Genomic DNA, 57,671 nt, shown 5'->3' on the forward strand with positions numbered 1-57,671 from the left:
ACCAGTAACAAGCTCTTTTTTTATACAGAATTTGAAAATGCCGGTCAGGCATCGTAAAATACATAAAGAACAACTAAGAATCTTGCACACTTAGAAGATAAAGGCGGTGTTCGTGTCACATGACAATCCAATGGTTCCCTGGCCATATGGCAAAGGCAAGACGGGAAGTAACCGAAAAATTAAAATTAATCGATATTGTATATGAACTGGTAGATGCCAGAATCCCGATGTCATCAAGAAACCCAATGATTGAAGACATCTTGAAAAATAAGCCGAGAATTATGCTGTTAAATAAAGCTGACAAAGCAGATGCGGCAGTCACACAGCAGTGGAAAGAGCACTTTGAGAACCAAGGAATCCGCTCTCTGTCCATTAATTCTGTAAACGGCCAAGGGTTAAATCAAATCGTTCCGGCTTCGAAAGATATCCTGCAGGAGAAATTTGACCGGATGAGAGCAAAAGGTGTAAAGCCAAGAGCGATCCGGGCGCTGATCATCGGCATTCCGAACGTCGGAAAATCAACGCTTATCAACCGGCTGGCAAAGAAAAACATTGCGAAAACCGGAGACAGACCGGGTATCACAACATCTCAGCAATGGGTCAAAGTCGGAAAAGAATTAGAGCTTTTAGACACTCCGGGGATTTTATGGCCTAAATTTGAGGACGAGCTTGTCGGATTGAGGCTGGCAGTCACAGGGGCTATTAAAGACTCGATTATCAATCTTCAGGATGTTGCCGTGTTTGGCCTCCGTTTTCTCGAAGAACATTATCCTGAACGGCTTAAAGAACGCTACGGGCTCGATGAGATACCCGAAGACATCGCGGAGCTGTTTGATGCAATAGGTGAAAAACGCGGCTGCCTCATGAGCGGTGGGCTTATTAACTACGATAAAACGACTGAAGTGATCATTCGTGATATCCGCACAGAAAAGTTCGGGAGGCTGTCATTCGAACAGCCGACGATGTAAAGACGCGCAGAAATGCGGGTCTTTATTTTTTCCTGACAGGACCGATACATACAGTAAGGGAGAAGAGAAAGTGAATACATTAACCGTAAAAGACATTAGAGACCGTCTGCAAGAGGTAAGAGATGACCAGGACCCATTTCTTGCCCAGTGTGAAAATGATCCGAGAAAAAGCGTACAAGCGCTTGTAGAGCAATGGCTGAAAAAGAACGCAAAGGAAAAAGCGCTAAAAGAACAGTGGGTGAATATGACCTCCTATGAAAGGCTTGCGAGAAACAAGGGGTTTCGTTTTATTGCAGGAGTAGACGAAGTAGGCCGGGGCCCATTGGCAGGGCCGGTTGTCGCCAGCGCAGTCATCCTTCCTGAGGAATGCGAAATACTTGGGCTCACAGACTCAAAAAAGCTTACAGAAAAAAAGCGTGAGGAATATTACGATCTCATTATGAAAGAAGCTGTGGCAGTCGGCATAGGAATTGTAGAAGCAGCTGTTATTGATGAGATCAATATTTATGAAGCCTCAAAATTGGCAATGGTCGAAGCAATCCGCGATTTGTCCGATACACCCGATTATTTGCTCGTTGACGCGATGACACTGCCGCTCGATACGTCTCAGTCTTCAATTATAAAAGGTGATGCCAAAAGCGTGTCTATCGCAGCAGGTGCGTGTATTGCGAAAGTAACGAGAGACCGGATGATGAGCGCATATGCCGAAAAATATCCGCAGTACGGCTTTGAAAAAAATAAAGGCTATGGGACAAAAGAGCATATTGAAGCGCTCGCAGCTTATGGACCGACCGACTTGCACCGGAAAACTTTCGCTCCTGTTCAATCTTACAGATAATCTAATGGACAAGGAGGCACCTTTTGAAATGAACATACGAAATGATGTACAGCAGGCGCTCAAAAACCTTTTTGGAAACACTGCAGCTCCGCAGGAAACATCAAATACAACCGACGAATCAAATACCGTAAAGCGTCTCCTTTTAGGAAAAGTGCTTCGTTTATTAGGGGACCAGCATGCACTGATCCAAGTAGGGAATCAAACGATTCAAGGCAAACTTGAAACCCAGCTTCGCCCTCAGGCGTATTACTGGTTTTCCTACGAAAAAAAACCAGCGGAACAGACAGGCCGTCTCCAGGTTGTTCAAAGCTTTGACCAAAATCCCAAAACCATTCAGGATGCAGCGGGCAAGCTTCTGAACGCTATTTCAGTGAAGCCGTCAAACGCATCCCTTATGCTGGCAGGCGCAATGCTGAAAAGCAAAACACCCATCACAGAAAATGATATCAAAACAGCCGTCCGCTGGATGGACACGCTGCCTGCGACAGACACAAAAAAAGCCATCGAAACAGTTTTATTTGCCTTAAAGCGGGATCTCCCCGTTCACCCCGATGTTTTGAGCGGAGTTCATGCTGTCAAATCGCCTGTACCGCTCCATCAGCACTTATCTCAGCTGATTCAGGCTATTCATCAAAATCCTCAGCCGAGTCAGGCGCTGACAAAGCTAAAAGAAGCCGTTACGGCACTTTTTAATAGCGAAACAGATGTCCATGCAGAACGTCTTATCGAGAAGCTTATCTCGTTAACGGATCATAACAGATCTGCCTCTTCAGTCAGTACAGCTGGAAACCGGGAGCTTAGCGCAGCAGACGGCTCCGCAGGAAAGGCAGACTGGGCGCCTGCAAACCCGCAGGAGCAGCAGCGAAACACACGAGACGGTGCCGCTAAAACTGTCTCAGACATTCCAATGAAAGAGGCAAGAAGGCTGCTGGCCACACTGACGGAAGCTGCGGATAAAAACGGCAATCCAATCGTAAAAGAAGCAGCGAATTGGATAAAGGCTGTTGTTTCCTCTAGTCAAAATAAGCCTGAGTCAGCAGCATCTGCTTTGCAGGCCGCGCAAGTCACGGATCAAGAAGCAGAAGTGTTTTTAAAGGCTGTTCAGCAGACAGCTCCTAATTTGGCGGATAAGGCAGATGTTCTTTCCTTCTTATCCAAAGTGAAAATGGCAATAGGCGCTCGAGATGAGCTTGCTTTTATTAAAGCGATTGAACAAGGTGCCGCAGTGCTGCCCGATGATATTCAATCAGTTAAGATGGCTCTTCATGCTGCCAGAGCGTCACATGAGTTAGCGGAACCTGTCAAACAGGAAGCGGATCAGCTCTTCCATAAATTAAACGGTCAGCTTCTCATGCAGCAGGATCATCCTTCCTACAGCCAAATTGTGATGTCATTTCCGATGTTTTCAAAATCGGGGGTTCAGGACATGACTGTTCTGTTTAAAGGACAAAAAGAAGCGGATGGAAAGCTCGATCCTTCCCATTGTCGGCTCTTGTTTTTACTGCAATTAGATACGTTAAAAGAAACAGTTGTTGACTGCCTGATACAGCAGCAAGTCATGACGATTACAATTGAGACGGACTTTGAACTTCAGCCGGCAATCGATCCGATGGTGCCCGCCCTCAAGCAATCGCTCAAAGAAATGGGCTACAGTCTTTCAGGAGTTAACGCTAAAAAACGCCTTCAATCTGATGAAAAGGCTACAATTGATCAATACATAACAAGCATCAGTGATCAGGGAGTGGATGTGAAAATATGAACGAGCAAACGCCTTTAAGAAAAGCCATAGCTCTCCATTATGACGAAAAAATAGACAAGGCGCCAAGAGTAATTGCAACCGGGAAGGGCCATGTTGCTGACAACATTATCAAAGAAGCTAAAAAGGCGGGGGTCCCGATCCAAGAAGATCGGACCCTTGTCGAATTAATGCGCCATTTGACTGTGGATGACCAGATCCCGGAAGCACTTTATGAAACGGTAGCCGAGATTTTTTCTTTCATTTACAGATTGGACGAAAGTGTAAAAAATAAAAAATAGCTAAAATATTCCCCATTCTCCGCTTGAAATTTATGTTTTTAATAAAATAAAAGTTTGAATGTTTAGAAGGATTTTAAGATTTTGCATCGAACTCTAGACAATTCTTCCAGTATTATATAGAATGAAAGCGCAGTCTATTTTTAGTTTTGTTACATAAGTTAGGAGGATGGGAAATGAATATCCATGAGTACCAGGGAAAAGAAGTCCTCAGAAAATATGGGGTATCTGTTCCTGAAGGTAAAGTGGCTTTTACAGCAGAAGAAGCAGTTGAAAAAGCAAAGAGCTTATCCAGCTCGGTTTATGTCGTAAAGGCTCAAATTCATGCTGGCGGTCGAGGCAAAGCTGGTGGGGTAAAAATAGCAAAATCATTAGACGAAGTAAAAGCGTATGCCGAAGAACTTTTAGGTAAGACCCTCGTTACGCATCAGACAGGTCCGGACGGGCAAGTAATAAAACGCTTACTTATTGAAGAAGGCTGCGATATTAAAAAGGAATACTATGTGGGGTTAGTGCTTGACCGTGCCACTTCAAGAATTGTTCTGATGGCCTCCGAAGAAGGCGGAACAGAAATTGAAGAAGTAGCAGAGAAAACACCGGAAAAAATCAAAAAGGCTGTCATTGATCCGGCTGTTGGCCTCCAAGGCTATCAAGCTAGAGAAATTGCATTCGCTATCAATATTCCAAAAGAGCTTGTGGGGAAAGCTGCTAAATTTATGCTTGGACTATACAAAGCGTTTGTTGAGAAAGACTGCTCAATCGCCGAAATCAATCCTCTCGTTGTAACTGGAGACGGGAATGTGATGGCGCTTGATGCGAAATTAAATTTTGACAGCAACGCATTATACAGACAAAAAGATATTATGGAATACAGAGATTTGGACGAAGAAGATCCAAAAGAAATTGAAGCGTCTAAATACGATCTGAGCTACATTTCCCTTGATGGAAATATCGGATGCATGGTAAACGGCGCTGGACTAGCAATGTCCACGATGGATATCATTAAACATTATGGAGGAGAACCGGCCAACTTCCTTGATGTCGGGGGCGGCGCAACCGCAGAAAAAGTCACGGAAGCATTTAAAATCATTCTTTCTGATCAAAATGTTAAAGGGATTTTCGTCAACATTTTCGGAGGCATTATGAAATGTGATGTCATCGCAGAAGGGGTTGTTGAAGCGACAAGACAAGTCGGTTTAACATTGCCGCTTGTCGTCCGTCTTGAAGGAACAAACGTGGATCTAGGGAAGAAGATCCTTAGTGAATCAGGATTAAATATTACATCTGCGGAATCCATGGCTGACGGCGCGCAGAAAATCGTATCTTTAGTATAGGAAAGAATGAAAGGCAGGGGACCAAATAATGAGTGTTTTTATCAATAAAGATACAAGAGTTATTGTACAAGGGATTACAGGTTCTACCGCTTTATTCCATACGAAGCAGATGCTTGAATACGGCACAAATATCGTGGGCGGTGTGACACCTGGAAAAGGCGGAACAGAAGTGGAAGGGGTACCTGTATTTAATACAGTGGCTGATGCAGTTCATACGACTGGCGCAAATGCGTCTGTTATCTATGTTCCGGCACCGTTTGCAGCTGATGCAATTATGGAAGCGGTAGATGCGGAGCTTGATCTGGTCATTTGCATTACAGAGCATATCCCGGTTTTAGATATGGTAAAAGTGAAACGCTTCATGGAAGGCAAGAAAACGAGATTAATAGGACCGAACTGTCCTGGCGTCATCACGCCTGATGAATGTAAAATCGGCATTATGCCCGGATATATCCATAAAAAGGGTCATGTAGGCGTTGTATCGCGTTCAGGAACATTAACATACGAAGCAGTGCATCAGCTGTCAGAAGCGGGTGTAGGACAGTCTACAGCCGTTGGAATCGGCGGCGATCCTGTAAATGGAACCAACTTCATTGACGTTTTAAAAGCGTTTAACGAAGATCCTGAAACACACGCTGTCATCATGATCGGCGAAATCGGCGGCACAGCTGAAGAGGAAGCTGCTGAGTGGGTAAAAGCCAACATGACAAAACCGGTAGTCGGATTCATTGGCGGTAAAACAGCACCTCCAGGGAAGCGCATGGGGCATGCAGGCGCCATCATTTCCGGCGGAAAAGGCACGGCTGATGAAAAAATCAAAACACTTAATGAATGCGGAATCGAAGTTGCAGAGACACCTTCTGTCATGGGAGAAACATTAATTAAAGTGTTGAAAGAAAAGAATTTATTTGAAACGTGCAAAACTCATTAATAGAGAAGGGACAGCCATCTTGGCTGTTCCTGCTTTTGCTGTTAAAAGGAGGTTCTCATATTGGATCAGGCCGCTGCCTGTTTAATCACTTGCAGAATCAACCAATTACTATCCCCGTCTCTTCTATTAAAATGGTGGAAAGCTGATCCGTCAATGTCACTGTCAAATCCTTCATGTGCATTAGAAACAGCTTCACGCGGCAAAGTAAGGGCTGCGGCACTAAAAAATAAAATAGAAGAACAATATCCAAAACTTCAGCATTTACTCTCTGTATATCAACAGCAAGGCATTAAAGTCATCCCAATATCCTCAGATCAATATCCATTCTGGCTGAAAACCATTTATGATCCGCCTCCCGTGCTGTTTGCAAAAGGTGATATATCCCTTCTTTCTCAAGGGAGAAAAATAGGAATTGTAGGTACGAGACATCCGACAGCCTATGGAATCCGGGTTGTCAATCATCTTACAATAGAGCTTTGCCATAAAAAGTGGGTGATTGTCAGCGGGCTGGCGTCTGGGATTGACGGATTGTCCCATGCTGCAAGTATTAAGGCGAAGGGGCGGACAATCGGAGTCATCGCAGGCGGATTTCAGAACATTTATCCTCGAGAAAATCTTCAATTAGCAGAACACATGGCTAAACACCATCTTGTTCTGTCAGAGCATCCACCTGAAACCAAACCCCAAAAATGGCATTTCCCTATGAGAAACCGTATCATCAGCGGGTTAAGTGAGGGCATTATTGTTGTGCAGGGCAAAGAAAAAAGCGGTTCTTTGATTACCGCATACCAAGCGCTAGAACAAGGGAGAGAAGTATTTGCCGTACCCGGTTCTGTATTTGATCCTTACGCCGGAGGTCCTATAAAATTGATTCAAGAGGGGGCTAAAGCCATATGGTCAGCAGAGGATATTTATGCAGAGCTTCCGGAGAAAAACGTTCAATATACGGAACCCTTTTGAATTATCGTTTGACAAACAGCGTTGTAATATTTAATAATAGTGAGGATTTAAAGTTGCATATTGTTTTGTATTTAAATAATGACGTTCATCATAAAGAATGAAATGTTGAAAGCCAAATAAAGACAGCTGCAAATATAAAATAAAATTTGAAATACTTGAAGAGAGAGAACACCTCTTGAGGGGGATGAAAATGTCTGATTATCTAGTCATCGTGGAATCGCCCGCTAAGGCGAAAACGATTGAACGTTACTTAGGTAAAAAATATAAAGTGAAAGCATCAATGGGACATGTCCGGGATCTTCCAAAAAGTCAAATGGGAGTTGACATAGAACAAAATTTCGAACCGAAATATATAACCATTCGAGGTAAAGGTCCGGTACTAAAAGAGCTGAAAACGGCTGCCAAAAAAGCTAAAAAAGTTTATCTCGCAGCCGACCCCGACAGAGAAGGGGAAGCGATTGCATGGCACTTGGCCCACAGCCTTGATTTAGATCTTCATTCAGACTGCCGTGTTGTGTTTAACGAAATTACGAAAGATGCAATTAAAGAATCATTTAAGCATCCCCGCATGATCAATATGGATTTGGTGGATGCACAGCAGGCGAGACGTATATTAGACAGGCTCGTCGGATATAAAATCAGCCCAATCCTTTGGAAAAAAGTCAAAAAAGGACTCAGCGCTGGCCGTGTTCAATCTGTTGCCCTCCGTTTAATTATTGATCGTGAAAAGGAAATTAACGACTTTAAGCCAGAGGAATATTGGACAATAGACGGCACGTTCTTAAAAGGACAGGAGACGTTTGAAGCGGGCTTTTTCGGTAAAAACGGCAAAAAACTTCCTTTAAAGAGTGAAGCGGATGTAAAGGACATACTTTCTCAGCTCAAAGGCAATAAGTATACAGTTGAAAAAGTAACTAAAAAGGAACGTAAACGTAATCCGGCCTTGCCATTTACAACTTCCACCCTTCAGCAGGAAGCAGCGCGTAAGCTCAATTTCAGAGCGAAGAAAACGATGATGATTGCGCAGCAATTATATGAAGGAATTGATCTTGGAAAAGAAGGAACTGTCGGTCTGATCACGTATATGAGAACGGATTCAACACGTATTTCCAATACAGCGGTTGATGAAGCGGCAGCGTTTATTGATCAAACGTACGGAAAAGAGTACTTAGGCGGCAAAAGAAAGCCCGCTAAAAAGAATGAAAATGCTCAGGATGCCCACGAAGCGATCCGTCCGACGTCGGTTCTCAGAAAACCAAGCGAATTAAAAGCAGTCCTTGGCAGAGATCAGCTGAGACTGTATAAATTAATTTGGGAGCGCTTTGTTGCCAGCCAAATGGCATCTGCTGTTTTAGATACAATGAGTGTTGATTTGACAAACAACGGTTTGACTTTTCGTGCAAACGGAAGTAAAGTCAAGTTTTCCGGCTTTATGAAAGTGTATGTTGAAGGCAAAGACGATCAATTGGAAGAAAAAGACCGGATGCTGCCTGACTTGCAAGAGGGAGACACTGTTTTATCTAAGGACATAGAACCGGAACAGCATTTTACCCAGCCGCCTCCGCGCTATACTGAGGCCCGTTTGGTTAAAACGCTTGAAGAACTCGGGATCGGCCGTCCTTCCACTTATGCTCCGACGCTTGATACGATTCAGCGGCGCGGGTACGTTGGTCTGGATAATAAACGGTTTGTTCCCACAGAATTAGGGCAGATCGTGCTTGAGCTGATCATGGAATTTTTCCCTGAAATCATAAACGTTGAGTTTACGGCAAAAATGGAAAAAGACCTTGATAATGTTGAGGAAGGCAATATAGAATGGGTACAGATTATTGATAACTTCTATACCGATTTTGAAAAGCGCGTGAAAAAAGCCGAATCAGAAATGAAGGAAGTTGAAATAGAACCAGAATATGCCGGAGAAGATTGTGAATTATGCAGTTCTCCTATGGTATATAAAATGGGCCGATACGGTAAATTCTTAGCTTGCTCCAATTTCCCCGATTGCCGGAATACAAAGCCGATTGTCAAACAAATCGGTGTGAAGTGTCCGAGCTGCGGAGAAGGAAATATTGTTGAGCGAAAATCGAAAAAGAAACGGGTTTTTTACGGCTGTGACCGTTATCCGGACTGTGAATTCGTTTCCTGGGACAAACCAATTGAACGAAAATGTCCGAAATGCGGAAAAATGCTTGTTGAGAAAAAGCTCAAAAAAGGCATACAAGTCCAATGCGTGGAATGCGATTATAAGGAAGAACCACAGAAGTAGCGGTGAGCAGGGTCTTGCTCACCTTCTTTGTGTGTTAAAAGAAAGCAATGAATAATAAACTAGGAGATGTGAAAGATGAACCAACAAACAGTGAATGTAATCGGAGCCGGACTCGCAGGCAGTGAAGCGGCGTGGCAGCTTGCCAAACGGGGGATTCAAGTCAGATTATATGAAATGCGCCCAGTCAAACAGACGCCTGCCCATCATACTGATAAATTTGCAGAACTGGTATGCAGCAACTCTTTACGCTCCAATACACTTGCTAACGCTGTAGGTGTACTAAAAGAAGAAATGCGTGCGCTTGATTCAGCAATTATTGCTGCGGCTGACGAATGCTCAGTGCCTGCCGGCGGCGCACTCGCGGTAGACCGGCATGAATTTGCGGCAAGTGTGACAAACCGGGTGAAAAACCATCCCAATGTTACCGTCGTTAATGAAGAAGTAACAGAAATACCTGAAGGACCAACGATTATCGCAACTGGTCCGTTAACTTCAGAATCATTGTCTGCACAGTTAAAAGAGCTTACTGGAGAGGACTATTTATACTTCTATGATGCAGCTGCGCCTATCGTAGAGAAAGACAGCCTTGATATGGATAAAGTGTATTTGAAATCCCGTTATGACAAAGGAGAAGCGGCTTATCTAAACTGTCCGATGACAGAAGAAGAGTTTGACCGTTTTCATGAAGCTTTGACATCAGCGGAAACTGTGCCGTTAAAAGAGTTTGAAAAAGAGATTTTCTTTGAGGGGTGCATGCCGATTGAAGTAATGGCAAAACGAGGAAAGAAAACAATGCTTTTCGGACCGATGAAGCCAGTGGGATTAGAGCATCCTGTTACCGGAAAACGTCCATATGCAGTCGTTCAGCTCAGACAGGATGATGCGGCGGGAACTCTCTATAATATTGTAGGATTCCAAACTCATTTAAAATGGGGAGACCAAAAGGAAGTCCTCAAATTGATTCCCGGACTTGAAAATGTGGAAATCGTCAGATACGGTGTTATGCACAGAAATACATTCATTAATTCTCCAAGCTTGTTAAAGCCGACTTACCAATTTAAAAAACGGAACGATTTGTTCTTCGCAGGACAAATGACGGGAGTAGAAGGATATGTGGAATCGGCTGCTTCTGGGCTTGTAGCAGGTATTAATGCGGCTAAACTTGTTTTAGGAGAAGAGCTTGTCACTTTTCCTCAGGAAACAGCAATAGGCAGTATGGCTCACTATATTACAACAACAAACCAGAAGAACTTCCAGCCGATGAATGCAAACTTTGGGCTTTTGAAAGATTTGCCTGTTAAAATTAAAAATAAAAAAGAGCGTAATGAACAGTACGCAAATCGGGCGATCGAGACAATTCAAACAATTTCGAAAACAATATAGGTATTGATTGCAACTTGATCGCGATTTGTGATACCATTTAAAAGCCCTTCCTGGGGAGGTATTTGGCATGGAGAATGTTAAGAATTTCGTAAAGTTATTCGTTGAATATTTACAAATTGAAAAAAATTATTCACAATATACTATTGTGAATTATGTGGATTCAATTGAAGAATTCGAGACTTTCCTGCGCGTTCAAGGTATAAATGGATTTGAAGAAGTTGCATATCAAGATACTAGAATTTTTTTGACGGAAGCCTATGAAAAGGGTTTATCGAGAAGAACAATCAGCAAAAAAATTTCTGCATTGAGAAGCTTTTACAAATTTCTGATGCGAGAAAAGCTAATTGATGATAATCCGTTCCAGCTTGTTCATCTGCCGAAACAAGAGAAACGGATACCGAAGTTTCTATATCAAAAAGAGCTTGAGGAACTGTTTGAAGTTTCAGATATAAGCCAGCCGACCGGCATGAGGGATCAAGCGCTATTAGAGCTTCTCTATGCCACCGGAATGAGGGTCAGTGAATGCTCTTCCATAAGTGTTCATGATCTTGATTTATTTATGGATACAGTGCTTGTTCACGGGAAAGGCAAGAAGCAGCGTTATATCCCTTTTGGGTCTTACGCCCGCGAAGCGTTGAAGTTATATATGAATAGTGGAAGACAGTGCTTGCTGAAAAAAGCAAAAGAACCTCATGATCTATTATTCGTGAATCAAAGAGGCGGACCGCTTACAGCTCGAGGCATTAGGCACATTTTAAGCGGGCTTGTCAAAAAAGCGTCCGGCACTTTACATATCCATCCGCATATGCTTCGACATACGTTCGCCACTCATCTATTAAACGAAGGAGCAGATTTGAGGAGCGTTCAAGAACTGCTCGGGCATTCCAATCTGTCTTCGACACAGATATACACGCACGTTTCGAAGGAAATGTTGAGAAACACATATATGTCTCACCATCCAAGAGCTTTTAAGAAAAATTAAAGGAGGCCCTTTATGTCATCTTTTCATGCGACCACAATCTTTGCAGTACAGCATAAGGGACGAAGCGCAATGTCCGGAGACGGTCAAGTTACATTTGGTCAGGCTGTTGTAATGAAACATACTGCGAGAAAAGTAAGAAAACTGTTTAACGGCAAGGTTCTCGCAGGATTTGCGGGATCTGTTGCAGACGCTTTCACTCTATTCGAAAAGTTCGAAGCGAAACTTGAAGAATATAATGGCAACTTAAAACGGGCTGCTGTTGAGCTTGCAAAGGAATGGCGAAGCGACAAAGTGCTTAGAAAGCTTGAAGCCATGCTGATCGTTATGAATCAAGATACCTTGCTTCTCGTATCGGGAACTGGTGAGGTTATCGAGCCGGATGACGGCATTCTGGCAATTGGATCAGGCGGCAATTACGCTTTGGCAGCCGGAAGAGCGCTGAAAAAGCATGCCGGGGAGAGCATGACTGCAAGTGAGATTGCTAGAGCTGCGCTGGAAACAGCGGGCGAAATTTGTGTATACACGAACGATCAAATCATACTGGAAGAGCTTGAATAGAAAGGACTTGAGGCGCATGGAAAAAAAACCGTTAACACCAAGACAGATTGTAGATCGGTTAGACCAATACATCGTCGGTCAGCAAAACGCGAAAAAAGCTGTCGCCGTGGCATTAAGAAACCGCTATAGAAGAAGTCTCCTGGATGAAAAGCTGAAAGACGAGGTCGTTCCGAAAAATATTTTAATGATGGGGCCTACCGGGGTAGGGAAAACTGAAATTGCCAGACGAATCGCTAAGCTTTCAGGTGCGCCATTTATCAAAATTGAAGCAACAAAATTTACAGAAGTCGGCTATGTAGGCAGAGACGTTGAATCAATGGTCAGAGACCTTGTGGAAACTTCTGTTCGTCTTATAAAGGAAGAAAAAATCAACGAAGTGAAGGAACAGGCAGAAGAAAATGCAAACAAACGCATTGTTCGCCTGTTAGTTCCAGGGAAGAAAAAACAATCAGGCGTTAAAAACCCGTTTGAAATGTTTTTCGGCGGCAGCCAGCCAAACGGCGAGGACGAAACGGAAAGCCAGGAAGAAGCAAACATTGAAGAAAAAAGAAAACGCATGGCTCATCAGCTGGCATTAGGAGAGCTCGAAGACCACTATGTTACTGTAGAAGTTGAAGAGCAGCAGCCTTCTATGTTTGACATGCTGCAGGGCTCGGGTATGGAGCAGATGGGCATGAATATGCAGGATGCACTGAGCGGATTGATGCCAAAGAAAAAGAAACGCCGTAAAATGACAGTCAGAGAAGCCAGAAAAGTCCTGACGAATGAAGAGGCAAGTAAACTCATCGATATGGATGAAGTCAGCCAGGAAGCTGTCCATCGGGCAGAAGAGAGCGGAATTATCTTTATCGACGAGATTGATAAAATTGCAAAAAACGGTGGCGCGTCATCTTCAGCTGATGTATCAAGAGAAGGTGTTCAGCGTGATATTCTCCCAATCGTTGAGGGTTCTACCGTTGTCACTAAATACGGTTCAGTTAAAACAGACCATGTATTGTTTATTGCAGCGGGAGCATTTCATATGGCCAAACCGTCTGATCTGATTCCTGAACTGCAAGGGCGTTTTCCAATTCGTGTAGAACTGAGCAAACTGACGGTTGACGATTTCGTGAGAATTTTAGTTGAACCCGATAACGCGCTCTTGAAACAATATCAGGCATTATTGCAGACAGAGGGTATATCTCTTGAATTTTCTGACGAAGCTATTCATAAGATTGCTGAAGTCGCCTATCATGTGAACCAGGAAACAGATAATATCGGTGCGAGACGCCTTCATACAATACTCGAACGTCTGTTAGAAGATCTCTCTTTTGAAGCTCCGGATGTAACAATGGAGAAAATAACGATTACACCGCAGTATGTGGAAGAAAAGCTCGGAACGATAGCTAAAAACAAAGATTTAAGTCAATTTATATTGTGAAAATTTAATAAGAGGAATGTTTAGGAGGATCATTTATCATGGCTTTATTACAAAAAACAAGAATTATTAACTCCATGCTGCAAGCTGCGGCAGGGAAACCGGTTAACTTTAAAGAAATGGCGGAAACGCTTCGGGATGTAATTGATTCCAATATTTTCGTTGTGAGCCGCAGAGGAAAACTGCTCGGTTACTCTATCAACCAGCAAATTGAAAATGACCGTATGAAAAAAATGCTTGAAGATCGCCAATTCCCAGAGGAATATACGAAGAATCTGTTCAACGTCCCTGAAACATCTTCTAACCTGGATATCAACAGTGAGTATACTGCTTTCCCTGTTGAAAACAGAGACTTGTTCCAAGCTGGTTTAACAACAATTGTGCCGATCATCGGAGGCGGAGAAAGATTAGGTACTCTCATTCTTTCACGTTTACAGGATCAATTTAATGATGATGATTTAATACTTGCTGAATACGGCGCTACAGTTGTCGGAATGGAAATTCTGAGAGAAAAAGCAGAAGAAATTGAAGAAGAAGCAAGAAGCAAAGCAGTCGTACAAATGGCAATCAGCTCTCTTTCTTATAGTGAGCTTGAAGCAATTGAACACATCTTTGAAGAGCTTGACGGAAACGAAGGTCTCCTTGTTGCAAGTAAGATTGCAGACCGTGTCGGCATTACCCGCTCAGTTATTGTTAACGCACTCAGAAAGCTTGAAAGCGCCGGTGTAATTGAGTCAAGATCATTAGGAATGAAGGGTACTTATATTAAAGTGCTCAACAACAAATTCCTGATTGAATTAGAAAATCTGAAATCCCATTAATGAATAGAAGAACCTCTTAAAAGGGGTTCTTTTTTTATTCAAATAAAGGAAATCAATAAGCTTTATTTCCTGGGCGAAAAGTCTTTCTTTGTAATAATTTTAATAAAGTTTATTATTTGCTTCATAAAAACAGAAAAATGACGAAATAAATGGGGAAAATACAGAAATTCAGCTATTTTCAGCCTTATATCAATGTAAAAAACGTAGTTCAAATAATCTAGGACTATGTACCTAGTTGTAAAATAGATATATATGAGGACATTTTTTTACACGAACTTCATAGACTTTATGCCTGTTATTTCTTACAATAAGCATATGGTTTTACAAATCTCGACAAGGATATTGAGGGTGAAAAAAACTGAAATGGAGGTAAGTGGATTTGAGCTTATTTTCTGGAACGATACAAAATCTTGAAAATGCCTTGGGCAGAGCGAATATTAAGCAAAAAGTCATAACTAATAATATTGCTAATATAGATACACCGAACTATAAGGCAAAAAAAGTCTCTTTCCAAAATTTATTAGATCAAGAATCCTCTCGTCTCGAATCTATAAAAACGGACTATCGGCATGTTGATTTTTCTGATGCTGATTCAAATTATTCAATTGTAACGAGCGGAGATACATCTTATCAGCAAAACGGAAATAACGTTGACGTTGACAAAGAGATGACAGAACTAGCTGAAAATCAGATTAACTATCAAGCTTTAGTTGAAAGAATGAACGGCAAATTCAATTCTCTGAAGACCGTGCTAACAGGAGGAAAATAATGACAGCTTTTCAAAGCTTAAATGTTTCAGCATCAGCTTTAACAGCTCAGCGCCTCAGAATGGATGTTGTATCGTCTAACTTGGCGAATATGGATACGACAAGAGCCAAGCAGGTAAACGGTGAGTGGGTGCCTTACAGAAGGAAAATGGTTTCGCTTCAGTCAAAAGGTGAATCGTTCTCGTCGATTTTGAATTCTAAAATGAGCGGAAGCGGCAATGTCGGAAATGGGGTAAAGGTTACAAAAATCACTGAAGATAACTCTGATTTTAATCTGGTCTATGATCCGACTGACCCTGATGCAAACGCTGAAGGATATGTGCAAAAGCCGAATGTTGATCCATTAAAAGAAATGGTAGACCTTGTCAGCAGTACGAGATCATATGAGGCCAATGTCACAGCGATGAATGCCTCAAAGGGAATGCTGATGAAGGCTCTAGAAATCGGAAAGTAAGGTGATGAATGTGATCAATGCAATTTCTCCTTTTCAGGTTCAAAATACTCAAAACACTCAAAATGCAACAAATCAATTAAACAATAGCCAAAAAACAGACTCTTCAAATCAAACAAGCTTTTCGGAGCTTTTAAAAAACTCTATAAGTTCGTTAAATGAGTCCCAAGTAGCTTCTGACAATATGACTAATGCCTTGGCTGCAGGAAAAGATGTGAATCTTGATGAGGTCATGATCGCCGCTCAAAAAGCAAGCATCTCTCTGACTGCTGCAACTGAGTTCCGCAACAAAGCTGTGGAAGCATATCAGGAGATTATGAGAATGCAAATGTAGGGGGTCTGACGAGAAAGAGAAAGAGTGGAATGACCGGGGGTTAACATGAATCGTACTCTAATGCAAATGAAAAACAAAACGAGTGAGTTTTGGAAAAATAGATCTAAATTACAAAAGGTTTTAATGATTAGTGCTTTAGCGGCAATTATCATTCTTGCCATTATTATCAGTATTTTTTCTTCTAATCAGAAAATGGCGCCGCTGTACAAAGATTTGTCAGCTGAAGAAGCCGGACAGATCAAAGAGGAATTGGATGCAAAAAAAGTGCCTAGCGAACTTTCAAATGGCGGTACGGTCATTAAGGTTCCGGAAGATCAGGTTGATTCACTGAAAGTTCAGCTGGCGGCAGAAGGGCTTCCTAAAACCGGATCAATTGATTACTCATTTTTTGGACAGAACGCCGGCTTTGGTTTAACAGATAATGAATTTGATATGGTGAAAGTCAAAGCCACACAAACGGAACTATCCAATCTGATTAATGAAATGGACGGTATCAAAAATTCAAAAGTAATGATTAACCTTCCGAAAGACGCTGTCTTTGTCGGTGAAGAGCAATCAGCAGCATCTGCTTCAATCGTCCTGCAGACTCAGCCTGGATACACTCTGGATCAAAGCCAGATCAACGGATTATATCATCTGGTATCAAAAAGTGTGCCGAACTTAAAAGAAGATAACATCGTCATCATGGACCAGAACTCTACATACTATGACAAAACAGACAGCGGTTCAGGGTCCTACGCTGATAGTTATTCTTCGCAGCAGGGAGTTAAATCCCAAGTTGAAAAAGACATTCAAAAACATGTTCAGTCATTGCTTGGAACGATGATGGGGCAGGACAAAGTTGTTGTTTCTGTCACGGCTGATATTGACTTTACAAAAGAAAATCGCACAGAAGACATCGTCGAGCCTGTTGACAAAGAAAACATGGAAGGCATCGCGGTCAGTGCTGAAAAAGTATCGGAAACATATCAGGGAGACGGCGCAGCTAATGGCGGAACTGCCGGAACCGGTGATGAAGATGTAACAAACTATCAAGCTGACGGTGAAAATACCGAAAGTGGGAACTACGAAAAAAGCAGTAATAAAATCAATTACGAGGTTAATCGAATCCATAAAGAAATAGCTGAAAGCCCTTATAAGGTAAGGGATTTAGGGATTCAAGTAATGTTAGAGCCGCCTGATGCCAAAAACACAGCGTCGCTATCAACTGAAAGACAGGATGATATACAAAAAATCCTTTCAACTGTTGTCAGAACATCATTGGATAAGGATGAAACACAGAACCAGAACCTTTCTGATGAAGATATCAATAATAAAATTGTTGTCTCCGTTCAGCCTTTTGACGGAAAAGTAAGTCTGGATACTGATACGGAAAAATCCTCCGGTATCCCAATGTGGGTATATATCGTAGGGGGCGTATTGATCGCAGTTATCATCATTCTGATCATTATGTTTATCAGAAAGAAACGCGTTCAAGAGGATGAATTTGAGGAATACACGTACGAAGTGCCTCAGGAGCCTATCAATTTGCCTGATATTAATGAAGAGGAAAATGAAACAGAGGAAACAGTCAGACGAAAACAGCTTGAAAAGATGGCGAAAGATAAGCCTGAAGACTTTGCAAAACTGCTGAGAAGCTGGCTGGCCGAGGATTAGGAGGGATTAGAAATGGCGAGACGTGATCAAGACAAGCTTACAGGAAAACAAAAAGCAGCCATTCTCATGATTTCCTTAGGTTTAGATGTGTCAGCTTCTGTATATAAGCATTTAACCGATGAAGAAATTGAAAGGCTTACCCTTGAAATATCAGGAGTTAGAAGTGTCGATCATCAAAAAAAGGATGAAATTATAGAGGAATTTCATAATATAGCGATTGCCCAGGATTATATTTCTCAGGGCGGTTTAAGCTATGCCAGACAAGTTCTTGAGAAGGCGCTCGGAGAAGATAAGGCCGAAAACATACTAAACAGGCTGACTTCTTCTCTGCAAGTTAAACCATTTGACTTTGCCAGAAAAGCAGAGCCTGAACAAATTTTAAATTTCATCCAACAAGAGCATCCGCAAACGATGGCTTTAATCTTGTCTTACCTTGACCCTGTGCAGGCCGGACAAATTTTATCCGAGCTGAATCCTGAGGTACAGGCAGAAGTCGCAAGAAGGATTGCGGTAATGGACAGAACGTCACCTGAAATTATTAATGAAGTAGAACGGATTCTGGAACAGAAATTATCCTCCGCATTTACTCAGGATTATACACAAACCGGCGGAATCGAAGCTGTTGTTGAAGTGTTAAACGGTGTAGACAGAGGAACAGAAAAGACGATATTAGATTCCTTGGAAATTCAGGATCCTGATCTTGCTGAAGAAATCAAGAAGCGGATGTTTGTCTTTGAGGATATTGTTACCCTTGATAACCGAGCAATTCAGCGGGTTATACGCGATGTTGAAAACGACGATCTGCTCCTTTCATTAAAGGTGGCAAGCGAGGAAGTCAAAGAAATTGTATTCAACAATATGTCACAGCGTATGGTTGAAACATTCAAAGAAGAAATGGAATTTATGGGCCCTGTACGTTTGAAGGATGTAGAAGAGGCTCAATCAAGAATTGTAAGCATCGTCAGAAAGCTTGAAGAAGCCGGTGAAATTGTTATAGCAAGAGGCGGAGGAGACGATATTATTGTCTAATATCATTAAACAAGAATCATCTTTTTCCCCACAGCAGGAAAGAAGAAAGCTTTCTTTACAAGAGGTTCGGATCGATCATTCACATCTTTTACAGACTGAAGAAAATCCGGAAGCGTTAATGGCCCGGATCAAAGAAGAAGCTGATCGGATTTCCGAGCAAGCGAACAGCCAGATGGAAGACATCCGCCGTCAAATTGAGCAGGAAAAAAATGATTGGGCGGCTGAAAAACAGCAGCTTATTGAAGAAGCGAAAACAGAAGGTTTCGAACAAGGTGTTGCATTAGGGAGAGCTGAAGCCTTACAACAGTATGCTGAGCTGCTCGATCAGGCAAACAGCATAACAGAGATGTCCAGAAGAGCTGTAGAGGATAAGCTTGAAGATGCCTCCGGAGAAATCGTTGAGCTTGCCGTTGCGTTAGCTAAAAAAGTATGGCAGCAAAAATCTGATGATAAAGAGGCCTTTATCCTGCTTGTGAAGCAGGTGGTAAACGAAGTAAAGGAATATGACGATATATCAATATATGTGGACCCTTATTACTATGAAACAGTTTTTCAGCATAAAGACGAAATCCAGCAGCTTCTTTACAAAGAATGCCGGCTGGGTTTATACGCCGATGAAAAAGCTGAAAAAGGATCATGCTATATAGAAACTCCTTTTGGAAGAGTGGATGCAAGCATTGATACCCAGCTGGTGCAACTGAAGCATAAGCTCCTTACAGCACTGGAAGCAGGTGCGGATCAATGAAGACACAGAGTCTGATAGATTGCATAGAAATGACAGACTCGTATAAGCGTTATGGGAAAGTGAAACGGGTGATCGGCCTGATGATCGAATCAAAGGGGCCGGCAAGCTCAATAGGCGACCTGTGCCTGATTTATGCAAAAGGTCAATCAGGAAAAGTCATCAAAGCTGAAGTTGTTGGATTTCAGGAAGAAAATATTTTGTTAATGCCCTATTTAGAGGCCGCTAGCATTGCCCCCGGGAGCATTGTTGAAGCCACCGGTGAATCTCTTCGTGTAAAGGTAGGAGCCGGTCTGATCGGACAAGTCATTGATGCGTTTGGCGAACCGCTCGACGGAAAACTTTTGCCGAAAGGACTTTCGCCTGTATCGACGGAGCAATCACCTCCTAACCCGATGAAACGCCCGCCTATCCGGGAAAAAATGGGTGTTGGAGTCAGGTCTATTGACAGTCTGCTGACTGTCGGAAAAGGCCAGCGGATTGGTATTTTCGCAGGAAGCGGCGTCGGGAAAAGCACATTAATGGGAATGATCGCTAAACAGACCGAAGCTGATTTGAACGTAATTGCACTCGTCGGAGAACGCGGTCGAGAGGTTCGGGAGTTTATTGAAAAAGACTTGGGAGCAGAGGGTCTGAAGCGGTCAATTGTAGTTGTTGCTACCTCAGACCAGCCTGCATTAACGAGGTTGAAAGCCGCTTATACGGCGACAGCCATTGCTGAGTACTTTCGTGATAAAGGGCAAAATGTCATGTTTATGATGGATTCTGTCACAAGGGTGGCGATGGCTCAGAGGGAGATCGGACTTGCCGCTGGAGAGCCCCCGACGACAAAAGGATATACACCCTCTGTGTTCGCTATTTTACCTCGTTTACTAGAGAGAACAGGTGCAAATGAACACGGAACAATCACAGCGTTTTATACAGTGTTAGTCGACGGGGATGACATGAATGAGCCTATTGCTGATACTGTTCGCGGAATCTTAGACGGACACATTGTGTTAGACAGGGCTCTTGCTAATAAAGGCCAGTTTCCTGCCGTCAATGTGTTAAAAAGCATCAGCAGGGTGATGTCAAACATCTCGACAAAACAGCACTTAGACGCAGCGAATAAATTCCGTGAACTTTTATCAACGTATCAAAATTCTGAAGATCTCATTAATATTGGAGCTTACAAAAGAGGGTCCTCAAGAGAAATTGATGAGGCGATACAATTTTATCCGCAGCTTATTCAATTTCTGAAGCAGGGAACAGAAGAATCAGCATCATTGGAAGAAAGCATTGCTGCATTAACTAGTTTGACAGGAAATGAGGAATAGAACGTGGCCTATCAATTTAGATTCCAAAAGCTGCTGGAACTAAAAGAGAACGAAAAAGACCAGTCTTTGTCTGAGTATCAGCAATCAGTTTCTGAATTTGAAACTGTAGCGGAGAAACTATATGAGAATATGAGCAAAAAGGAATTGCTTGAGCAAAATAAAGAAAACAAACTGAAAAGCGGGATGAGCGTTCAAGAGATGAGGCATTATCAGCAATTTGTCTCAAATCTTGAAAACACCATTTATCACTACCAAAAGCTCGTCATTATGAAAAGGAATCAAATGAACCAAAAGCAAGAAGTGTTAACAGAAAAAAATATTGAAGTGAAGAAGTTTGAAAAGATGCGTGAAAAACAGTTTAAAATGTTTGCTCTTGAAGACAAAGCTGCAGAGATGAAAGAAATGGACGATATTTCGATCAAGCAGTTTATGATTCAAGGCCATTAGGAGCGAATGTAATGTCCGGCAAAAAGAAAGAATCAGGTAAGTTCCGATCGGTTTTGCTGATCATTATCCTTCCGCTGATATTTCTGCTTATAGCAGGGGGGATTGTTCTCTGGGCGGCTGGTGTCAATGTCTTAAAGCCGATACAGGAAGCTGCAGCCAAAACGCCAGTTCTTAAAGAATTGGTTCCTGAGACCGAAGATAAAAAAGATACATCATCAACAGCTAAGAATAACAGTAATACGGCGGCTCTGGAAAAAACCATTAAGGATCAAAAAAGTGAGATCAGTATATTGAATAAGGATTTGGATACAAGCAAATCTGAAATAGACAGGCTGAATCAAAAGATTCGTTCTCTTGAAAAAACAGCGGAAGACCAAAAAAAGACACCGAAGGATAACACAGAAGATTCATCAAGTTCTGATAAAGCTTCTGATGATAAAGTCATCAGTGTTTATAAAAGCATGGACAGCGGAAAGGCTGCCAAAATCATTGCCCAATTAAAGGAGAAAGAAGCGCTGAAAATATTGAATGGACTGAGCAAAAAGCAGCTTGCTGAAATTTTGGCAAAAATGACTCCTGAGCAAGCGGCAACATATACAGAAAAAATTGCTGCCAGCCAAGAATAGGGGGAATAAAGGTGAAGCTGCTTGAATTAGCCGGACCTCGGCTGCAAACTACAGCAGGGACAGCTGCTAAAACAATCAAAAATAGCCAGGGAGTTTTTCAAAATTGGCTTATGTCTGAAGCCGGCTCGAAAGAACCTTCATCACAAGGAAATGGGACTCTGACTGACGATCAGCTTTTAAAAGATGCATGTAAAAAGATCAGTGATTGGCTAAATGCAACTCCCGAAAACCAAGACAAGCAAAAAACCGATTTTCTGCAAACGTTAAGTAAACTAACAGGAAAGCAGCTGGATGAATCCGCTCAGCAAATGTTACAGAATCTGCTGCAAGCAGTTGAATTAAAATTGGCTGACGGAACTGATCAACTGAACATGGGGCAAATACTTGCAGACAAAATCATTTCTGAAGATAAAACTGCTCTGACTGCAAAGTATTCAGCTGGTGATGCCGCTACTGATGAACTCAAGTCTGACAGAGAGCAAGGAGTTCAGGAAAATGAGTCATCAGCAGAAGATAATAAAACGCTTATCCATATCCAAATGCTTATCAGTCAGCTTTTAGAAGGAAATAAAATGACTGACCGTGATCATCAAGCTCATACTGTCTACAAAAATGGAGATGAATTTCTCTCGGCATTAGATAAAAAGGGCATATCTGAACAGCTTATTCAGGATCTTAAACAGCAGGTATTTACAAAAGACGAGTCAAATTCAAAGCTTTATACGATGTCAAAGTCAGAGCTGAAAAGTTTTCAAAGTTTAATGGAACAGATGTCAGTGCTTCCTCAAAAAGGGACGAAGGAGTGGAATATAGCTGAAAGTCAGCTGAAAGCTTTTTTGTTATCGAAATCATCCGAATCGTCACTAGAGGTCGGAAAACGTGCCCTTTCGCCGGACACTCTGACGTCAGGTAATAAAAGTACGGCAGATTCCTCTGTAAGTATTCAGCCTATTGATAGTAAGTCAGGAATTCAAATGATGTTTTCAGGCTACCGGAGCACCGGAGGAGTTCAGACACTCGATTTGCAGCTCTCATCTGATTTGCATGCAGCCGATACGAAAACGGTTGCTGATCAAGTGATCAGTGCATGGAAGCAGATGAAATATACACCCTTTGGGAGGTCAACCGGCAGTTTTACAATTCGGCTGAACCCTGAACATTTAGGATTTGTCACAATTAAGCTGACAAATGAAAATGGAATGTTCCAGAGTAAAATCATTGCATCCAGCCAATCTGCAAAAGAGCTGCTCGAACAACATCTGCCTCAGCTGAAGCAATCACTGCCGAATATGGCTGTCCAAGTTGACCGTTTTACATTGCCGATTCAAAGCGGAGACCAGCCGATATATGGCCAGCTTGCTGATGAACAGAAACAGCAGCAAGAGGGACAGAAGCAGCAAAGACAGAAAAAGCAATCAAACGAGTTTGGAGACTTGCTTGATGAAGTGTCAATGGTTGAATTGGAGGAAGAAGAATGACATCAATAAGCTCAGAATATAAATTGCCTGAAAAAACAAGCAGCACTGCCGCTGCAAGCAACAGCAGCCTGGGAAAAGACGAGTTTTTAAAAATATTAATGACTCAAGTCCAAAACCAAGATCCGCTTAATCCGGTTGATGACAAAGAATTTATCAGCCAGATGGCGACTTTTTCAAGCCTGGAACAGATGATGAATCTGAATACGACGATGACTAAATTCGTTGAAAACCAAGATCCGTTTACAACGTATGTTGATTGGATGGGAAAAGAAGTATCTTGGACTGATGGTAAAAGTGCAACAGATAAAACAGGCACAGTAAGCTCTGTTAAACATTCTAAAGGAAATTATTATCTCGTTCTTGATGATGGGACCGAGATCAGTCCGGCGAATGTCATGTCTGTGGGACAATCATCTAAATAAAAACATCTGGGGGAATATATTATGTTACGTTCACTTTATTCTGGAATCAGCGGTATGAAAAACTTTCAAACAAAACTTGATGTTATCGGCAATAATATTGCCAACGTAAATACAGTGGGATTCAAAAAGAGCCGGGTTACCTTTAAAGATATGGTAAGTCAAACGATTGCCGGCGGTTCTGCTGCTGGTGCAACAATCGGCGGAACAAACTCTAAGCAGATCGGTTTGGGTTCATCATCTGGCACAATTGATACCATCCATTCAACAAGCGCGACACAAAGCACAGGAAGAACGCTTGATTTAGCGATTGACGGCGACGGTTATTTTCAAATCGATACAGGTGATGGAACGGCTTACACAAGAGCTGGAAACTTCTATTTAGATAATACCGGAACATTGGTGACTGGTGACGGCTACCATGTGTTAAATATGACAGGAGGAACAATAAAAATTCCTCTAGATGCTCAAAGCTTTAGTATCGGATCTGATGGAAAAGTGTCAATTGTTGATGCTGGCGGTAAACCACAAGATGGCGGTCAGATCGGGATTGTTACTTTTGCAAACAGTGACGGTTTAGATAAAATCGGAAGCAACTTGTATCGTGAATCTTTGAACTCTGGAACTGCTAGTGCAGCTAATCAGCCTGGTGATGGCGGTACAGGTGCCTTGAAGTCAGGATTTATAGAAATGTCTAACGTTGATTTAACAGACGAGTTTACTGAAATGATTGTTGCTCAGCGCGGGTTCCAATCAAACTCTAAGATTATTACAACATCGGATGAAATCCTTCAAGAGCTGGTTAACCTTAAACGTTAAGGAGGGAGGGGAGGCGAGTAATCGCTTCTCCGCTGTTTTATGATTAAAGTAACCCGTTTAAATGGGCAGCCCTTTACGCTGAATGCGTTATTTATTGAACAGATTGAATGCTTTCCGGATACTACAATCACACTGTCGAACGGTAAGAAGTTTGTAGTAAAAGAAGATGAAGAAGCTGTTCTGGAGAAGATTGTGTCTTTCTATCAAAAAATACAAATATTTTCAATGGACCATGGAATAGAGGAACCGGAATGAAGAAAAAATTATTGATCATTTTACTAATTATTCTTATCGTAATTGGTGCTCTCGGGGCGGCGGCTTATTTTGTTTTAGGCGGAAAGTCCGAAAAAAGTGAGGCAAAACGAAGTATTGATGAAATCGTTGCATCTTCTGTTGATGTAGCAGAAATCACAACGAATTTAAAATCCGATAACATTATTCGCTTAGCGATTAAACTTGAAACTGACTCTGATAAATCAAAAGAAGAGCTTGAAAAACGTGATTTTCAAGTGAAAGATGCTGTTATATCACTGCTGGCTGATACGAATGCTGATGAGATTGAGGGAGACAAGGGAAAAGAAACCTTTAAGAAGGAACTAAAAGATAAAGTGAATAGCTACCTCCAAGAAGGAAAAGTAGAAAAAGTGTATATTACCTCTTTTAATCTGCAATAAAGCATAATTTGACAGAATACGGAGGTGAGGAAAATGTCAGGAGAAGTTCTCTCCCAAAATGAAATAGATGCACTGCTTTCTGCAATATCAACGGGTGAAATGGATGCTGAAGAGCTGAAAAAAGAAGAAAAGGAGAAAAAAGTAAAGGTTTATGATTTCAAACGCGCGCTGCGGTTTTCTAAAGACCAAATCCGCAGTTTAACAAGAATTCATGACAATTTTGCAAGACTTCTTACAACTCACTTTTCTGCTCAGCTCAGAACGTATATCCATATATCGGTCAGCTCTGTTGATCAGGTTCCATACGAGGAATTTATCCGATCCATACCGAATATGACGATCCTGAATTTATTCGATGTCCATCCGATGGAAGGCAGAATTATGATGGAGGTTAACCCGACAATTGCCTATACGATGATGGATCGTGTGATGGGGGGCATCGGGATCAGTCATAATAAGGTTGATAGTTTAACAGAAATTGAAACAAAAATTATTTCTAATTTATTTGAAAATGCACTGGGAAATTATAAAGAAGCTTGGCAGTCCATTGCTGATATTGAACCCGAAATGACTGAGTTTGAAGTAAATCCGCAATTTGTTCAGATGGTATCTCCTAATGAAACTGTTGTTGTTATTTCACTCAACACCCAAATCGGCGAAATCAGCGGTGTCATTAATCTTTGTATCCCGCATATTGTCCTCGAGCCGCTCATACCAAAGCTTTCGGTCCATTATTGGATGCAATCAGAAAGAAATGAACCGAAACCTGAGGAAACAAAGTCGCTTGAAAAACGTATCATGACAGCACAAATACCTGTCGTGGCCGAACTCGGCACATCTGAACTGACAATAGAAGAGTTTTTAAGTTTAGAAGTCGGAGACTGCATAACTTTGGACAAATCAGTAACAGATCCTCTTACTGTATTGGTCGGAGATAAGCCGAAATTTTTAGGACAAGCCGGCCGGGTGAATCGAAAACAGGCAGTGCAAATTTTAGACCACGACATAAGAGGTGAACAAGATGGAGAATAACAGATTATCTCAAGATGAGATTGACGCGCTTCTTAACGGCACGAGCAGCACACCTGATGAGCCTGAGGCTCCGGAAGTGCATGACTTATCGGACATGGAGCGTGATGCGATCGGTGAAATCGGAAATATTTCATTCGGCAGTTCAGCGACAGCTTTATCCACGCTTTTAAATCAAAAAGTTGATATTACGACTCCAAACGTAACTGTCATCCCAAGAAGCAAAATCAGTGATGCGTTTCCTGAACCGTATGTTGCAATTGAAGTGAATTATACGGAAGGTTTCAGCGGCAGCAACCTGCTAGTCGTCGAACAAAGTGACGCGGCGATTATTGCGGACCTAATGATCGGGGGAGACGGGAAAGGTGCAGATCCTTCACTTGGAGAGATCCATTTGAGCGCGGTTCAAGAAGCGATGAACCAAATGATGGGGTCGGCAGCAACGTCAATGTCTACTGTATTCAGTAAAAAAATTGATATTTCACCCCCGCGTGTAGAACTGCTTGATGTAAATGAAGAAAAAGGAACAGACCGTATTCCTGCTGATGAAATGCTGGTTAAGGTTTCTTTCCGCTTGAAGGTGGGCGAGTTAATAGACTCTAACATCATGCAGCTATATCCGCTGACATTTGCTAAAGATTTGATCTCGAGCCTTATGAACACGGAGGAAAGTCCAGCTGAAGAAACAACGCCGGAGCCTGAGGTTACATATGAACAGCCGAAAGAGCCTGTGATGCCCGAGCCGCGGAACGAACCGCAGCAGCAAGTGCCGGCTAAAAGGCAGGGGAAACCGAAGAAAGCCGCGCCTGTTCAAGTTTCACCAGTGGAATTTTCATCATTTGATCCAAATGAGAGCACACAAGCTCCTATAAACAATCTGGATATGCTTTTGGATATCCCGCTTTCGATCACTGTTGAACTCGGCAGAACGAAAAGAAGCGTAAAAGAAATTTTAGAACTTTCAGCCGGAAGTATTATTGAGCTGGATAAATTAGCCGGTGAGCCGGTAGATATTTTAGTGAATCAGCGTATCGTCGCCAAAGGCGAAGTCGTGGTCATTGAGGAAAACTTCGGAGTAAGGGTCACTGACATATTAAGCCAGGCAGAACGCATTAATAATTTAAAATAAAGAAACACGAGGAGAGAGAAAAAAATTATGGCACATAGAATTTTAATTGTAGATGACGCAGCATTTATGAGAATGATGATCAAAGATATTTTGGTAAAAAACGGTTTTGACGTAGTAGCAGAAGCCGAAAATGGCGCTCAGGCTGTAGAAAAATTTAAAGAGCATTCTCCTGACTTAGTTACAATGGATATCACAATGCCAGAAATGGACGGTATTACTGCACTAAAAGAAATTAAACAAATTGATGCTCAAGCTAAAATCATTATGTGTTCTGCCATGGGACAGCAATCAATGGTTATCGATGCTATTCAAGCCGGCGCTAAGGATTTTATCGTGAAACCTTTCCAGGCGGACCGTGTACTTGAAGCAATCAACAAAACGTTAAGCTAAAGGGTGTACGACTGTTGAAAAAGAGTCAATGTTTCATTGCTTTTATATGTTTTTTCATTTTATTCAGTGTGCATCCGCTTGCTGCTGATGCGGCGGCATCTGATGATTCAACTGTAAACGAATGGTTTCAAAAGAAAGAGGAAAAGACCGCAGATAAGCCAGAGCAAAAGAAAGAAAAAACGACACAAACTGCTGATGAGACGGAGGGAGCTGCTGCTCCTTCTGTTTCAGCTTTTGATTTTGTGAAGATGATTTTCGCTTTATTGTTTGTCATCGCGCTGATTTACGGGCTTGTTAAGCTTATGAACAAAAGAAACCGGCTGCTAAAGCCTTTTCAATATGTTGAAAATATTGGCGGAACATCGGTTGGCCAAAACCGATCTATCCAATTGATTAAAGTCGGCAACAGTGTTCTCGTCGTTGGGGTGGGAGAGACGATCCAGCTCCTTAAAGAAATTGAGGATGAAAAGGAAATCGAAGTCATACTCAGCCAGCATGAAGAGGCGATGTCAAGCAAAATAGAGTGGCAAAAGCTTGTCAAACCCCTAAAGGGTTCTGAGAATCAGCCGCAGCAAAAGCTGCCTTCATTTTCAAAAGCATTAAAAGAGCAGCTTGAAGAGCTAAAACAAAACCGTTCAGAAGGAAAAAAGAAAGGCCCACGTCATCATGAATGAGTTTATAAATATTTTCAGTTCTAGCGATCCGGGTAACGTCAGTTCAACTGTTAAATTACTATTATTGTTAACTGTATTTTCAGTGGCGCCTGGAATATTGATTCTTATGACTTGTTTTACCCGCATCGTCATCGTTCTGTCGTTTGTCAGAACTTCACTGGCGACGCAATCAATGCCGCCCAACCAGGTCCTTATCGGCCTTGCGCTATTTTTAACATTTTTTATTATGGCTCCTACTTTTTCAGAGATTAATAAAGAAGCGCTGACACCATTGATGGACAATAAAATCAGTTTGGACGAAGCGTATACAAAAGCTGAGGAACCGATTAAAGAATTTATGAGTAAGCACACAAGGCAGAAGGATTTGGCACTGTTTATGAATTACGCGAAAATGGATAAACCCGAATCATTAAAAGATATTCCTCTTACAACGATGGTTCCCGCTTTTGCCATTTCGGAGCTCAAAACAGCGTTTCAAATAGGCTTTATGATTTTTATCCCCTTTTTAATTATTGATATGGTAGTGGCGAGCGTTCTGATGTCAATGGGGATGATGATGCTCCCTCCAGTTATGATTTCTCTGCCCTTTAAAATTTTACTTTTTGTTTTAGTAGACGGCTGGTATTTAATTGTGAAATCTTTGCTTCAGAGCTTTTAGGGTAGGTGCTAAACGTGAATTCAGAATTTGTAATTTCTATGGCGGAAAAAGCCGTATATGTAACGCTGATGATCAGCGCGCCTCTGCTTGCGATCGCTTTATTGGTCGGATTAATCGTCAGCATCTTTCAGGCGACAACTCAAATCCAGGAACAGACTTTGGCGTTTATTCCCAAAATCGTGGCAGTCCTCTTGGCACTGATTTTTTTCGGGCCATGGATGCTGTCGACCATCCTTTCGTTCACAACAGAGCTGTTTTCTAATTTAAATCGTTTTGCAGGGTAATACAGTGATGAATTCGATTATTGATTTATTTCCTGCTTTTTTATTGGTTTTTATTAGAATCTCTGCTTTTTTTGTAACGGTTCCGCTATACGGCCACAGAAACGTTCCGGCTGTTCATCGTATCGGATTTGCTTTTTTTCTTGCAGTCATTTGCTTCAGCACGATTGATAAACCTCCGTCTTTGGAGGTTGACGAGCAATATATGCTGCTGGCATTTAAAGAAGCTCTGGTGGGTCTGTGTCTTGGTTTGATTGCTTATATGATGATTGCTGCTGTTCAGATAGCCGGTTCGTTTATTGATTTTCAGATGGGTTTTTCAATTGCGAACGTTATCGATCCGCAAACGGGCGCACAGAGTCCATTGATCGGCCAGTTTATCTATACGATGGCTCTTTTGTTTATGCTGAGTGTCAATGCGCATCATTTGCTGCTGGACGGTATTTACTACAGCTTTCAGTATATTTCGGTTGATCAGGCATTTCCGAATTTTGGCGATGAAAAGTTTGCCTATCTTATCGCCAAAAGCTTTAATGCAATGTTTATTATCGCATTTCAAATGTCGGCGCCGGTTGTGGCCAGTTTGTTTCTTGTGGATCTTGCATTAGGCATCGTGGCCCGGACAGTTCCCCAATTAAATGTATTTGTCGTCGGTCTGCCTTTAAAGATTGCCGTCAGTTTTATCATGCTCATCGTATGTATGTCCGTTATCTTCGTCGTTGTTCGGAATGTTTTCGGCTTAACGATTGAAACGATGCGGAATCTTTTAGCATTGGTCGGTGTTTCTTAATGAAGCTAAGAATTGACCTCCAATTTTTTGCGGGAGAAAAAACAGAGAAAGCCACTCCGAAAAAACGGAAGGATACTAGAAAAAAAGGGCAGGTTGCAAAAAGCTCTGATGTGAATACCGCCGTTTCATTATTAGTCATCTTCCTTTCGTTTATTGCGATCGGCCCGTATATGAGAGACAGGCTGCTGTCATTTATAGAGACATTTTACACGGAGTCACTCACAATGAAGCTCTCAGAATCAAATGTGCACATCCTGTTTATCAGCTTATTAAAGGATACTGGCATCGTACTTGCTCCGATTCTGCTTGTTGCCCTTGTTGCAGGAGTTGTAAGCAACTATATGCAGGTGGGATTTTTATTTTCTACGGAAGTGATCCAGCCTAAGCTTGAAAAATTGGATCCGATAAAAGGCTTTAAACGGATATACAGCATGAGGGCGATTGTAGAGCTGCTTAAATCGATTTTGAAAATTGCTGTTGTAGGGTTTGCGGCGTTTGTTGTGCTTTGGATGCACTATGGAGAAATTCTCCGCCTTCCGCTTCTGACACCTGAAGAGGCACTTTCCTTTGTTTCAAAACTCACCCTGTGGATGGGGCTGAGCGGAGCAGGGGCTTTGTTGATTCTTGCCGGACTCGATTATTTGTATCAGAGATTTGACTATGAGAAAAATATCAAAATGTCAAAGCAGGATATAAAAGATGAGTACAAAAAATCTGAGGGAGATCCGATTATTAAGTCTAAAATTAAGCAACGACAGCGGGAAATGGCGATGAGGCGGATGATGCAGGAAGTGCCGAAAGCTGATGTCATCATCACAAACCCGACTCACTATGCGATCGCACTTAAATATGACGAAGAAAAAATGGACGCGCCATACATTGTTGCAAAAGGTGTTGACCACCTTGCATTAAAAATAAGGAAGATAGCTAAAGAGCATGATGTCATGATGGTAGAAAACAGGCCGCTTGCCCGTGCGTTATATGATCAGGTTGAAATTGACCAGGCAGTGCCGGAAGAGTTTTTTAAAGTCTTGGCAGAAATCTTGGCTTACGTATTTAAAACGAAACAAAAAGTAAATTGAATTTTACGATTCAAAAGGAGAGAAAAAACAGCATGTCAACAAGAGATTTATCCGTTTTAATAAGTGTTGTCCTCATTGTGGCAATGCTGGTGATACCATTTCCTCCATGGCTGTTAAGTATTTTGATCATTATTAATATTTCTCTTGCGTTGATCGTGCTTCTCACCACAATGAATATGCAAGAACCGCTGCAGTTTTCGATTTTTCCGTCACTGCTGCTGCTTTTGACCTTATTTCGTCTGGGCTTGAATGTGTCAACGACGCGTTCGATCCTTTCGCACGGCGAAGGAGGGAAGGTTGTTGAGACCTTCGGTAACTTCGTTGTCGGCGGAAATGTTTTAGTCGGACTTGTTGTATTTATTATCTTAATTATTATTCAGTTTATCGTCATCACAAAGGGCGCGGAACGTGTTTCCGAGGTTGCGGCAAGATTTACGCTTGATGCAATGCCAGGGAAGCAGATGAGTATTGATGCTGATTTAAACGCAGGCATGATTAACGAACAGGAAGCGAAACACCGCCGTGAAAAAGTAGCTCGAGAAGCAGACTTTTACGGTGCGATGGACGGTGCCAGCAAATTTGTGAAAGGTGATGCAATTGCTGGAATTATTATTGTGATGATCAATATCATTTTCGGAATCATTATCGGTATGCTGCAGCAAGGCATGGCGATACAAGAGGCAGCCTCTCATTTTACGATGCTAACTGTAGGAGATGGAATTGTATCGCAAATTCCGGCGCTGTTAATTTCTACAGCTACAGGTATTGTCGTGACAAGAGCAGCCTCCGAAGGAAACTTAGGTCATGACATCACAGGCCAGCTGTTCGCTTATCCAAAGCTCTTATATGTTACAGCAGCAACTATTCTGCTTCTTGGCTTGTTTACTCCAATTGGTATTCTCCTAACAGGGCCGCTTGCAGGGCTGCTTGCTTTTGGCGGTTATACGCTATCTAAAACAGGTAAGGAAAAAGAAGAAGTGGAAGAGATTCTTGAGGAAGAGGCTGAAGTTGACGAGCTCAAAAGCCCCGAAAGTGTTGTGCAGCTTCTGCATATAGATCCGATAGAATTCGAGTTTGGCTATGGTCTGATTCCGCTGGCGGATGCTAATCAGGGCGGGGATTTATTAGACCGAATTGTGATGATTCGCCGTCAGCTGGCGCTGGAACTTGGGCTTGTCATTCCTGTCGTGCGTATCAGAGACAATATCGCTTTGCAGCCTAATGAATACCGATTGAAAATTAAAGGAAATGAAGTAGCAAAAGGCGAGCTATTACTAGATCATTATCTAGCAATGTCGCCTACGCCTGAAGACGACCTGATTGAAGGGATCGAAACAGTAGAACCGTCGTTTGGGCTTCCAGCCAAATGGATTGGCGAATCGGTGAAGGATGAAGCTGACATGCTGGGCTATACAGTTGTAGATCCGGCTTCAGTTGTCTCAACACATATTACAGAGAAAATTAAGCAGCATGCTCATGAATTAATCGGCAGACAGGAGACGAAACAGCTTATTGATCATTTGAAAGAAACGTATCCGGTCCTGGTGGAAGAGGTTACGCCAAATCCATTATCTGTCGGAGATATTCAGAAAGTGCTGGCTAAACTGTTAAAAGAAAAAGTTTCAATCCGCAATTTGGTAACCATTTTTGAAACGCTTGCCGATTATGGAAAACTGACAACGGACTCTGATCTTTTGACAGAGTACACAAGACAGGCACTTGCTAAGCAAATTACTGCCCAGTTTGCCAAAGAAAATGAAGTGTTAAAAGTGATCACTTGTTCCGGCCGTGTAGAAAAGGCAATTGCTGACGGTGTACAGCAAACAGAACATGGGAACTATTTGTCGCTTGAACCAGATGTGTCGGAAAGCATTGTGCGCTCTGTTGCAAAAGAAGCCGAACAGCTCTCAATACGACAAGAGACTGCGATTCTTCTTTGCTCGCCTCCTGTAAGGATGTATGTGAAACAGCTTCTGGAACGATATTTTCCGGATCTTCCTGTTCTTTCTTATAACGAGCTTGAGGCTAATGTCGAAGTTCAAAGCATTGGAGTGGTGGATATTTAATGAAAATCAAAAAATTTACTGCTGCTTCAATGCAAGAAGCGGCACAGCTTATCAGAAAAGAACTAGGCAATGAAGCGGTTATACTGAATTCCAAAAAAATCAATAAGCGTAAATGGTTCGGGCTTTTAAAAAAACCGGCTGTTGAAGTGATTGCCGTATTGGATCAAGATTTTCTTGAGAAAAAAACAGCTGAAAAGGCAGCAGAGCCGAAACAAACGTCAAAACCTCCTGTCAGCAGTCCGAAAATAGAGGAGAGGATAATCCCTCAAATTCCGGCTCAATCTGAGCCAGGTGATTTTTCAGCATATCAATCCGTACTTCCTGAACCGCTCAGAAAAGCCGAACAGCTTTTGGGAGAAACCGGCGTTAATGAATCAATTAAGACCAGTACTATGAAAAAAATACTGCGATTCTCTGTTGAATTGGGCGGACTGACAGAAGAAAACGTGGCCGGTAAACTTCAGGATATACTGTGCGCGGCACTACCTCCAGCAGACAAGTGGCAGGAGCCTATTCGTTCGAAGTATATCGTGCTGTTTGGTTCGACGGGCGCGGGTAAAACAACAACGCTTGCAAAACTAGCAGCGTCTTCTCTGCTTGAAAAACAGAAAAAAATTGCTTTTATTACAACAGATACTTACCGGATTGCAGCAGTTGAACAGTTGAAAACATATGCCGAGCTGCTGCAGGCTCCTCTGGAAGTCTGTTATACAAAAGAGGAATTTCAGCGGGCGAAAGAATTATTTGCTGAATATGATCATGTATTTATCGATACAGCAGGAAGAAACTTCAGAGAACAGCAATATATCGATGAACTGAAAGAGACGATTCCTTTTGAAAGCAGCATTCAGTCATTTCTCGTTTTGTCAGCAACTGCAAAATATGAAGATATGAAACAAATTGTCAGACGTTTTTCATCTGTTCCTGTCAATCAGTTTATTTTTACGAAAATAGATGAGACTGCTTCCTTAGGCTCTGTATTCAGTATACTGGCAGAATCAAAGATAGGCGCCGGGTTTATCACAAACGGCCAGAATGTGCCGGAGGATATACAGACAGTCTCTCCGCGGGAGTTTGTAGGGATGCTGTGCAGATGAACAGATTTGACCAAGCAGCAACTTTACGGGCGAAAATGAAGAAGCGTGAGCGCGATCTGCCGATTGTTTTTGCACAGAAAGCTAAAACACTTGCAGTCATCAGCGGCAAGGGCGGTGTCGGAAAATCCAACATCACTTTAAATATGGCTCTTGCGCTGCAGGATAAAGGCAAGAAGGTACTGCTTATTGATCTTGATATCGGAATGGGGAACATTGATATATTAATGGGAAACTCGTCTTCCGCGACTATTATTGACGTTCTAACTGAGCGCAAGCCTTTTATGCAATCCATATCTACTGGGCCAAAGGGTCTTCGGTATATATCTGGCGGAACTGGGCTGGATGTGATGTTTCAGCTGGACCAGAAAAAATGGACCTTTTTTGCTAATGAGCTTTCTCATGCGTTAAGTCAGTTCGATTATGTACTGTTTGACATGGGGGCGGGCCTATCAAAAGACCAGCTGCCTTTTATTTTATCAGCAGAAGACATTTTGATCATAACAACCCCGGAGCCTACAGCCATTATGGATGCATACAGCGCTGTCAAACATTTAGCTTTGACAGGAAATCAGCTTTCAATGAAAGTAGCTGTCAATCGGTGCCGTGATCAAAAGGAAGGGCTTGACGCTTTTACCCGCCTTTCCCGGACCATTCACATGTTTTTAGGCGAAGCGGTTCAGTTTGCCGGTTCAGTCCCTGACGACGGGATCGTGAGCAAAGCAGTTGTCGAACAGGTTCCTTTTTTATTAAAAAGTCCTCAGGCAAAAGCCAGCCGGTCAGTCCGTCTCCTAGCGGACGCCTTGTTTGAAAGAGAAGAAACTAGACACAAAGAAGAAAAACAGACATTTATTGAGAAATTATCTTCTTTTTTAATGAGGAGGGCTTAATTTGATTCGTGTGCTTGTAGTTGATGATTCGGCTTTTATGAGAAAAATGATAAGTGATTTTCTAACCGAGGAAAAGCAGATAGAAGTAATCGGAACTGCGAGAAACGGAGAAGAGGCACTTAAAAAGATAGAATTGCTGAAACCGGATGTTATCACACTTGATATCGAAATGCCGGTGATGAATGGAACAGACACACTGCGGAAAATTATTGAGCTTTATCAGCTGCCGGTCATTATGGTTTCAAGCCAGACCCAGCAAGGAAAAGAGTGTACGATTAACTGTTTAGAGATAGGCGCCTTTGATTTTATCACAAAGCCATCTGGTTCTATATCTTTAGATTTATACAAAATTAAAGAACAATTAGTTGAGCGGGTCATCGCAGCCGGACTTTCCGGCCAGCAAAAAGCTGCGGCTCCGGCGGTCATTCGGCCTGAGCCTAAACGTATCGCTAAGCCTGTATTGAGTCAGTCAAAATCTGGCCCAGGCAGACATATTGTTTGTATCGGCACGTCAACGGGCGGACCAAGGGCGCTTCAAAAGGTGATACCAAAGCTTCCTAAGGATTTAAACGCGCCTGTAGTCGTTGTACAGCACATGCCTGAAGGCTTTACTGCTTCTCTGGCTGATCGGCTGAATCATCTGTCTGACATTCGTGTAAAGGAAGCAAAAGATGGCGAAGCAGCTCTTAACGGCTGTGTGTACATAGCTCCGGGGGGAAAAAACATATCCGTTATCAAAAACAGCGGCGGCCTTAAAATCGTTCTTGATAATCACGATACGCCAAGCCGTCATAAACCATCAGCAGACTACTTGTTCCGTTCTGTCGGCAAACTTGCAGACTATGAAAAAGTAGCGGTCATTATGACCGGAATGGGCAGTGACGGTACTGCCGGTCTTAAGGACATGCTTGCGTCCGGCAATGTGAAAACCATTGCAGAGTCTGAAGAATCTTGTGTTGTATTTGGGATGCCGAAAGCAGCCGTTAAGGCGGGCCTTATTCATGAAATTAAACATGTGGAAGATATCGCAGCATCCATCACAAGCTGTGTGAAAAAAGAGAGGGTGTGATTCAAATGGATATGAATCAATATTTAGATGTCTTTATTGATGAAAGTAAAGAACATTTACAAACATGTAATGAAAAGCTTCTCCTTTTAGAGAAAGACCCGACAGATCTTCAGCTCGTCCACGATATATTCAGGGCTGCTCATACACTAAAAGGTATGAGCGCAACGATGGGGTATACGGATTTAGCCCATTTAACCCATCTGCTTGAAAACGTATTGGATGCTTTTCGAAACGGAGATATGGCAGTTACATCAGACTGGATGGATATCTTGTTTGAAGCGCTGGATCATCTGGAAGCAATGGTTCAGTCTATTATTGACGGCGGGGATGGTAAAAGAGATATCTCTGAAGTGAGCGCAAAGCTTGACGTGAACGGTGCGCATGCTGAGACTGCTGCTTCAGCGGAACCTGCTGAAGCGAAGGGTTCAGCATCTGATTGGGGATATGATGAGTTTGAACGAACAGTGATAGAAGAAGCGGAGGAGCAAGGTTTCAAACGGTATGAAATCACAATTTCTCTGAAAGAAGACTGTATGTTAAAAGCGGTTCGTGTATATATGGTTTTTGAGAAGCTCAATGAGATCGGAGAAGTAGCCAAAACAATACCGAGTGCGGAAGTGCTTGAGACGGAAGATTTCGGCACTGACTTCCAGGTTTGCTTCTTAACGAATCAAACGGCTGAAGACGTTGAACAGATCATCAACGGAGTTTCAGAGGTCGAGCATGTTGAAATTATTCAGGGCTCACCTTTACAACCAGCTGAAAAACCGGAAGAGCCTCAGGCGGATACACCAGCTGCTGCACCTGTTAAGCAGGACAAACCAATGCAGCCTGCTAAAAACGATGAACAGTCGAAGCATACATCAGGCGGGTCTAAAACAATTCGTGTCAATATCGACAGGCTTGATTCTTTAATGAACTTATTTGAAGAGCTTGTCATTGACCGCGGGCGTCTTGAGCAGATTGCAAAAGAGCTTGAGCACAATGAATTGACTGAAACAGTCGAGCGAATGACGAGAATTTCCGGCGATTTGCAGTCTATTATTCTCAATATGAGAATGGTTCCGGTTGAAACTGTTTTTAACCGTTTCCCAAGAATGATTCGCCAGCTTCAAAAAGAGCTGAATAAAAAAATCGAACTCTCCATCATCGGCGCGGAAACAGAACTCGATCGAACAGTAATTGATGAAATTGGAGATCCGCTCGTTCACTTAATCAGAAACAGTATTGACCATGGAATTGAGTCTCCGGAAACGCGTTTGCAAAAAGGAAAACCTGAGTCTGGAAAAGTTGTGCTGAAAGCTTATCACAGCGGAAATCATGTCTTTATTGAAGTAGAGGATGACGGGGCAGGCCTTAATCGCAAAAAAATCCTTGAAAAAGCGCTTGAGCGCGGTGTCATTACAGAAAGAGAAGCTGAAACCTTAGAAGACAATGAAATTTATGAATTGATATTTGCTCCGGGGTTCTCTACTGCTGATCAAATTTCGGATATTTCCGGGCGGGGTGTCGGGCTTGATGTTGTGAAAAATAAACTCGAGTCACTCGGCGGTTCAGTCAGTGTGAAATCTGCAGAAGGACAAGGATCACTATTCAGCATTCAACTTCCGCTTACACTGTCCATTATTTCAGTTCTGCTGATCAAATTGGAAGAAGAGACATTTGCGATTCCGATTTCTTCTATAATTGAAACGGCAGTTATAGACAGAAAAGATATTCTGCAAACGCATGACCGTGAAGTAATCGATTTTAGAGGGCATATTGTCCCTGTCGTTTATTTAAAAGAAGAGTTTAAAATAGAAGATACAAGACAAGATGCGGAACAGCTCCATATCATTGTCGTGAAAAAAGGCGACAAACCTACTGCATTTGTGGTGGACTCCTTTATTGGCCAGCAGGAAGTTGTGCTGAAATCACTCGGAGATTATTTAACAAACGTCTTTGCAATTTCCGGAGCTACTATTTTAGGAGACGGAGAAGTAGCGCTCATTATCGATTGTAATGCACTGATTATTTAACCATACGAGGAGGTGTCTCACATGACTGCAGAAATTAAAACAGGCGAAAAAATGATTGTCTTTATGGTAAATGGCAAAGAATATGCCATTTCTGTCACTCAGGTGAAATCAATTGAGAAATGGCAAAAGCCAACGAGAGTGCCAGGCGTTGAACCTTATATTTGCGGAGTGATCAATTTGCGCGGCGTGGTGACTCCGGTTATTGATTTAAGAAAGCGTCTCAGCTTGCCTGAGTATGAAATTACCGATGAAACACGAATTATCATTATTGCTTATCGTGATATTGAAGTGGGCTGGATAGTGGATGAAGCAAATGATGTTATAACAGTTCATGAAAGTGAAATAGAATCCGCTCCGGAAAGTGTTCAAAAAGACACGTATGTGTCGATCAAACAGATTGTAAAACAAGAGAACAGGCTCTTAAATATTATTGATGCAAATGCGGTTTTGGATAAAGAATCATCTCAGTCCGCTGTGCCCGATCAGGCTTAATCTTAAAGGGGTTATGACATGAGTATTTTTAATGGAATCAAAGAAGAGCAGATGGACATTTTGCGGGAAGTCGGCAATATCGGAGCCGGCCACTCTGCTTCTGCAATGGCCCAGCTGTTAAATAGAAAGATTGATATGGAAGTCCCGTTTGCAAAGTTACTATCATTTGATGAACTTGTAGACTTTTTCGGCGGAGCAGAAATGCCGGTCGCCAGCATCTTTTTAAGAATGGAAGGCGATTTGACGGGCTCAATGTTCTTTATAATGCCTTTTTATCAGGCGGAGCAGTTTATTAGAGAGCTGATCGGCAACCCGGATTTTGATATAGAAAACCTGGGTGAAGATCATATGAGTTCTTCCGCTTTGCATGAACTGGGCAATATTTTAGCAGGATCATATTTAACGGCATTGGCTGATTTGACGAAACTCCAGCTTTACCCGAGTGTTCCAGAAGTTTCACTGGACATGTTCGGTGCTGTCATCAGTGAAGGTCTGATGGAGCTCAGTCAGGTTGGGGAACATGCAATTGTTGTTGATACGTCAATTTTTGACCAAAGCCATCAGCAGGAGCTAAAAGCGCATATGTTTATGCTGCCGGACTATGATTCATTTGAAAAGCTCTTTGTCGCCTTGGGTGCTTCATTATGAGTACAACTGAGGCTGCTGTTGTAAAGGTTGGAATTGCGGACGTGAAGATCGCCCGCTTCCCGGATTCAATCCGGACGTCTGGTTTAGGGTCGTGTGTAGGGCTGGTGCTTTACGATAAAGAAAAGCAAACGGCGGGGCTTGTCCATGTCATGCTGCCGGATTCGACGTTATCAAAAACAGCTGAACTCAATCGGGCAAAATATGCCGATACCGCTGTAAAAGCTACGATTGATATGCTGGTAGAAGCGGGCTGCCGAAAGTTTGCGTTAAAAGCAAAGCTTGCCGGCGGATCAGAGATGTTTAAATTTAAAATGACGAATGATTTGATGAAGATCGGACCGAGAAATGTCTTAGCGATAAAGGAACAGCTGTCATTATATAATATTCCGATTATCAGTGAAGATACGGGAGGCTCAAGCGGCCGGACGATAGAATTTGAACCGAAGTCCTGTATGCTGCATATTCGAACTGTTAAACAAGGTGAAAAAACGATTTAATTAAGGTATTAGGGGGATAACAATGCAATCCTTGAATTATGAAGATCAGGTGCTTTGGTCGCGCTGGAAAGAGTGGAAAGATCCTAAGGCCGGTGATGATTTAATGCGCCGTTACATGCCGCTTGTCACATATCATGTAGGCAGAATTTCTGTCGGACTGCCAAAATCAGTGCATAAAGACGATCTTATGAGCCTTGGTATGCTTGGTTTATACGATGCCCTTGAAAAATTTGACCCCAGCCGGGACTTAAAATTTGATACCTACGCCTCGTTTAGAATTCGCGGTGCAATTATTGACGGGCTTCGTAAAGAGGATTGGCTGCCCAGAACCTCGCGTGAAAAAACAAAGAAGGTTGAAGCTGCGATTGAAAAGCTTGAACAGCGCTATCTTCGGAATGTATCGCCCGCAGAAATTGCAGAGGAACTCGGAATGACGGAACAGGATGTAGTGTCAACAATGAATGAAGGTTTTTTTGCAAATCTGCTGTCAATTGACGAAAAGCTTCATGATCAGGATGACGGGGAAAACATCCAGGTCATGATCAGAGATGACAAAAATGTCCCGCCGGAAGAAAAGATCATGAAAGATGAGCTGATTGCGCAGCTTGCGGACAAAATTCACGAACTCTCTGAAAAAGAACAGCTTGTGGTCAGTTTGTTCTATAAAGAGGAATTGACATTGACAGAAATCGGACAGGTATTGAATCTTTCTACGTCCCGTATATCACAAATACATTCAAAGGCACTATTTAAATTAAAGAATCTGCTTGAAAAAGTAATTCAATAAAGAATTCTCATGATTAGCGAGTGAAAAACATGTCAACACTATTATGGCTTTTAAGCTTCACGCTTCACGGCGTTCTTCTGTACGCTGTCATTATCCTGTATATGAGGCTCGCAGCTGTGAAAGAAACAGAAAAACAGCAAAAGAAGCTGCTGGAAGAGACGGAGAACACACTTGCGGCATTTCTTCTTGAACTAAAAGAAGAAAATGAGAAGTTGATAGACAACTTGGATGTACCTTCTGTTCAAACTGAAGAAAAACAGAAGGAAGAGCATCAGCAGGCTGAACAACATTCAGAGCGAGGTGCTGTTCAGGAAGAAAACAACGCTCTTCCCGAGCATATCGAAGGTCTGATCAACGAGGTTGAGAGGGCGGAAGAGAACGTAAACAGCGATGCCCGATCATTTGAAGATGAAGTTATGGCATTATATGAACAGGGATATTCAGCTAGTGAAATTGCTCAGAAATTGAAAAGCGGAAAGACAGAAATCGAGCTATTTTTAAAATTTCGCTCCAAAGCTGTAAAGGATTCTTGATTGTCGCATAAAGCTGTGTTATATTATGTCTTGGTGTTAAATACACACGCTTAACGATTTATGCAGAGGGTGCTGCAGGCGGCAGTTCTGCACAAAAATGACCTAAGCGGAGGAAAAAAACCATTATATTAGGAGGAAATAACATGTCAGTCATTTCTATGAAGCAATTGCTTGAAGCTGGTGTTCACTTCGGTCACCAAACACGCCGTTGGAACCCAAAAATGAAGCGTTACATTTTCACGGAGCGTAACGGAATCTATATCATTGACCTTCAAAAAACAGTCAAAAAAGTAGAGGAAGCTTACAACTTCACTAAAAATCTTGCTGCTGAAGGCGGAAGAATCCTTTTCGTCGGCACAAAAAAACAAGCTCAAGATTCTGTTAAAGAAGAAGCTCAACGCTCTGGCATGTACTATGTCAACCAACGCTGGTTGGGCGGTACATTAACAAACTTTGAAACAATCCAAAAACGTATTAAACGTCTTAAAGACATTGAAAAAATGCAAGAAAACGGTACGTTTGAAGTACTTCCTAAAAAAGAAGTCGTTCAATTGAAAAAAGAATTAGAGCGTCTTGAAAAATTCCTAGGCGGAATTAAAGAAATGAAGGATCTTCCTGATGCATTGTTCATCATCGATCCTCGCAAAGAGCGCATCGCTGTTGCGGAAGCTCGCAAATTAAACATCCCTATCATCGGAATTGTAGATACTAACTGTGATCCTGATGAAATCGATGTTGTTATTCCTGCGAACGATGACGCTATCCGCGCTGTTAAACTTCTAACTTCTAAAATGGCAGATGCAATCTTAGAAGCGAAGCAAGGCGAAGAAGAAGCGGAAGTTGCTGAAGAAACTGCACCAGAAACTGAAACAACAACTGCGTAACCTATTCAAAAGGTGATAAGAGGGACTGCCTTTTATCACCTTTTTTCAAGAAAAATGTCATGATACATATCTTGTTTAAACATATAAGGAGGAATACAAATGGCTATTACTGCACAGCAAGTAAAAGAACTGCGTCAAAAAACTGGCGCGGGTATGATGGATTGTAAGAAAGCGTTAACTGAAACTGATGGAGATATGGACAAAGCAATTGACCTTCTTAGAGAAAAAGGAATTGCAAAAGCAGCGAAAAAAGCTGACCGTATCGCAGCAGAAGGTTCAACTCTTATTAAAACTGACGGCAACAAAGGTGTTATCTTAGAAGTAAACTCTGAAACTGATTTCGTTGCGAAAAACGAAGGCTTCGTAGAGCTTCTTAACACATTAGCTGACCACCTTCTTGCAAACACTCCTGCAGATGTTGAAGAAGCAATGGGCCAAAAAATGGACAACGGCTCTACTGTAGAAGAGTACATTACAAGTGCAGTTGCTAAAATCGGTGAGAAAATCACGCTTCGCCGCTTTGCTGTTCTTACAAAAGATGACAGCTCCGCATTCGGTGCTTACCTTCACATGGGCGGACGCATCGGCGTATTAACTGTTCTTAACGGTACAACTGACGAAGAAACTGCGAAAGATATCGCAATGCATGTTGCTGCGGTTAACCCTCGTTACATTTCTCGTGACCAAGTATCAGAAGAAGAAACAGACCATGAGCGTCAAATCTTAACTCAGCAAGCTCTTCAAGAAGGAAAACCTGAAAACATCGTAGCGAAAATGGTTGAAGGCCGTCTGAACAAATTCTTCGAAGAAATTTGTCTTTTAGACCAAGCATTCGTTAAAAACCCAGATGAAAAAGTGAAACAAGTTGTTGCAGCGAAAAATGCAACTGTTGAAACTTTCGTTCGCTATGAAGTTGGCGAAGGTATCGAAAAACGTCAAGAAAACTTTGCTGAAGAAGTAATGAACCAAGTGAAAAAATAATGGTGAAAAGATGTCGCGATCAAGTCGCGTCTTTTCAGGCAGTATAGGGGACACACTTTGTGTTCCCTATTTTTAAAACTATATTTACAAACCTTTTTTTCTCTTGCATAATAGAAAACGGCAATGTTTACACTTGGAGGTTATTATGGAAAAACCAAAATACAAACGTATCGTATTAAAGCTTAGCGGGGAAGCATTGGCAGGGGAACAGGGTAACGGAATTAACCCTACTGTCATTCAATCCATTGCAAAGCAAGTGAAAGAAATCGCTGAGCTTGAAGTCGAAGTGGCTGTTGTAGTAGGCGGCGGCAACTTATGGCGCGGAAAAACAGGAAGTGACCTGGGCATGGACCGCGCAACTGCAGACTATATGGGGATGCTGGCGACAGTGATGAACTCGCTTGCTCTTCAAGACAGCTTGGAAACACTCGGAATCCAGTCCAGAGTGCAAACATCCATTGAAATGAGACAAGTTGCTGAACCGTATATCAGAAGAAAAGCGATACGCCACTTAGAGAAAAAACGTGTCGTTATTTTTGCTGCGGGTACAGGAAACCCATATTTCTCAACTGATACGACAGCTGCACTGCGCGCTGCTGAAATTGAAGCAGACGTTATTTTAATGGCTAAAAACAATGTTGACGGTGTGTATAATGCTGATCCTAGAAAAGATGAATCAGCTGTAAAATATGAATCGCTTTCTTACCTTGACGTTTTAAAAGACGGCTTGGAAGTGATGGATTCAACAGCATCATCTTTATGCATGGATAATGACATTCCGCTAATCGTCTTTTCTATTATGGAAGAAGGAAATATTAAACGCGCCGTGACAGGCGAATCAATCGGAACGATCGTGAGGGGGAAATAACGTGTCAAAAGAAGTATTAACACAAACGAAAGAAAAAATGGAAAAAGCAATTGCTGCTTATCAGCGTGAATTGGCTACTGTACGCGCAGGCCGTGCGAACCCATCTTTATTAGATAAAGTAACAGTTGAATATTACGGAGCGCAGACACCTTTAAATCAGCTGTCTTCTATTAACGTGCCTGAAGCTCGTATGCTGGTCATAACACCATACGACAAGTCAGCAATCGGTGATATCGAAAAAGCAATTTTAAAAGCGGATTTAGGCTTAACGCCAACGAGCGACGGCAATATGATTCGCATTGCGATTCCTGCGCTAACAGAAGAAAGACGTAAAGAATTAGTCAAAGTTGTAAAAAAATATGCTGAAGACGCAAAAGTAGCTGTACGAAATGTACGCCGTGATGCGAACGATGATCTCAAAAAACTTGAGAAAAACGGAGACATCACTGAAGATGAGCTGCGTGCTTCCAATGAAGATGTTCAAAAACTGACAGATGAATATGTGTCAAAAATTGACAGTGTCACAAAAGACAAAGAAAAAGAAATCATGGAAGTTTAATGAAAAACTATGTACAATAGATAATAGTGAAAAGACCCTCTCATGTTTACAGGGGGTTTTTTTGTTAATACTGTTGATTACATTAGTTATCAGCAGGGAATGCAACCTTTTTGGGTGACGGAGGAATCTCATGCTCAACATACTCAAAAATTGGAAGAACCAGCAAACTGCGGCTTCCAACTTAGAACGCTATACAAAAGAAGACATACTTAAGGGAGAAATCCCCGAACACATCGCCATTATAATGGATGGAAATGGCCGTTGGGCTAAAAAACGCTCTCTCCCCCGAATTGCAGGCCACCACGAAGGAATGAAGGTGGTTAAAAGGACAACTAAGCTTGCTAACGAATTGGGTGTCAAAGTACTGACCCTGTACGCATTTTCAACAGAAAACTGGAAGCGGCCAAAAATGGAAGTTGATTTTTTGATGAAGCTTCCTGAAGAGTTTTTAAATACGTATCTACCGGAACTTGTTGAGGAGAATGTGCAGGTCCGGATTATAGGAGATGAATCAGCCTTGCCGCCGCACACAATGCGTGCGATTGAAAAGGCTGTAAAGGATACGGCGCAAAATGACGGGCTGATCCTTAATTTTGCTCTCAACTATGGAGGGCGTACTGAAATTGTCACTGCTGCAAAAACACTCGCGGAAAAAGTGAAGGATGGTTCTTTGAAAATAGAAGACATTGATGAATCGCTTTTTTCTAATCATTTAATGACTGAATCTTTGCAGGATCCTGAACTTTTAATTCGAACGAGCGGCGAGATTAGACTAAGCAACTTTATGCTTTGGCAGGTTGCCTACAGTGAATTTGTCTTTACTGACGTTCTGTGGCCTGACTTTAAAGAAAATCATTTCTTGCAGGCGTTAGGAGAATATCAGCAACGGGGCCGGAGGTTTGGCGGAATTTAGAGGATGGTGGACATGAAACAAAGAATTTTGACAGGTGTTCTGGCAGCAATTGTATTTTTATTTTTAGTTATTGTCGGGAATTTGCCGTTCACCATATTAGTTTATGCAATGGGCAGTGTAGCACTTTTTGAGCTTTTGCGGATGAAAAAACTTAAGCTTGTTTCACTGCCTGGATTGATCAGTCTTTTATTGTTATGGATGTTCTTAATGCCAAGCCAGTATTCTTTTTTTGAAGCGAATGGTATCTCGAAAATTGAAACGGCTTTGTTCGCAGTACTGATTTTACTGACGTACACAGTATTGGTGAAGAACACTTTTACCTTTGATGAAGTCGGCTTTATTACCCTTGCAACGATTTACATCGGAATGTGTTTTCATTATTTTATTGAAATCAGAAACCTTGATCAGCACGGGCTGACATACATTTTTTATGCCTGTGTCGTGATTTGGTCGACTGATTCCGGTGCATATTTTGTCGGGAAATCGCTTGGGAAACGAAAATTGTGGCCTGAAATCAGCCCTAATAAAACAGTTGAGGGATTTGTAGGCGGAATCGTCATTGCACTTGTACTTTCGACGATTTTTCAGCTTGTCGCAAACCTGCCGATCCCATATTTCTATCTGCTTTTGATCACACTGTTTTTGTCTGTTTTCGGACAGATTGGGGATTTAGTAGAATCCGCTCTGAAAAGACATTACGATGTAAAGGATTCTGGGAAGATCCTTCCCGGGCATGGCGGTGTGCTAGACCGTTTTGACAGTTTTTTGTTTGTCATGCCTTTCTTGTACTTTCTGCTTGCCCTTTTTTCATAAAAAAGTCTAATATGAATATGAGACTGAATATGCAGCAAAAAGAATAGGAGTAGTGGCACTTTGAAAAATATTTGTCTTTTAGGAGCAACAGGATCAATCGGCGAACAGACTCTTGACGTATTGCGTACGCACCAAGACCAATTTCAGCTGGTATCTATGTCGTTCGGCAAAAATATTGATAAGGCCGTGCCGATGATAGAGGCCTTTCAGCCGAAGTTTGTATCTGTCGGTGATCTGGATACATATCACAAATTAAAACAAGTTTCTTTTTCATTTGATTGCCAGATCGGGCTTGGAGAAGAAGGCCTGATTGAAGCGGCAGTTATGGAGGAAGTCGATATTGTTGTCAATGCCTTGCTTGGAAGTGTCGGTCTCATCCCTACGTTAAAGGCGATCGAACAGAAAAAAACAATTGCGCTTGCAAATAAGGAAACTCTTGTCACTGCCGGGCATATAGTTAAAGAACATGCTAAGAAATACAATGTTCCGCTGCTGCCCGTTGACAGTGAGCATTCAGCCATTTTTCAAGCCCTACAAGGCGAACAGGCTAAAAACATTGATCGCCTTATCATTACGGCGTCCGGCGGAAGTTTTCGGGACAAGACGCGGGAGCAGCTCGAATCAGTTACAATTGAAGATGCATTACAGCACCCGAATTGGTCAATGGGTGCAAAAATTACAATTGATTCGGCTACAATGATGAATAAGGGATTAGAGGTGATTGAGGCGCATTGGCTTTTCGATATTCCATATGAACAAATCGATGTGGTCTTACATAAGGAGAGCATCATCCATTCCATGGTAGAGTTTCATGACAAAAGTGTGATTGCACAGCTCGGCACTCCTGATATGAGGGTTCCGATTCAATATGCGCTCACCTATCCCGACCGATTGCCATTGCCAGACGCCAAAAGGCTCGAGCTGTGGGAAATCGGCAGTCTTCATTTTGAGAAAGCTGACTTTGACAGGTTCCGCTGCTTACAATTTGCCTTTGAATCAGGTAAAATAGGGGGAACAATGCCGACTGTGCTAAACGCGGCAAATGAAGTGGCTGTCGCCGCCTTTTTAGCGGGCAAGATATCGTTTTTAGCGATTGAAGACTGTATCGAAAAGGCATTAAACCGCCATCAGCTTATTCAAAAGCCTAGCTTGGCAGACATTCAGGAAGTGGACAAAGATACCCGGGGATACGTCAATTCAATACTCACATAAGGTGGTATGTTCGTGAATACAGTTATAGCGTTTATCATTATTTTCGGAACGCTCGTTTTCTTCCATGAACTGGGCCATTTGTTGTTAGCCCAAAGAGCGGGAATTTTGTGCCGTGAATTTGCGATCGGCTTTGGTCCAAAAATCTTTTCATTCAAAAAAAATGAAACGGTGTATACGATCAGACTTCTCCCGGTCGGCGGGTTTGTCCGCATGGCCGGCGAAGATCCGGAAATGATTGAGGTGAAACCCGGCTACACGATCGGGCTTCTTTTTAACAAAGAGGATCAGGTTGAAAAAGTCATCATCAATCAAAAGGAAAAATACCCGGATGCTTTAATTATCGAGGTGGAAACGGCGGACCTAGAGCATGACATGAAGATCACCGGCTATGAACAGGGGAAAGAGGATGAGCTTTCCAGCTTTACTGTGAGTGAAACCTCCTTTTTCATTGTAGACGGAGAAGAAGTTCAGATCGCGCCGTATAACCGCCAGTTTGGTTCCAAACCTGTGTGGCAGCGAATTAAGGCGATTGCCGCAGGTCCGATTATGAATTTCATATTGGCTTATGTCATTTTAGTGATGCTTGGGCTGATTCAGGGTGTTCCGTCAAATGAGCCTATGCTTGGACAACTGACAGACAACGGACGGGCAGCCGAAGCAGGGCTAAAAGAAGGAGATTACATTCAAAGCATTAACGGAGAGAAGATGAGGTCCTGGACCGACATTGTCTCTGCGGTAAAAGAAAACCCGGAAAAAGAAATTGACGTTGAGGTAAATAGAGATAAAAAAACCCTCCACATTTCAGTTACTCCGGAAGCCGTTAAAGATGAGAACAAAAAAACAATCGGCCGCTTTGGTTCTTACGCGCCAACTGAGAAAGGCGTTCTCTCAGCAGTTGCTTATGGTGCAACATCAACTGTTGATGTTACAAAAGCGATATTAACAAATCTCAGTAAATTAGTGACAGGACAATTTAAAATTGATATGCTTTCAGGTCCTGTCGGCATATACGATATGACAGACCAAGTGGCAAAAACGGGAATCATTAATTTATTCCAGTTTGCTGCATTTTTAAGTATTAACCTAGGTATCGTCAACCTGCTTCCGATTCCGGCTCTTGACGGCGGAAGACTGTTGTTTCTATTTATAGAAGCCATTCGGGGCAAACCGATCAACAGAGAAAAAGAAGCCTTTGTGGTGTTTATCGGAGTCGCTTTCCTAATGCTTCTTATGCTGGTCGTTACATGGAACGATATCCAGCGGCTGTTTTTGTAAATGAAAAGTAAATCAATCAGAGGTGCGAAGAAATGAGACAAAGCTTGACGCTTATTCCTACGCTCCGTGAAGTTCCAGCTGATGCCGAAGCGAAAAGTCATCAGCTTCTTCTAAGAGCAGGATTTATCAGACAGAATACGAGCGGGGTATACAGCTATATGCCTCTTGCGTATAAGGTTATTCAAAACATTCAGCAGATCGTCCGTGAGGAAATGGAAAAAATCGACGCTGTAGAAATGCTTATGCCCGCGCTGCAGCAGGCTGAGACATGGCAGGAATCAGGCAGATGGTATACGTACGGTCCTGAACTGATGAGACTTCAAGACCGTCACGGCCGTGAATTTGCTTTAGGGGCAACGCATGAAGAAGTGATCACTTCACTCGTTCGCGATGAGGTTAAATCCTATAAGCGTCTCCCTCTGACTCTGTACCAAATCCAGTCTAAATTCAGGGATGAAAAACGCCCGCGCTTCGGTTTATTAAGAGGCCGCGAATTCATTATGAAGGATGCTTATTCTTTCCATGCTTCTGAAGAGAGCTTGGATGAAACATATCAAAAAATGTACAATGCGTATTCTAATGTTTTCGCCCGCTGCGGCATTAATGTAAGACCTGTTATCGCTGACTCAGGTGCCATGGGTGGAAAAGATACACATGAGTTTATGGCACTTTCTGAAATCGGAGAGGATACCATTGCGTACTCTGATGAATCACAATATGCAGCCAATATCGAAATGGCTGAAGTTCTTTATCAGGAAGTCACTTCAAATGAAGAGCCTATCGCTTTAGAAAAAGTGCACACTCCTAATGTGAAAACGATCGATGAGCTGACTGCATTTTTACAGGTTTCAGCTGAAGCCTGCATTAAATCGGTATTGTTTAAAGCGGATGACCGTTTTGTTCTGGTGCTTGTAAGAGGGGATCACGAAGTGAATGATATTAAAGTGAAGAATCTCCTGCATGCAGAGGTTATGGAACTTGCTTCTCATGAAGAGGTCGTTCAGCAGCTTGGAACAGAGCCTGGTTTTGTCGGACCTATCGGTGTGAATCAAGAGATTGACGTCTATGCAGATTTCGCTGTTAAAGCAATGGTTAATGCTGTTGCCGGTGCGAATGAAGGAGATTATCATTATAAAAATGTCAACGTAACCCGCGATGCGCAAATTAAAGAATTTGCCGATCTTCGCTTTATTAAGGAAGGCGACCCGTCACCAGACGGCAAAGGCACGATCCGTTTTGCAGAAGGAATCGAAGTCGGACAAGTCTTTAAGCTTGGAACTCGTTATTCTGAAGCGATGAATGCGACATATTTAGATGAAAACGGACGAGCACAGCCAATGCTGATGGGCTGTTACGGAATCGGTGTTTCCAGAACCCTTTCTGCTATTGCTGAACAGCATCACGACGAAAAAGGCTTAATATGGCCAAAAAGCGTCGCGCCGTATGATCTTCATATTCTTGCACTGAATATCAAAAACGATGCGCAAAAAGAATTGGCTGAAAAGCTGTACGCTGATTTAAAGGCGAAAGGCTATGAAGTGCTGTATGACGATCGTGCGGAACGCGCCGGCGTAAAATTTGCTGACTCGGATCTAATCGGTCTTCCAATCCGTATTACTGTCGGCAAACGGGCTGATGAAGGAATTGTGGAAGTGAAAATCCGCAAAACAGGTGAGTCAACAGAAGTTTCTGTTGATGAGTTATCTGGTTTTATCAGCAAGCAGTAAACACCATAACGATTTATCAAAAAACATGTTAAAATAGAAATAATAGAAGGTACCTCATTGCCTGAGGTACCTTCACTTATGATGTTTTTAGGGGGGATACTGTCTTAATGGAACAGTTATCAGTAAACAGAAGGCAGTTTCAAATTCTTCTGCAGCAGATTAATATGACAGATGATACCTTCATGACATACTTTGAAGATGGCGAGATTAAAAAGCTGACGATACACAAAGCATCTAAATCTTGGCATTTTCATTTTAAATTTAAATCTTTGCTGCCTTATCAAATATATGACATGTTAACCATGAGGCTGACGCAATCGTTTGCCCATATTGCAAAAGTGACGTCTTCAATCGAAGTGCATGATGCCGAGGTTGATGAAGGCCTCGTGCAGGATTACTGGACACGCTGCATTGAAGAGTTGCAAGGCATTTCACCGCCGATTATCAGTCTCTTAAGCCAGCAAAAACCAAAGCTGAAGGGCAACAAACTGATTGTCAAAACAAAAACGGATACAGAAGCATCTGCTCTTAAGAACAAATACAGTGCGATGATTCAAGCGGGATACCGTCAATTTGGGTTTCCGGATTTTCAGCTTGATGCTGAAATATTTGTATCTGATCAAGAAGTGCAAAAGTTTCGGGAACAAAAGCTAGCTGAAGATCAAGAACGGGCGATGCAGGCTTTAATTGAAATGGAGAAGAAAGATAAAGAAAGTGATGAAGATCAAGCTCCTTCAGGGCCTCTTGTTATCGGCTATCAAATTAAAGATAACGAGGAAATCAGAACACTTGACAGCATAATGGACGAGGAACGGAGAATTACGGTTCAGGGTTATGTGTTTGATGTGGAAACCAGAGAACTGAAAAGCGGGCGCACGCTGTGCATCTTCAAAATTACTGACTACACAAATAGTATCTTAATTAAAATGTTTGCAAGAGAAAAAGAAGATGCGGCCCTGATGAAGTCTCTGAAAAAGGGCATGTGGGTAAAAGCGCGCGGAAGCATTCAAAACGACACCTTTGTCCGAGATCTGGTCATGATTGCAAACGATGTAAATGAGATAAAAGCAAAAAACCGTGAAGACACGGCGCCTGAAGGAGAAAAAAGGGTAGAATTGCATCTGCATTCCCCAATGAGCCAAATGGATGCTGTAACAGGCATCGGAAAGCTTGTTGAACAGGCGAAAAAATGGGGGCATGAGGCGATCGCTTTGACTGACCATGCTGTCGTTCAATCCTTCCCAGATGCGTATTCTGCTGCCCAAAAACATGGAATTAAAATGATTTACGGAATGGAAGCAAATATCGTGGATGACGGGGTGCCGATTGCTTATAATCCCGCACACCGTTTGCTTGATGAAGAAACATATGTCGTTTTTGACGTCGAAACAACCGGACTTTCCGCTGTGTATGATACGATTATTGAACTGGCGGCTGTAAAAGTGAAAGGCGGGGAGATCATTGATAAGTTTGAGTCATTTGCCAACCCGCATCGTCCGCTTTCGGCGACAATCATTGAACTGACAGGCATCACTGATGATATGCTGGTCGACGCGCCGGATGTAATAGACGTGATAAGAGATTTCAGAGAATGGATTGGCGATGATATTCTCGTCGCCCATAATGCAAGCTTCGATATGGGATTTTTAAACGTTGCTTTCAAAAAGCTTCTCCAAGTTGAAAAAGCAAAAAATCCTGTCATTGATACACTGGAGCTCGGCCGTTTTCTTTATCCGGAATTTAAGAATCACCGTCTGAACACGCTGTGTAAAAAGTTTAACATTGAACTTACACAGCACCACCGCGCGATCTACGATACCGAGGCAACCGCTTATTTGCTTTTGAAAATGCTGGAGGATGCTGCTGAAAAGGGCATTCAGTATCATGACCAGCTGAATGAAAATATGGGTCAGTCCAACGCTTATCAAAGGTCAAGACCGTATCATGCAACAGTGCTGGCGGTGAACAGCACAGGCTTGAAAAACTTATTTAAGCTCGTTTCACTTTCCCATATTCATTATTTTTACAGAGTGCCGCGTATTCCAAGATCTCAGCTTGAGAAATACAGGGAAGGCCTTCTGATCGGTTCAGCTTGCGACAGAGGAGAGGTTTTTGAAGGCATGATGCAAAAGTCGCCGGAAGAGGTGGAGGATGTTGCGTCATTCTACGATTATCTCGAGGTTCAACCGCCTGAGGTGTACCGCCACTTGCTTGAGCTAGAACTGGTTCGCGATGAAAAATCGCTGAAAGAAATCATTACGAATATCACCAAACTCGGTGAAAAGCTTAATAAACCTGTTGTCGCAACAGGAAATGTTCATTATTTGAATGATGAGGACAAAATTTACAGAAAGATTTTAGTATCCTCTCAGGGCGGCGCGAATCCGCTGAACAGACACGAACTCCCGAAAGTGCATTTCAGAACGACAGATGAAATGCTTGAAGCCTTTTCCTTCTTAGGAGAAGAAAAAGCGAAGGAAATCGTTGTCACCAACACACAAAAGGTTGCGTCTTTAATTGAAGACATCAAGCCGATTAAAGATGATTTATATACGCCGAAAATCGAAGGCGCTGATGAAGAGATCAGGGAAATGAGCTATCAGCGTGCACGAAGCATTTACGGAGAGCAGCTCCCTGAAATCGTTGAAGCGCGTATTGAAAAAGAACTGAAAAGTATCATCGGCCACGGCTTTGCTGTTATTTATTTGATCTCTCATAAACTCGTAAAGAGATCTCTCGATGACGGGTATCTGGTAGGGTCACGGGGATCGGTAGGTTCTTCATTAGTTGCGACACTTACTGAGATCACAGAGGTGAACCCGCTGCCGCCGCACTATATATGTGCTGAATGCCAGCATTCTGAGTTCTTTAATGACGGATCTGTCGGTTCAGGTTTTGACCTGCCTGACAAAATGTGTCCTCATTGCGGAACGCCTTTGAAAAAAGACGGGCACGATATTCCGTTTGAAACGTTCTTGGGATTTAAAGGGGATAAAGTACCTGATATCGATTTGAATTTCTCAGGGGAATATCAGCCGCAGGCCCACAATTATACAAAAGTATTGTTCGGAGAAGACAACGTATATCGTGCGGGAACGATCGGCACGGTTGCAGAAAAAACAGCCTACGGTTACGTAAAAGGCTATGCCGGCGACAATAATCTCCATATGCGCGGCGCCGAAATCGACCGGCTTGTGCAAGGCTGTACAGGTGTAAAACGGACGACCGGACAGCACCCTGGCGGTATTATCGTAGTTCCGGATTATATGGATATTTATGATTTCTCTCCGATTCAGTTTCCGGCAGATGCGACAGGTTCTGAATGGAAAACGACTCATTTTGACTTCCATTCCATTCATGACAACCTGCTGAAGCTTGATATTCTGGGGCACGATGACCCGACGGTAATCCGTATGCTTCAAGATTTAAGCGGAATTGATCCAAAAACGATTCCGACAGATGACCCTGAAGTAATGAAAATCTTCCAAGGAACCGAATCACTCGGTGTCACACAGGAACAGATTGGATGTAAAACGGGCACCCTGGGAATTCCTGAATTCGGAACCCGCTTTGTCCGGCAAATGCTTGAAGACACAAAGCCGACAACGTTTTCTGAGCTCGTTCAGATTTCAGGGCTGTCTCACGGAACAGATGTATGGCTCGGCAATGCGCAAGAGCTCATTCACAATAATATTTGTGAGCTGAGTGAGGTGATCGGCTGCCGTGATGACATTATGGTTTATTTAATCTATCAAGGGCTCGAGCCGTCACTGGCGTTTAAAATTATGGAATTTGTCCGTAAAGGAAAAGGTTTAACGCCTGAATGGGAAGAAGAAATGAAAAATAACAATGTACCAGACTGGTATATCGATTCCTGCAAAAAGATTAAATACATGTTCCCGAAAGCCCACGCCGCGGCTTATGTATTAATGGCGGTCCGTATTGCTTACTTTAAAGTGCATCACGCGCTTCTGTATTATGCGGCTTATTTTACGGTTCGTGCAGACGACTTTGATATTGATACAATGATCAAAGGCTCCACAGCAATCAAAGCTGTAATGGAGGATATCAACTCCAAAGGGCTTGATGCGTCGCCGAAGGAAAAAAACCTTCTCACAGTATTAGAATTAGCGCTGGAAATGTGTGAAAGAGGCTATTCATTCCAAAAAGTCGATTTATACCGCTCCAGCGCAACGGAATTTATTATTGACGGCAACAGCCTGATCCCGCCGTTTAATTCTATTCCTGGATTAGGTACGAACGCCGCTCTAAATATTGTAAAGGCCCGTGAAGAAGGAGAATTTCTCTCAAAAGAAGATTTGCAAAAGAGAGGGAAAGTATCAAAAACGATTTTAGAGTATTTAGATCGTCACGGCTGTTTGGAGTCATTGCCGGATCAAAACCAATTATCGCTGTTTTAGCATATAAAAGCCGAATTTCTTAAGAAATTCGGCTTTTATGCATACATGAGCGGCAAAAGTGCAATCGTATGAGTAGAGCCCCTGTGATCAGCTTAACAGCGTAAAGGTAACGTATATCCATTTGCAATAAAAATATGGTTATGGTATAGTTTTATTGGAAATGCTAACGATTACCGAGGCAAAGAGTGGGGAAACCCGCTCTTTTGTATTGAACAAGACAATTTTGTCTCGACATGTTCATCGTTTACTTTAAAGCCCCTGCTCTTTTGAAGCAGGGTTTTTATGCAGAGTGACGAGACGAATATGATATCGACAGCACAAGGAGGAAGAACATGAGCAAAAAAGTGACTGACACCGTTCAAGAAATGGCTCAGCCAATCGTAGACAGCCTTCAGCTCGAACTCGTTGACATTGAATTTGTCAAAGAGGGTCAAAGCTGGTTCCTTCGCGTGTTTATTGATTCCGATGACGGTGTGGATATTGAGGAATGTGCCAAAGTAAGCGAAGCTCTAAGCGAGAAGCTTGATGAGGCAGACCCAATCAGCCAAAATTACTTTCTTGAGGTTTCATCCCCGGGAGCTGAGCGTCCATTAAAGAAAAAAGCCGATTTCGAAAAATCACTTGGGAAAAATGTATACATTAAGACCTATGAGCCGATTGACGGCGTAAAAGTGTTTGAAGGACAGCTGGCTGAATTCGATGGACAAACAGTGACAGTTGAGATGACAATCAAAACAAGAAAGAAACGGATCGATATTCCGTATGAAAAAATAGCTAACGCAAGATTAGCTGTAACATTCTAATGAATACAAGTTTTAAGGGGGGAGACCGTTAACATGAGCAGTGAATTACTAGATGCTCTCACCATTCTTGAAAAAGAAAAAGGCATCAGCAAAGAAATTATCATTGAAGCAATCGAAGCTGCTTTAATTTCTGCTTATAAGCGAAATTTTAATCAGGCGCAGAATGTACGGGTGGATTTGAACCGTGAAACAGGTACAATCCGTGTATTCGCAAGAAAAGATGTCGTTGATGAGGTATACGATCAAAGACTGGAGATCTCAATCGAAGAGGCGCAAAGCATCCACCCGGAATATATGGTAGGCGATGTTGTAGAGATTGAAGTAACGCCTAAGGATTTCGGACGCATTGCGGCCCAAACAGCGAAGCAGGTCGTGACACAGCGTGTGCGCGAAGCTGAACGCGGTGTGATCTATTCTGAGTTTATTGACCGTGAAGAAGACATCATGACTGGTATCGTCCAGCGCCTGGACAATAAATTTATCTATGTGTCTTTGGGCAAAATTGAAGCTTTGCTGCCGGTTAATGAACAAATGCCGAATGAAAGCTATAAGCCTCATGACCGCATTAAGGTGTATATCACAAAAGTAGAAAAAACGACGAAAGGCCCGCAGATTTATGTGTCAAGAACACACCCAGGCCTCTTGAAGCGTTTATTTGAAATCGAAGTGCCGGAAATTTATGATGGAACTGTAGAGCTGAAATCTGTTGCCAGAGAAGCAGGCGACCGTTCGAAAATTTCTGTTCGCACTGATGATCCTGATGTGGATCCGGTGGGCTCTTGCGTCGGTCCTAAAGGCCAGCGTGTACAGGCGATTGTCAATGAATTAAAAGGTGAAAAAATTGACATTGTCAACTGGTCGAATGATCCTGTAGAATTTGTCGCGAATGCGCTCAGCCCTTCGAAAGTGCTGGATGTCATCGTGAATGAAGAAGAAAAAGCGACAACTGTTATTGTTCCTGATTACCAGCTGTCTCTGGCGATTGGCAAAAGAGGGCAAAACGCACGCTTAGCTGCTAAATTGACAGGCTGGAAGATTGATATTAAGAGCGAAACAGACGCAAGAGAGCTTGGAATCTATCCGAGAGAACTTGAAGAAGACGACGAAGAGCCGCTCTTTACGGAGCCTGAAATTGCTGAATCGGATGAATAAGAGGTGACCTTAGGTGAATAAACACAAAAAGATCCCGTTACGCAAGTGTGTAGTGACTGGAGAAATGAAGCCTAAAAAGGAACTAATCCGAGTTGTACGTTCAAAAGAAGGCGAAATCTCAGTAGATCCGACCGGGAAAAAGAACGGGCGGGGTGCTTATTTAACGCTGGATAAAGAGTGCATCTTAGCAGCAAAAAAGAAAAACACTTTGCAAAATCAATTTCAATCACAAATCGATGACCAGATTTTCGAAGAATTGCTGGAACTGGCGGAAAAGGTGAAAAAATAAAATGTCTGGAATGGAATGGTTTCCCTTGCTGGGTCTGGCCAATCGAGCTCGTAAGGTCGTGTCAGGCGAGGACTTGGTTATTAAAGAAATCAGGAATGCGCGTGCGAAGCTTGTCCTGCTTACAGAGGATGCATCATCTAACACAGCAAAGAAAGTAACCGACAAGTGCAATTATTATAAAGTTCCTTATAAAAAAGTCGCGGATCGCGCGATTCTTGGACGCTCTATCGGTAAAGAATCCCGTGTCGTTGTCGCCGTCACTGACCAAGGTTTTGCGAATAAGCTGATCAGCTTGCTCGATTAATATTTTTGGGGGTGAACGAATGGCTAAAATGAGAGTATACGAATATGCAAAAGCGTTAAATGTTTCAAGTAAGGAAATTTTGACCGCACTGAA

General features: G+C 42.4%; 60 protein-coding genes (1 of these 60 running past the window's edge). All 60 read left to right on the plus strand.

The window, feature by feature from the left end; translation table 11 throughout:
* Nucleotides 1-119 precede the first annotated feature (119 nt).
* On the plus strand, nt 120-968 hold the full coding sequence (gene ylqF / locus CJU60_RS11235; protein WP_010334231.1) for a ribosome biogenesis GTPase YlqF: 849 nt from the start codon (nt 120-122) through the stop codon (nt 966-968).
* A 70-nt stretch (nt 969-1,038) separates the two neighbouring features.
* Complete coding sequence (locus CJU60_RS11240; protein WP_095713831.1) at nt 1,039-1,806, plus strand: ribonuclease HII; 768 nt, start codon at nt 1,039-1,041, stop codon at nt 1,804-1,806.
* Nucleotides 1,807-1,834: 28 nt separating this feature from the next.
* Nucleotides 1,835-3,565 (plus strand): hypothetical protein, encoded by a 1,731-nt coding sequence (locus CJU60_RS11245; protein WP_095713832.1) that lies wholly within the window; start codon nt 1,835-1,837, stop codon nt 3,563-3,565.
* Nucleotides 3,562-3,843: a FlhB-like flagellar biosynthesis protein gene (locus CJU60_RS11250; protein ID WP_095713833.1), complete on the plus strand. Its 282-nt coding sequence runs from the start codon at nt 3,562-3,564 to the stop codon at nt 3,841-3,843. The genes CJU60_RS11245 and CJU60_RS11250 overlap by 4 nt, the downstream gene beginning before the upstream one ends.
* A gap of 173 nt (nt 3,844-4,016) precedes the next feature.
* Nucleotides 4,017-5,174 (plus strand): ADP-forming succinate--CoA ligase subunit beta, encoded by a 1,158-nt coding sequence (gene sucC, locus CJU60_RS11255; RefSeq protein WP_003238568.1) that lies wholly within the window; start codon nt 4,017-4,019, stop codon nt 5,172-5,174.
* Nucleotides 5,175-5,202: 28 nt separating this feature from the next.
* Nucleotides 5,203-6,105 carry a succinate--CoA ligase subunit alpha gene (gene sucD, locus CJU60_RS11260; RefSeq protein WP_024121388.1) on the plus strand — a complete coding sequence of 301 codons (903 nt, stop codon included), beginning with the start codon at nt 5,203-5,205 and terminating at the stop codon, nt 6,103-6,105.
* A 60-nt stretch (nt 6,106-6,165) separates the two neighbouring features.
* The gene (dprA, locus tag CJU60_RS11265; RefSeq protein WP_095713834.1) at nt 6,166-7,065 is read left to right on the plus strand and encodes a DNA-processing protein DprA; all 900 of its coding nucleotides are present in this window, start codon (nt 6,166-6,168) and stop codon (nt 7,063-7,065) included.
* A 190-nt stretch (nt 7,066-7,255) separates the two neighbouring features.
* Nucleotides 7,256-9,331 (plus strand): type I DNA topoisomerase, encoded by a 2,076-nt coding sequence (topA, locus tag CJU60_RS11270; RefSeq protein WP_044155905.1) that lies wholly within the window; start codon nt 7,256-7,258, stop codon nt 9,329-9,331.
* Between the two features lie 75 nt (nt 9,332-9,406).
* Nucleotides 9,407-10,714: an FADH(2)-oxidizing methylenetetrahydrofolate--tRNA-(uracil(54)-C(5))-methyltransferase TrmFO gene (trmFO, locus tag CJU60_RS11275; RefSeq protein ID WP_024121391.1), complete on the plus strand. Its 1,308-nt coding sequence runs from the start codon at nt 9,407-9,409 to the stop codon at nt 10,712-10,714.
* 67 nt (nt 10,715-10,781) lie between these two features.
* Nucleotides 10,782-11,696 (plus strand): tyrosine recombinase XerC, encoded by a 915-nt coding sequence (gene xerC, locus CJU60_RS11280; RefSeq protein ID WP_024121392.1) that lies wholly within the window; start codon nt 10,782-10,784, stop codon nt 11,694-11,696.
* A 12-nt stretch (nt 11,697-11,708) separates the two neighbouring features.
* The gene (gene clpQ / locus CJU60_RS11285; protein WP_014663962.1) at nt 11,709-12,254 is read left to right on the plus strand and encodes an ATP-dependent protease subunit ClpQ; all 546 of its coding nucleotides are present in this window, start codon (nt 11,709-11,711) and stop codon (nt 12,252-12,254) included.
* 16 nt (nt 12,255-12,270) lie between these two features.
* Entirely contained in the window at nt 12,271-13,674 is a 1,404-nt protein-coding gene (hslU, locus tag CJU60_RS11290) for an ATP-dependent protease ATPase subunit HslU (protein ID WP_044155901.1), read from the plus strand.
* A gap of 38 nt (nt 13,675-13,712) precedes the next feature.
* Nucleotides 13,713-14,492 (plus strand): GTP-sensing pleiotropic transcriptional regulator CodY, encoded by a 780-nt coding sequence (gene codY / locus CJU60_RS11295; RefSeq protein ID WP_003220850.1) that lies wholly within the window; start codon nt 13,713-13,715, stop codon nt 14,490-14,492.
* A 379-nt stretch (nt 14,493-14,871) separates the two neighbouring features.
* Complete coding sequence (gene flgB, locus CJU60_RS11300) at nt 14,872-15,261, plus strand: flagellar basal body rod protein FlgB (RefSeq protein ID WP_010334244.1); 390 nt, start codon at nt 14,872-14,874, stop codon at nt 15,259-15,261.
* Nucleotides 15,261-15,713, plus strand: coding sequence for a flagellar basal body rod protein FlgC (gene flgC / locus CJU60_RS11305; RefSeq protein WP_044155899.1), 453 nt, complete (start codon nt 15,261-15,263; stop codon nt 15,711-15,713). Before flgB ends, flgC begins: the two co-directional genes overlap by 1 nt.
* Before the next feature lie 10 nt (nt 15,714-15,723).
* On the plus strand, nt 15,724-16,044 hold the full coding sequence (fliE, locus tag CJU60_RS11310; protein ID WP_024121395.1) for a flagellar hook-basal body complex protein FliE: 321 nt from the start codon (nt 15,724-15,726) through the stop codon (nt 16,042-16,044).
* A gap of 45 nt (nt 16,045-16,089) precedes the next feature.
* Nucleotides 16,090-17,700: a flagellar basal-body MS-ring/collar protein FliF gene (fliF, locus tag CJU60_RS11315; protein ID WP_095713835.1), complete on the plus strand. Its 1,611-nt coding sequence runs from the start codon at nt 16,090-16,092 to the stop codon at nt 17,698-17,700.
* A gap of 12 nt (nt 17,701-17,712) precedes the next feature.
* On the plus strand, nt 17,713-18,729 hold the full coding sequence (fliG, locus tag CJU60_RS11320) for a flagellar motor switch protein FliG (protein WP_003231981.1): 1,017 nt from the start codon (nt 17,713-17,715) through the stop codon (nt 18,727-18,729).
* Nucleotides 18,722-19,474 (plus strand): flagellar assembly protein FliH, encoded by a 753-nt coding sequence (gene fliH, locus CJU60_RS11325; RefSeq protein ID WP_095713836.1) that lies wholly within the window; start codon nt 18,722-18,724, stop codon nt 19,472-19,474. The genes fliG and fliH overlap by 8 nt, the downstream gene beginning before the upstream one ends.
* Nucleotides 19,471-20,787 (plus strand): flagellar protein export ATPase FliI, encoded by a 1,317-nt coding sequence (fliI, locus tag CJU60_RS11330; protein ID WP_095713837.1) that lies wholly within the window; start codon nt 19,471-19,473, stop codon nt 20,785-20,787. Before fliH ends, fliI begins: the two co-directional genes overlap by 4 nt.
* 3 nt (nt 20,788-20,790) lie before the next feature.
* On the plus strand, nt 20,791-21,234 hold the full coding sequence (fliJ, locus tag CJU60_RS11335; protein ID WP_010334249.1) for a flagellar export protein FliJ: 444 nt from the start codon (nt 20,791-20,793) through the stop codon (nt 21,232-21,234).
* Nucleotides 21,235-21,245: 11 nt separating this feature from the next.
* Nucleotides 21,246-21,860 carry a MotE family protein gene (locus CJU60_RS11340; protein WP_024121399.1) on the plus strand — a complete coding sequence of 205 codons (615 nt, stop codon included), beginning with the start codon at nt 21,246-21,248 and terminating at the stop codon, nt 21,858-21,860.
* 11 nt (nt 21,861-21,871) lie between these two features.
* Nucleotides 21,872-23,338, plus strand: a complete 1,467-nt coding sequence (locus CJU60_RS11345; protein WP_095713838.1) for a flagellar hook-length control protein FliK — start codon at nt 21,872-21,874, stop codon at nt 23,336-23,338.
* Nucleotides 23,335-23,760, plus strand: a complete 426-nt coding sequence (gene flgD / locus CJU60_RS11350; protein WP_024121401.1) for a flagellar hook assembly protein FlgD — start codon at nt 23,335-23,337, stop codon at nt 23,758-23,760. Before CJU60_RS11345 ends, flgD begins: the two co-directional genes overlap by 4 nt.
* Before the next feature lie 21 nt (nt 23,761-23,781).
* A complete protein-coding gene (flgG, locus tag CJU60_RS11355; RefSeq protein WP_024121402.1) occupies nt 23,782-24,576 on the plus strand; it encodes a flagellar basal body rod protein FlgG in 795 nt (264 codons plus the stop codon).
* A 39-nt stretch (nt 24,577-24,615) separates the two neighbouring features.
* The gene (gene swrD, locus CJU60_RS11360) at nt 24,616-24,831 is read left to right on the plus strand and encodes a swarming motility protein SwrD (RefSeq protein WP_010334253.1); all 216 of its coding nucleotides are present in this window, start codon (nt 24,616-24,618) and stop codon (nt 24,829-24,831) included.
* On the plus strand, nt 24,828-25,250 hold the full coding sequence (gene fliL, locus CJU60_RS11365) for a flagellar basal body-associated protein FliL (RefSeq protein WP_024121403.1): 423 nt from the start codon (nt 24,828-24,830) through the stop codon (nt 25,248-25,250). Before swrD ends, fliL begins: the two co-directional genes overlap by 4 nt.
* 33 nt (nt 25,251-25,283) lie before the next feature.
* Nucleotides 25,284-26,282, plus strand: coding sequence for a flagellar motor switch protein FliM (gene fliM, locus CJU60_RS11370; RefSeq protein ID WP_010334255.1), 999 nt, complete (start codon nt 25,284-25,286; stop codon nt 26,280-26,282).
* Nucleotides 26,272-27,408 carry a flagellar motor switch phosphatase FliY gene (fliY, locus tag CJU60_RS11375; protein WP_024121404.1) on the plus strand — a complete coding sequence of 379 codons (1,137 nt, stop codon included), beginning with the start codon at nt 26,272-26,274 and terminating at the stop codon, nt 27,406-27,408. Before fliM ends, fliY begins: the two co-directional genes overlap by 11 nt.
* A 27-nt stretch (nt 27,409-27,435) precedes the next feature.
* On the plus strand, nt 27,436-27,798 hold the full coding sequence (gene cheY / locus CJU60_RS11380) for a chemotaxis protein CheY (RefSeq protein ID WP_010334256.1): 363 nt from the start codon (nt 27,436-27,438) through the stop codon (nt 27,796-27,798).
* 14 nt (nt 27,799-27,812) lie between these two features.
* Entirely contained in the window at nt 27,813-28,472 is a 660-nt protein-coding gene (fliZ, locus tag CJU60_RS11385; RefSeq protein WP_044155883.1) for a flagella biosynthesis regulatory protein FliZ, read from the plus strand.
* On the plus strand, nt 28,465-29,130 hold the full coding sequence (fliP, locus tag CJU60_RS11390) for a flagellar type III secretion system pore protein FliP (RefSeq protein WP_024121406.1): 666 nt from the start codon (nt 28,465-28,467) through the stop codon (nt 29,128-29,130). The genes fliZ and fliP overlap by 8 nt, the downstream gene beginning before the upstream one ends.
* A gap of 14 nt (nt 29,131-29,144) precedes the next feature.
* Nucleotides 29,145-29,414, plus strand: coding sequence for a flagellar biosynthesis protein FliQ (gene fliQ, locus CJU60_RS11395; protein ID WP_010334259.1), 270 nt, complete (start codon nt 29,145-29,147; stop codon nt 29,412-29,414).
* Nucleotides 29,415-29,421: 7 nt separating this feature from the next.
* Nucleotides 29,422-30,201, plus strand: a complete 780-nt coding sequence (fliR, locus tag CJU60_RS11400) for a flagellar biosynthetic protein FliR (protein WP_024121407.1) — start codon at nt 29,422-29,424, stop codon at nt 30,199-30,201.
* Nucleotides 30,201-31,283, plus strand: coding sequence for a flagellar biosynthesis protein FlhB (gene flhB, locus CJU60_RS11405; protein WP_024121408.1), 1,083 nt, complete (start codon nt 30,201-30,203; stop codon nt 31,281-31,283). Before fliR ends, flhB begins: the two co-directional genes overlap by 1 nt.
* A 32-nt stretch (nt 31,284-31,315) precedes the next feature.
* Nucleotides 31,316-33,349, plus strand: coding sequence for a flagellar biosynthesis protein FlhA (gene flhA, locus CJU60_RS11410; protein ID WP_024121409.1), 2,034 nt, complete (start codon nt 31,316-31,318; stop codon nt 33,347-33,349).
* The gene (locus CJU60_RS11415) at nt 33,349-34,446 is read left to right on the plus strand and encodes a flagellar biosynthesis protein FlhF (RefSeq protein WP_095713839.1); all 1,098 of its coding nucleotides are present in this window, start codon (nt 33,349-33,351) and stop codon (nt 34,444-34,446) included. The genes flhA and CJU60_RS11415 overlap by 1 nt, the downstream gene beginning before the upstream one ends.
* Complete coding sequence (locus tag CJU60_RS11420) at nt 34,437-35,333, plus strand: MinD/ParA family protein (RefSeq protein WP_081638301.1); 897 nt, start codon at nt 34,437-34,439, stop codon at nt 35,331-35,333. The genes CJU60_RS11415 and CJU60_RS11420 overlap by 10 nt, the downstream gene beginning before the upstream one ends.
* 1 nt (nt 35,334) lies before the next feature.
* Nucleotides 35,335-36,402 carry a protein-glutamate O-methylesterase CheB gene (cheB, locus tag CJU60_RS11425; RefSeq protein ID WP_095713840.1) on the plus strand — a complete coding sequence of 356 codons (1,068 nt, stop codon included), beginning with the start codon at nt 35,335-35,337 and terminating at the stop codon, nt 36,400-36,402.
* Nucleotides 36,403-36,407: 5 nt separating this feature from the next.
* Nucleotides 36,408-38,420 (plus strand): chemotaxis protein CheA, encoded by a 2,013-nt coding sequence (cheA, locus tag CJU60_RS11430; protein ID WP_095713841.1) that lies wholly within the window; start codon nt 36,408-36,410, stop codon nt 38,418-38,420.
* Between the two features lie 21 nt (nt 38,421-38,441).
* Complete coding sequence (cheW, locus tag CJU60_RS11435; protein WP_024121414.1) at nt 38,442-38,912, plus strand: chemotaxis protein CheW; 471 nt, start codon at nt 38,442-38,444, stop codon at nt 38,910-38,912.
* Nucleotides 38,913-38,930: 18 nt separating this feature from the next.
* Nucleotides 38,931-39,560 carry a CheY-P phosphatase CheC gene (gene cheC, locus CJU60_RS11440; RefSeq protein ID WP_024121415.1) on the plus strand — a complete coding sequence of 210 codons (630 nt, stop codon included), beginning with the start codon at nt 38,931-38,933 and terminating at the stop codon, nt 39,558-39,560.
* A complete protein-coding gene (gene cheD / locus CJU60_RS11445) occupies nt 39,557-40,057 on the plus strand; it encodes a chemoreceptor glutamine deamidase CheD (RefSeq protein ID WP_024121416.1) in 501 nt (166 codons plus the stop codon). Before cheC ends, cheD begins: the two co-directional genes overlap by 4 nt.
* 22 nt (nt 40,058-40,079) lie before the next feature.
* Nucleotides 40,080-40,844 (plus strand): RNA polymerase sigma-28 factor SigD, encoded by a 765-nt coding sequence (gene sigD, locus CJU60_RS11450; RefSeq protein ID WP_010334270.1) that lies wholly within the window; start codon nt 40,080-40,082, stop codon nt 40,842-40,844.
* 29 nt (nt 40,845-40,873) lie between these two features.
* On the plus strand, nt 40,874-41,377 hold the full coding sequence (locus CJU60_RS11455) for a Swarming motility protein SwrB (RefSeq protein WP_095713842.1): 504 nt from the start codon (nt 40,874-40,876) through the stop codon (nt 41,375-41,377).
* 143 nt (nt 41,378-41,520) lie between these two features.
* Nucleotides 41,521-42,261, plus strand: coding sequence for a 30S ribosomal protein S2 (gene rpsB, locus CJU60_RS11460; RefSeq protein WP_024121418.1), 741 nt, complete (start codon nt 41,521-41,523; stop codon nt 42,259-42,261).
* A gap of 99 nt (nt 42,262-42,360) precedes the next feature.
* Nucleotides 42,361-43,242 (plus strand): translation elongation factor Ts, encoded by an 882-nt coding sequence (gene tsf / locus CJU60_RS11465; RefSeq protein WP_024121419.1) that lies wholly within the window; start codon nt 42,361-42,363, stop codon nt 43,240-43,242.
* Nucleotides 43,243-43,387: 145 nt separating this feature from the next.
* Nucleotides 43,388-44,110, plus strand: coding sequence for a UMP kinase (pyrH, locus tag CJU60_RS11470; RefSeq protein ID WP_010334275.1), 723 nt, complete (start codon nt 43,388-43,390; stop codon nt 44,108-44,110).
* A 1-nt stretch (nt 44,111) separates the two neighbouring features.
* On the plus strand, nt 44,112-44,669 hold the full coding sequence (gene frr, locus CJU60_RS11475) for a ribosome recycling factor (protein ID WP_024121420.1): 558 nt from the start codon (nt 44,112-44,114) through the stop codon (nt 44,667-44,669).
* Between the two features lie 130 nt (nt 44,670-44,799).
* The gene (locus CJU60_RS11480) at nt 44,800-45,582 is read left to right on the plus strand and encodes an undecaprenyl pyrophosphate synthase (RefSeq protein ID WP_024121421.1); all 783 of its coding nucleotides are present in this window, start codon (nt 44,800-44,802) and stop codon (nt 45,580-45,582) included.
* 3 nt (nt 45,583-45,585) lie between these two features.
* The gene (gene cdsA, locus CJU60_RS11485; protein WP_081638302.1) at nt 45,586-46,395 is read left to right on the plus strand and encodes a phosphatidate cytidylyltransferase; all 810 of its coding nucleotides are present in this window, start codon (nt 45,586-45,588) and stop codon (nt 46,393-46,395) included.
* 60 nt (nt 46,396-46,455) lie between these two features.
* Nucleotides 46,456-47,607: a 1-deoxy-D-xylulose-5-phosphate reductoisomerase gene (dxr, locus tag CJU60_RS11490; RefSeq protein WP_024121423.1), complete on the plus strand. Its 1,152-nt coding sequence runs from the start codon at nt 46,456-46,458 to the stop codon at nt 47,605-47,607.
* A 6-nt stretch (nt 47,608-47,613) separates the two neighbouring features.
* Nucleotides 47,614-48,882 (plus strand): RIP metalloprotease RseP, encoded by a 1,269-nt coding sequence (rseP, locus tag CJU60_RS11495; RefSeq protein ID WP_095713843.1) that lies wholly within the window; start codon nt 47,614-47,616, stop codon nt 48,880-48,882.
* A gap of 32 nt (nt 48,883-48,914) precedes the next feature.
* Nucleotides 48,915-50,609 (plus strand): proline--tRNA ligase, encoded by a 1,695-nt coding sequence (proS, locus tag CJU60_RS11500; RefSeq protein WP_024121425.1) that lies wholly within the window; start codon nt 48,915-48,917, stop codon nt 50,607-50,609.
* 107 nt (nt 50,610-50,716) lie between these two features.
* Entirely contained in the window at nt 50,717-55,030 is a 4,314-nt protein-coding gene (locus tag CJU60_RS11505) for a PolC-type DNA polymerase III (protein WP_024121426.1), read from the plus strand.
* 332 nt (nt 55,031-55,362) lie between these two features.
* Nucleotides 55,363-55,833, plus strand: coding sequence for a ribosome maturation factor RimP (gene rimP, locus CJU60_RS11510; protein WP_024121427.1), 471 nt, complete (start codon nt 55,363-55,365; stop codon nt 55,831-55,833).
* 33 nt (nt 55,834-55,866) lie between these two features.
* Nucleotides 55,867-56,985 carry a transcription termination factor NusA gene (nusA, locus tag CJU60_RS11515; protein WP_095713844.1) on the plus strand — a complete coding sequence of 373 codons (1,119 nt, stop codon included), beginning with the start codon at nt 55,867-55,869 and terminating at the stop codon, nt 56,983-56,985.
* 13 nt (nt 56,986-56,998) lie between these two features.
* Nucleotides 56,999-57,274 carry a glucose-induced regulator RulR gene (rulR, locus tag CJU60_RS11520; protein WP_010334283.1) on the plus strand — a complete coding sequence of 92 codons (276 nt, stop codon included), beginning with the start codon at nt 56,999-57,001 and terminating at the stop codon, nt 57,272-57,274.
* Between the two features lies 1 nt (nt 57,275).
* Nucleotides 57,276-57,578 (plus strand): YlxQ family RNA-binding protein, encoded by a 303-nt coding sequence (locus tag CJU60_RS11525; protein ID WP_024121429.1) that lies wholly within the window; start codon nt 57,276-57,278, stop codon nt 57,576-57,578.
* Nucleotides 57,579-57,597: 19 nt separating this feature from the next.
* On the plus strand, nt 57,598-57,671 hold the 5' portion of the coding sequence (infB, locus tag CJU60_RS11530; RefSeq protein WP_024121430.1) for a translation initiation factor IF-2. 2,077 nt of this gene lie beyond the right edge of the window; only the first 74 of its 2,151 coding nucleotides appear in the window; the start codon lies at nt 57,598-57,600; the stop codon falls past the right edge of the window.

This window comes from Bacillus sp. 7705b, assembly GCF_002289525.1.
Taxonomy (GTDB): Bacteria; Bacillota; Bacilli; order Bacillales; family Bacillaceae; genus Bacillus; species Bacillus halotolerans.

What these genes read in the sequence shown, in the direction of transcription:
- ylqF (WP_010334231.1), top strand. Translation starts at nt 120, where the DNA reads ATGACAATCCAATGGTTCCCTGGCCATATGGCAAAGGCAAGACGGGAA.
- CJU60_RS11245 (WP_095713832.1), top strand. Translation starts at nt 1,835, where the DNA reads ATGAACATACGAAATGATGTACAGCAGGCGCTCAAAAACCTTTTTGGA.
- CJU60_RS11250 (WP_095713833.1), top strand. Translation starts at nt 3,562, where the DNA reads ATGAACGAGCAAACGCCTTTAAGAAAAGCCATAGCTCTCCATTATGAC.
- sucC (WP_003238568.1), top strand. Translation starts at nt 4,017, where the DNA reads ATGAATATCCATGAGTACCAGGGAAAAGAAGTCCTCAGAAAATATGGG.
- sucD (WP_024121388.1), top strand. Translation starts at nt 5,203, where the DNA reads ATGAGTGTTTTTATCAATAAAGATACAAGAGTTATTGTACAAGGGATT.
- topA (WP_044155905.1), top strand. Translation starts at nt 7,256, where the DNA reads ATGTCTGATTATCTAGTCATCGTGGAATCGCCCGCTAAGGCGAAAACG.
- trmFO (WP_024121391.1), top strand. Translation starts at nt 9,407, where the DNA reads ATGAACCAACAAACAGTGAATGTAATCGGAGCCGGACTCGCAGGCAGT.
- xerC (WP_024121392.1), top strand. Translation starts at nt 10,782, where the DNA reads ATGGAGAATGTTAAGAATTTCGTAAAGTTATTCGTTGAATATTTACAA.
- clpQ (WP_014663962.1), top strand. Translation starts at nt 11,709, where the DNA reads ATGTCATCTTTTCATGCGACCACAATCTTTGCAGTACAGCATAAGGGA.
- hslU (WP_044155901.1), top strand. Translation starts at nt 12,271, where the DNA reads ATGGAAAAAAAACCGTTAACACCAAGACAGATTGTAGATCGGTTAGAC.
- codY (WP_003220850.1), top strand. Translation starts at nt 13,713, where the DNA reads ATGGCTTTATTACAAAAAACAAGAATTATTAACTCCATGCTGCAAGCT.
- flgC (WP_044155899.1), top strand. Translation starts at nt 15,261, where the DNA reads ATGACAGCTTTTCAAAGCTTAAATGTTTCAGCATCAGCTTTAACAGCT.
- fliF (WP_095713835.1), top strand. Translation starts at nt 16,090, where the DNA reads ATGAATCGTACTCTAATGCAAATGAAAAACAAAACGAGTGAGTTTTGG.
- fliG (WP_003231981.1), top strand. Translation starts at nt 17,713, where the DNA reads ATGGCGAGACGTGATCAAGACAAGCTTACAGGAAAACAAAAAGCAGCC.
- fliI (WP_095713837.1), top strand. Translation starts at nt 19,471, where the DNA reads ATGAAGACACAGAGTCTGATAGATTGCATAGAAATGACAGACTCGTAT.
- CJU60_RS11340 (WP_024121399.1), top strand. Translation starts at nt 21,246, where the DNA reads ATGTCCGGCAAAAAGAAAGAATCAGGTAAGTTCCGATCGGTTTTGCTG.
- flgD (WP_024121401.1), top strand. Translation starts at nt 23,335, where the DNA reads ATGACATCAATAAGCTCAGAATATAAATTGCCTGAAAAAACAAGCAGC.
- flgG (WP_024121402.1), top strand. Translation starts at nt 23,782, where the DNA reads ATGTTACGTTCACTTTATTCTGGAATCAGCGGTATGAAAAACTTTCAA.
- swrD (WP_010334253.1), top strand. Translation starts at nt 24,616, where the DNA reads ATGATTAAAGTAACCCGTTTAAATGGGCAGCCCTTTACGCTGAATGCG.
- fliL (WP_024121403.1), top strand. Translation starts at nt 24,828, where the DNA reads ATGAAGAAAAAATTATTGATCATTTTACTAATTATTCTTATCGTAATT.
- fliM (WP_010334255.1), top strand. Translation starts at nt 25,284, where the DNA reads ATGTCAGGAGAAGTTCTCTCCCAAAATGAAATAGATGCACTGCTTTCT.
- fliY (WP_024121404.1), top strand. Translation starts at nt 26,272, where the DNA reads ATGGAGAATAACAGATTATCTCAAGATGAGATTGACGCGCTTCTTAAC.
- cheY (WP_010334256.1), top strand. Translation starts at nt 27,436, where the DNA reads ATGGCACATAGAATTTTAATTGTAGATGACGCAGCATTTATGAGAATG.
- fliP (WP_024121406.1), top strand. Translation starts at nt 28,465, where the DNA reads ATGAATGAGTTTATAAATATTTTCAGTTCTAGCGATCCGGGTAACGTC.
- fliR (WP_024121407.1), top strand. Translation starts at nt 29,422, where the DNA reads ATGAATTCGATTATTGATTTATTTCCTGCTTTTTTATTGGTTTTTATT.
- flhB (WP_024121408.1), top strand. Translation starts at nt 30,201, where the DNA reads ATGAAGCTAAGAATTGACCTCCAATTTTTTGCGGGAGAAAAAACAGAG.
- flhA (WP_024121409.1), top strand. Translation starts at nt 31,316, where the DNA reads ATGTCAACAAGAGATTTATCCGTTTTAATAAGTGTTGTCCTCATTGTG.
- CJU60_RS11415 (WP_095713839.1), top strand. Translation starts at nt 33,349, where the DNA reads ATGAAAATCAAAAAATTTACTGCTGCTTCAATGCAAGAAGCGGCACAG.
- cheA (WP_095713841.1), top strand. Translation starts at nt 36,408, where the DNA reads ATGGATATGAATCAATATTTAGATGTCTTTATTGATGAAAGTAAAGAA.
- cheW (WP_024121414.1), top strand. Translation starts at nt 38,442, where the DNA reads ATGACTGCAGAAATTAAAACAGGCGAAAAAATGATTGTCTTTATGGTA.
- cheC (WP_024121415.1), top strand. Translation starts at nt 38,931, where the DNA reads ATGAGTATTTTTAATGGAATCAAAGAAGAGCAGATGGACATTTTGCGG.
- cheD (WP_024121416.1), top strand. Translation starts at nt 39,557, where the DNA reads ATGAGTACAACTGAGGCTGCTGTTGTAAAGGTTGGAATTGCGGACGTG.
- sigD (WP_010334270.1), top strand. Translation starts at nt 40,080, where the DNA reads ATGCAATCCTTGAATTATGAAGATCAGGTGCTTTGGTCGCGCTGGAAA.
- CJU60_RS11455 (WP_095713842.1), top strand. Translation starts at nt 40,874, where the DNA reads ATGTCAACACTATTATGGCTTTTAAGCTTCACGCTTCACGGCGTTCTT.
- rpsB (WP_024121418.1), top strand. Translation starts at nt 41,521, where the DNA reads ATGTCAGTCATTTCTATGAAGCAATTGCTTGAAGCTGGTGTTCACTTC.
- tsf (WP_024121419.1), top strand. Translation starts at nt 42,361, where the DNA reads ATGGCTATTACTGCACAGCAAGTAAAAGAACTGCGTCAAAAAACTGGC.
- pyrH (WP_010334275.1), top strand. Translation starts at nt 43,388, where the DNA reads ATGGAAAAACCAAAATACAAACGTATCGTATTAAAGCTTAGCGGGGAA.
- CJU60_RS11480 (WP_024121421.1), top strand. Translation starts at nt 44,800, where the DNA reads ATGCTCAACATACTCAAAAATTGGAAGAACCAGCAAACTGCGGCTTCC.
- cdsA (WP_081638302.1), top strand. Translation starts at nt 45,586, where the DNA reads ATGGTGGACATGAAACAAAGAATTTTGACAGGTGTTCTGGCAGCAATT.
- rseP (WP_095713843.1), top strand. Translation starts at nt 47,614, where the DNA reads ATGTTCGTGAATACAGTTATAGCGTTTATCATTATTTTCGGAACGCTC.
- proS (WP_024121425.1), top strand. Translation starts at nt 48,915, where the DNA reads ATGAGACAAAGCTTGACGCTTATTCCTACGCTCCGTGAAGTTCCAGCT.
- CJU60_RS11505 (WP_024121426.1), top strand. Translation starts at nt 50,717, where the DNA reads ATGGAACAGTTATCAGTAAACAGAAGGCAGTTTCAAATTCTTCTGCAG.
- rimP (WP_024121427.1), top strand. Translation starts at nt 55,363, where the DNA reads ATGAGCAAAAAAGTGACTGACACCGTTCAAGAAATGGCTCAGCCAATC.
- nusA (WP_095713844.1), top strand. Translation starts at nt 55,867, where the DNA reads ATGAGCAGTGAATTACTAGATGCTCTCACCATTCTTGAAAAAGAAAAA.
- CJU60_RS11525 (WP_024121429.1), top strand. Translation starts at nt 57,276, where the DNA reads ATGTCTGGAATGGAATGGTTTCCCTTGCTGGGTCTGGCCAATCGAGCT.